The sequence below is a fragment of the Cohnella rhizoplanae genome (assembly GCF_948329515.1).
GTDB classification, from domain to species: domain Bacteria; phylum Bacillota; class Bacilli; order Paenibacillales; family Paenibacillaceae; genus Cohnella; species Cohnella rhizoplanae.
On the sequence record NZ_CAOJCN010000003.1, the window covers coordinates 1 to 57,671 of the forward strand.

Below are 57,671 nucleotides of genomic sequence, written 5' to 3' on the forward strand. Positions count from 1 at the left end.
AGATCCAGCAGGGGATGAAGGCGATCAGGCAAACGATCCGGGAGAAGTACGGCTGCGAAGTGAATGTCGGAATCGGCATCCATACCGGCACCGTCGTCGTCGGCAACATCGGCTCGTATCTGCGCGTGGACTATACCGCGATCGGCGACAACGTGAACATCGCGGCGCGGATCGAATCGCAGACCAAGCCGGGACAGATCATGGTATCCGACGCCGTATACGCCAAGACGGCCGCCTATTTCCGGTTCGACGAGGGCGAGGATCGCATGTTCAAAGGCAAGTCGCTGCCGATCCGCGTATACGAGCTGCTGGGCGTGGACGGAGCAGGCCGGGACGAAGATACAGCCGAGGACACAGGGCCGTCGCTTGCGGACAAGGACGCGATTTAGCGACTTTCGGCGGATTTTCCGCCGAATTCGCTTGTATACAATAAGATATATCTGAATTTGTCATTAGCGGAAACGACCAGATCGATAGCAGATGAAGGAGAATGAACATGAAAGCATGGACAAGCAAAACGGCCGGCGCCGCCCTGGCGCTCGCGATCGGTCTGACCGTACCCGGAGCCGCGTTCGCGGCCGACGCGGGATGGCTCAAATCGGGCAGCCTGTACGAGATCCGCACCTGGGCCGGGCAGGCCGAGTGGGGGAGCCAGGACGGTCCGCTGGCGGGCGCCTCGCTGTTCCAGCCGCACGCGATCGCGGTGCGCGCGGACGGCAGCCTGGCCATCGCGGACAGCGGGAATCACCTGATCCGCATGCTCGCAGCAAGCGGGGTCACTACCTACGCGGGTCACTTCTCGGGCTCCGACGAAGGCGGGCTTCCTACCGGTTCCTATCACGACGATCTGGCGGACAGAGCCCTGTTCGACAAGCCGCTCGGTATCGTCTTCGACGCCGCAGGCAATGCTTACGTCGCCGACGCGGGCAACAACGCGATCCGCAAGATCTCTCCGGACGGCAAGGTGACCACGCTGGCGGGCAGCGGCTTGGCCGGGAACGCGGACGGCAAGGGAAGCGCGGCGACGTTCGCCTCGCCGTCCGATGTCGCCGTCGATGCGGCGGGCAACGTATACGTCGCGGACACGCTGAACCATGCCATCCGCAAGATCTCCCCCGACGGCGCCGTCACGACGCTGAACGCGCCTTCGACGCGCGTAGGCCAATATCTGCCCGGCGCGGCCGAGAGCTACGGCGACTACGCGGACGGCGCGCTGGCAAGCGCCAAGTTCAACGAGCCTAGCGGGCTCGCGCTGGACGCCAAGGGCAACCTTTACGTCAGCGACCGCGGCAATCAGCGCATCCGCTATATCGACTTCGCTGCCGGCACGGTCGGCACGGTCGCCGGGACGGCGCCGGCGCTGGGCGCCGACAGCCCCTACGCCGAGGGCGACTACCTGGACGGCGCAGCCGCCTCGGCCCGATTCGACGCGCCAGAGGGGCTCGCGATCGCACCTGACGGGACGCTCGTCATCGCGGACAGCCTGAATCATGTCGTCCGTCTGCTCAAGGACGGACAGGTGACGACGCTGGCGGGCGAGGCGACCGAGCCCGGTTCCGCGGACGGAGTCCTCTATGCGGCGCAGTTCGATCATCCGACCGACGTCGCCGTGCTGCCCGACGGCAGACTCGCGATCGCCGACGAAGCGGGCAACAAGATCCGTCAGCTTGCGAGGTACGCGGGCGCTGCGGGGCTCAAGAAGGACGGCGCGATCAAGACGCTGCTGAACGGCGCGCCGCTAGGGTCGGACAAGCCCGCGTTCGTGGCAGGGGGCGCGACTTACCTGCCGCTGCGCGTCGTCGGCCAGGCGACGGGGTTCGCCGTGACGTACGACGCCAAGACCAAGACCGGCAAGCTGTCCAAGGGCGATGCCGTGTACACGGTGACGAACGGACAGAAAAAAGTCGCGAAGACGGTCGGCGGGCAGAAGTCGGAACTGGCGCTGAGCGCGGCTCCGGTGCTCAAGGACGGCAGCTTCTACGTACCGGTCCGCTTCTTCGCTACGGAGGGCGACCTCGATATCCAATGGGATGGCGCGGTTCAAGCCGTAATCATCCGCAGCAAGACGTTCTGATCGCTTCAGGTCATCGGGACCGTTCGCAGCGCCAGCCGCTGACGAACGGTCCCTCTTATTTGTGGCAGCTGCGAACGCGATCCGAGCGGAGGTCTAAAACAATGACGGTCAGCGACCGACATTATCGTTAGCTGTCGTTAGCGGGAGGGAAGGAAAATGTCCAAGGACGATCGACTCGAGGAGCAGATTAACCAGTTCTACGAACACGGGCCGGACGTGCACGACGCGCTCCCGATGAAGGATTACTTGCTGAAGCACGAGAACAATCAGATGGCTTGGTACCTGCTCGGCAAGCAGTACCTGTCCCGCGGTCAGGAAGCCAAGGCCAACTATTGCTTCGCGCAGGCGGGGGCGGTGTACGAGGCGTTCGAGTCTAAAAAAAGCCCGCAGCTGGCAGCGGGGGAGCCGTCGGAAAAAGCAGCGATGAAGGGGCCCGTACGCCGGCGGCGCGCAGGCTGGCTGGCCGGAGCGGTCGCCGTGTCGCTGCTGGCGCTGGGCGTATTCGCGTATGCCGAGCGGGCTGCGGCGCCCGAGAAAACCAGCGCGAGCGGCGGAACGGCGGGAACGGCCGCATCCGAAGGCGTTCAACAGACGCCTGGCGAGACCGCCCCGAGTCCGGCTACGGATGGAAAGGGAGGGCAACCGGGCGGAGCGTCGGGCGGATCGGGCAGCGGCGGACCTGGAGGTGGCGGGGCAACCGGAGCTGCCAAGCCCGCCGGCTTGATGGCGGCCGCGGCGGAACGGGACGGCGCAGGCAAGGCGATCCTGGGCGGCCTCCTCACCGCCCAGGATCGGGCAGCGCCGTCGCTGCTATTCAGAGCGCCGCGGTTAGGCGCATGGGTCGACTGGGTGAAGGCTGGCGCGCCGATCGCGCAGGTAGCCGCGCCTGCCGGACGCGCGTCGGCGAGCGTCGACTGGTACGACTCGGGCTGGTGTCCGTGCGGCACGGCCCAGGACGGCAAGCAGACGGCCGCGAAGATCGCCGCCTGGAAGCCGCTCCAGGAGAGCAAGCTCGTCCTGCGCTCGGCGATGATCGCATACAAGCAGCGCGCGGGCAAATGGCCGGCAACGCCCAAAGCGCTGGCCGCGGCCTATCCGAACAATGTCATGTCCGGTTGGAATGCGGAGCAGACCGCCTGGTTCGGCGAGCTCTCGGCGGCGCTGGGGGCCAAGACGTCACCTGCCGGGGCCCCTGCAGGCTGGCCCGATGCCTCGGGACCGGCAGCGGGCAACGGCAAGCCGGCGGGCCTGGTAGCGCCGCTCGCGGAGCAGCCGATCGAGATCGTCATCGATAAGACGAGGCATCGCCTGGCCGTGATCAGCGGCGGCTTGCTGCTGCGCAATTATGAGGTAGGTCTCGGCGCGAAGGATACGCCTACGCCCGAGGGGACCTTCGTCATCACGGAAAAGGTGCGGAATCCGAACGGAAGCGCAGACGGCGCGTTCGGCAGCAGAGGGATGACGCTGTCCGATACGTTGTACGCCATCCACGGCACGGACGAGCCGACGAGCGTCGGCAAAGACGAATCGCACGGCTGCGCGAGGATGAACAAGGAGGACGTGGAGGAGCTGTTCGACCTGGTGCAGATCGGCACGAAGGTGACGATAAGCAAAGGGGGGCTGCCCGTCGAACTGCGCGCGCCGGAAAAGCGCTTCAAGCTGACGCCTGCGCAGAACGAGACCAACCCCTCCAAAAAATACGAATGGCTGAGTTAACGTCAACCCACGGACGCCGCCTACGGATTCACGATCAGCAGGACGGCCACCGCGATGACGATGACGCCGAATACGGTACCCGCGATGATGAGGCCGCGCTTGTTGACCTGCTCTTTGGCTTCGGGCTTGCGGTTGATCGGTGCTTGTTTTTTTGGCGCGCTCATGGGAACCAACCTTTCCATTTTACATAATCGGCATATGCTACTATTGTAAACGCTTGATCTTTAAAACGCCAGATGAAACGGACGCGCGCGGAGGCGATATTCCCTTTTCTTTTGGCGCAGAAAAGGCTAAACTGATACGCGAGGGTTTTACGCGGCTGATCCGATGCCGCCGCGATTTGAAAGGATGCTGAAACGCTTGTACAAGTGGGTTAAACCCCTGTTTTTCAAAATGGATCCGGAGGACGCCCACCATCTCGTCGTGGACGGCATGGGCGCCGCTTCCCGCATCCCCGGCGTACCGGCGCTGCTGTCCGGCATATGGGGCGTGCCGGAGGCGCCCGAGCTGGCCGTCGACCTGCTCGGCTTCCGCTTCCGCCATCCGGTCGGCCTCGCCGCGGGCCTCGACAAAAACGCGAAGGCCGTCAAGGGCTTCGGCAGCGTCGGCCTGTCGTTCCTCGAGGTCGGCACCGTGACGCCCAAGGGGCAGCCTGGCAACGATAGGCCGCGCTTGTTCCGGCTCCCGCCGGACGAAGCGCTCATCAATCGGATGGGCTTCAACAACGAGGGCGCCGACGCGATGGCCGCCAGGCTGTCGCGGCTCGGCAAGCGGAAGGTCCCGCTCGCCGTCAACATCGGCAAGAACAAGGCCACGCCCAACGAGGACGCGGCCTCGGATTACCGGGCTTGCCTGGCCAAGCTGTATTCTTACGGCGACCTGTTCGTCGTCAATATCAGCTCGCCCAACACGCCCGACTTGCGCGCGCTGCAGCATGGCGACGAGCTGCGCGATCTGCTGGCCGCGGTCAAGGACGAGATGGAGATCCAGGCCGCCGCGCACGGCGAGCTGCCCAAGCCGATCCTCGTGAAGATCGCGCCGGACAACGACGAGACGCAGCTCTCTTATATGGCGGACGCGATCGTGGCGAGCGGCATATCCGGCATTATCGCGACCAACACGACGATCGGCCGGGACGGACTGTCGCACGCGAACATGTCCGAGACGGGCGGTCTCAGCGGACGTCCCCTGACGGCGCGTTCCACCGAGGTCATCCGCTCGCTATACCGCATGACCGGCGGACGTCTCCCGATCGTCGGTTCGGGCGGCATATTCACGGCCCAGGACGCCTACGACAAGATCAGGGCGGGCGCTTCCCTGGTAGAGGTGTATACCTCGTTGATCTACAAAGGCCCGGGAGTGGTCAAGGAGATCGCTGCCGGCTTAAGACGCCTGCTGAAGCAGGACGGATACACCCGGATCACCCAGGCGGTCGGCGCCGATCACAAGCGCTGATCGCGGACGACCTCCGGCTGCAGTACACGGTAGTGCGGCAATGCGCGGCAGGAAAGGATGCGTAGACGTATGGACGGAAGAGACTGGAGCAAGTTCCTCTTGCCCTATCAGCAGGCGGTTGAAGAGCTTAAGATCAAGCTGAAGTCGCTGCGCACCGAGCTCAAAGCCCGCGACGAGTACGCGCCGATCGAATTCGTGACCGGCCGGGTCAAGCGGATCTCGAGCATCCTGGAAAAAGCGAAGCGGCTCAGCGTGCCGATGGATCAGATTCAGACCGGGATCGAGGACATCGCGGGCATCCGCATTATGTGCCAGTTCGTGGAGGATATCCACCGGGTGGCGGACATGATCCGCATCCGCAAGGACCTGCGGCTTGTATACGAGAAGGATTATATTACGAATTATAAAGACAGCGGCTACCGGAGCTACCATATCATCGTCGAATATCCGGTGCAAACGTCGCTCGGCTCGATGCCGGTGCTGGCGGAGATCCAGATCCGGACGCTTGCCATGAACTTCTGGGCGACGATCGAGCATTCGCTGAATTACAAATACCGCGAGCAGCTGCCCGAGCATGTGCGGGAGCGGCTTCGCAAGGCCTCGGAGGCCGCGTTCGCGCTCGACCGCGAGATGTCGAGCATCCGTCAGGAGATCGTGGACGCCCAGCAGGACTTCGAGGAGAAGTCCGGGATCGTCCGCAAGGTGCTTAACGATATTCAAGGTCTATACTTCTTCCGCCGCTTCCGGGAGGCCGCGCAGTTCCAGCTTCGGTTCAACGAGCTGTGGGAACAGGAAGACATGTGGTCGCTGGCGGAGCTGTCGCAGGAGATTCAGGCCGCGCTTGCCAGGGCGGGCAAGCACAACAGCAGCCAGTAACCGAATCGGTACAAGGGAGTCCGGGCCGGCGGGAACGCCGCCTGGCGGCTCTCTTTTTTTATAAGGCAAGCAGCGCGCGGCAACGAAGGAACAAGGTTGCGCTCGCACGCGAAGGAGACGTATATGAAAACGAAAATGAGACTGGATAAAATGCTGGGGAATCTCGGCTACGGCACGCGCAGCGTCCTGAAGGGACTCGTCCGGCAGGGAGCCGTCACGGTGAACGGGAACCCCGTCAAGGATCCGGGCATGCAGATCGATCCGCATGCGGACGAGGTCGTGCTAGAGGGCGAGCGGATCGTATACCGCGATACCGTCTACGTCATGCTCCACAAGCCCGCGGGCTTCGTGTCGGCTACGGAAGACCGCCGCGAACGGACGGTGCTGGAGCTGCTGCCGGAGGATTTGGCCGTATTTTCGCCCTTCCCGGTAGGGAGGCTGGACAAGGACACGGAAGGATTGCTGCTGCTTACCAACGACGGCAAGCTGTCGCACGACCTGCTATCGCCGCGCAAGCATGTCCCTAAAACGTATCAGGCGCTCGTCGCCGGCCGCGTCGGCTCGGACGATATCGCGACGTTCGCGACGGGCGTCACGCTGGACGACGGTTATGTGACGCTGCCTGCCGAACTGCGCGTGCTGGACGATTCGGCGACTGAATCGAGGGGCGATTCGGCCCCGGGGGATCCGGAAGAAGCGGTCGCGCCGGCGGAGCGGGCAATCTTTACGGCCGAAGCGGCACGGGCACGGCTGGATACGGTCCCCGCGCTGCAGGCGAACCGGACGAGCCTGCAGGAAGCCGTCGCGGCAGGCGAGCCGCTAAACTGGGTCGAGGTGACCATCGGCGAGGGCAAGTATCATCAGGTGAAGCGGATGTTTGAATCCGTCGGGAAAAAGGTGCTCTATCTTCGCAGACAATCGATGGGCCCGCTGCCGCTGGACGAGTCCCTGAAGGCAGGCGAATGGCGCGAATTGACCGAGGAGGAGCTCGAACGCTTGCGCAATTACAAAAAAGCGGGGGAGCGATCATGATGAATTACAAGCTGATCGCGCTGGACGTGGACGGAACGCTGCTGAACGACGACCACGAGCTGACGCCCCGCGTGAAGCGGGCCGTGACCGCGGCGGCTGCCGCCGGCGCGGAGATCGTCCTGTGCACGGGCCGCGGCTCGGCGAGCGCGTTGTCGGTGCTCGCGCAGCTCGGCTTGTCCGGAACGGTCATCACGCATAACGGCGCGTCGGTCGTAGACGGAGAAACGCGTGAAATCTTGCAGGAGTCGACGATCGGTGCGGACGAAGCCGGCCGGTACCTGGAGCTGCTTCGGGAACGCGGCGTTCATTTCGATTTGAACACGGCTTTCGATATCTATGTAGAGCGGCTTGACGAGCAGACCGCTTCCATGTACGAGCGTATGCTGGCGGAGCCGATCCTGCGATCTCCCGGCGAACAGCTCCCGGGCCGTACAGTCAAAATCTCGATATTCGCCCCCAAGGCCGATCTGGACGAACTGGAGACGTATTGGCGCGATTGGAGCCACGAGCTGCAGTCGATCCGGAGCGGCGACTACTTCATCGATCTTCAGCACCGCGAAGCCTCCAAAGGTACGGCGCTTGCGCAGTGGGCGGAAAAAAGGGGCATACCCCGCGAAAGCGTGCTGGCCATTGGCAACTACTACAACGACATCGGGATGCTGCAATATGCCGGGCGCGGCGTCGCCATGGACAACTCCCCGCCGGAGGTCAAGGCAGCGGCAGACGAGACGACCCTGTCCAACAACGAGGACGGCGTGGCCGTCGTGCTGGAAGCCTGTCTGGCCGTCGCGGAACGGAACTGAATAATCGCAAGCAAAAAGCCGGCCCGGGGGCCGGCTTTTTGGCTTGATTATTGATTGCTCGATTAGAAACCTGCACGAAGGATGATGACGAGCAGAATGAAGAGCACCAGAACGAACGCAGCGGACGAACCGTAGCCACCTGCAACACCGGACATGCGAATTCCTCCTTTGTCATTCAGTCGGGTCGCCGAGGGAGCGGCGGGACTTCGTTTCCCGCTTGCCGCATCGTCGCTCGGACTACTCTATACTATGACAAAGTCCCGGAGCGGATTGGACAGATGCCCGGATCGCCTTTATTTTAGGCGCGTGGGCATGCATGCGCGAAGCGATCGCCTGTCCGTCAGCCCGTTGTACGCAGCCCCTTCGGATAATGGTTTTTCAGCTGGCCGCCGCTGGCCTTGAACCAGCCGAGCGGATAGCCGTCCGCGCACAACAGCCCCCAGCCCTTGGCCGCCTCGCCGGCGCCATCTCCGGCATCGTCGAAGAGGGCCTCCCCGCGCAAGTAAGCGTCGACGGCATCGCTGTCGGCCGGATAATCGCGCACAAGCGCGGCTTGTTCCTGGCGGACGGCGTGCGCGAGGGCATGCGACGGCTCGAACCGACCCTTTCGGACGTCGCCCAGATGCAGGCCCGGACGATGCGTCCGGAGGCCGCCGAGCGACTCGGCCGGGAGCGGGGAGCCGGCAGGCTGCGGATACCAGTACAGCGAATCGCCGAACAGCAGGGGAACGCCATCCCCAGGCAGCGCGTAACCGGGCAGCGACTGCTGCGCGAACGCTTCGTACAGCTTAAGCGCGGCGATCGCGCCGCCCGCTCTGGTACGCGGCGGCTTGACGCCTTTCGCAGGCCGTTTGTCCGGAACGCCGTCTTCGGCCGCGTCTTCGGCCGCTTTTTCCAGCACGGCGGCGAAGTGTCCTTCGCCTTCGCCTCGATGCGGCCACATGCGACGCGTCGACACGAGCCGGAAGGACGGATGCAAGTCCAGAAACCAGGCGATCGTCTCCTCGTTCTCCTCGCGGTTGAACGTGCAGGTCGAGTAGACGAGTCGTCCGCCGGGCTTAAGCATGGCGGCGGCGTCGGGCAAGATGTCCCGCTGCCGCGCGGCGCAGGCCGTCACCGCGTCCGCGGACCATTCGGCGCAGGCCGCCGGATCCTTGCGGAACATGCCTTCGCCTGAGCATGGGGCATCGAGCATGATCTTGTCGAAGGCTCCGGGAAGCCGCTTGGCCAGCTCCCCGGGCGCCGCCTGCACGACGACCGCGCCGGCGATGCCGAGCCGCTCGACGTTCTCGGACAGGATGCGGGCGCGGCCGGGATGGATCTCGTTGGCGACGAGCAGCCCCACTCCCCGCAGCTTGACGGCGATCTGGGTCGTCTTGCCTCCCGGCGCGGCCGCTAGGTCCAGCACGAACTCGCCCGGACGCGGATCGAGCAGCTCCGCGGCGATCATGGCGCTTGGCTCCTGAATATAATAGAGTCCGGCATGGTGGTAAGGGTGCTTGCCCGGACGGGAGCCGCCGTCATAGGAGAAGCCCGTACCGCTCCACGGCACGGGAGACAGCCCGAACTCGCCGGTCATCCCGCGCATCGCCGCGGAAGCGCCGGCCGGCTCGAGCTTAAGCGTATTGATACGAAGCCCATACGAACGCGGCTCGTCCATGCTGCGCAGGAAAGCCTGGGTCTCATCGCCCAGCTGGGCCGCGATTCGTTCGACATAGGTTGGAGGCAACGATGGCATGGCGTGCACGGCTCCTTAAGCGATTTCATGCGGCGTTACGCGATTTTTGCCCCCGCGCTTGGAGCGGTACATCGCTTCGTCCGCGTTTTTAACTAGCTGCTCGGCCTTGACGCCGGGCTGTGAGAGGGCGTAGCCGACGCTGACGGTCACGATCGTCTCCTTGGCTATGCGCGCGCGGATGCGCTCGGCGACGGCGGCCGCGCCCGGCGAGGGCGCGTGGACGAACGCCACCAGTTCCTCGCCGCCGTAGCGGCCGGCGAGCCCGATGCCTTCCGTCTCCTCCCGCAGAATCGCGGCCGCATGCTTCAGCACGGCATCGGCCGCCTGGTGCCCGCGGGTATCGTTCAACTTCTTGAAGTCGTCGATGTCGCAGAAGATGGCGCCGACGGCGCCTTGCCCGGCGTTCTCCAGCGCCTTCTCCAGCCGCGCGGTGAAAAAGCGCCGGTTGTACAGGTCGGTCAATCCGTCCGTGATCGAGGAGCGGTACGCGGACTGCATCAGCTCGACGACGCGCTCGAAGAGGATCATGAACAGCACGATGTAATAGAAGACGGGCAGGATGGCCGCTATCATGTCGAACGCCGCATTTACGACGCCGAAGTCCCGCGAGAGGAAGGCGGCCAGCTGGCCGAAGAAGGCGAAGCTGAGGCTGACCGCATACCGGGCGCGCTGTCTCACATGCGGTCCGAACATGAGCGCGAACAGCGCGGACAGCAGCAGGACGAAACCGTCCTCGAGCGCCATCAGAAGGTCAGCCGGGTCTCCGGGCCCGGTCGGATCCGCAGGGCTGCCCGTCCGCGACAGAAGATTGCAGACCGCGATCGTGACGCCGACGGCGAGCAATCCGAAGAACCACGCCCGCGTGCGCGTCCGCCTCCTGTAGTATAATTCGAAGAAAGCGAAGTTAAGCGAGATGAAGCCCGCGATGTACAGCACGTTGCTCAGCTCGGGGACGATCGGCCCCCGGAGCAGGTTCAGGGCGCCTGCGAGCGCCAGTCCGTGATAGACGGCGAGCAGGGTCAGCGCGAGCAGAAGCAGGCGGAACGCGCTGCTGCGGCTGCCGGCGATCAGCCGATAGGCCATGAACGTCATCAGGCCGATAATCACGACGGATGCGGCGGCGGAGGAAGCGAACAGCAGCTCGCGGTTGTTCCAGAAGTCTTGAACGTTCATTCGTATCCCGGCCTCGCTTGCAGAAACATATGTTCCACTATATCATAATTTAGATAGTGCGAGATAGTAAGGCTGCATAGCAGGGCTATAAGGAGGAATCGCCGATGAATATTTTGCAGGCGTTGTTTTTCCCCCCGGAACAACCGGGCGGCGTATCTTCCATGGTGCCTTATATCGGCGAGCGTTTCCGCAAGATCGGATGGGATATGGAGCTGTTCTCGATCCCGAAGCGAATCCGGAACAAGGGACAGGAGCCGTTTGAATTCGATACGTTCGACTGGCGTCCGTACGCGGGCAACCCGGTCGTGGACAAATATATGCAGACGCTGAAAGACTACGTATGGTGGACGAAGCTCAGGCTGAAAAACGGTTACGACCTGATTCACGCCCATCACCCGGTGGCGGCCCTGGCGCTGAGGAAGAGCTATCCGGACACGCCGATGATCATGACCGTCCACTCGAGCTTCGAGCGGGAGCTGATCCTGAACGGGCGTATCGCCGCGGACGGCCCCGAGCACCGGTTCCTCACGTCGCTCTACGGCGAGCTGGAGGCCAAGACGGACAAGATGCTGACGGTATCGCAGTCTTTTGCCGGATACATGGGCGCTTATATGAAACGGCCCGAGCTCATCGGCGTCATCCCGAACGGGTACGACGAGCGCCGCTTCAAGCCGATCTCGCACGACAACGAGGTGGCTCAGATCGTCACGGTCTGCCGGCTCGTGCCGGCGAAGGGCATCGATCTGCTGCTCAAGGCGTGCGCCGAGCTGCGCAAAAAGGACCGGAAATTCGTGCTCCACATCATCGGCGACGGTCCGATCCGGCCCGAGCTGGAGCGTCTGGCGCAGGAGCAGGGGATCTACGACGAGACGATCTTTTACGGCTATATGCTGCATCCGGAAGAGATGCTTCCTTTTTTCGATATCTTCGTGCTCCCGTCGCGCGCCGAAGCCTTCGGCTCGGTGTTCGCGGAGGCCGCGCTCTGTCTGCTTTCCTTGATCGGCACCGACGTCGGCGGCATCTCCGAGCAGATCGAGGACGGCGTCAACGGACTGCTGGTTCCCGGCGAAGATCCGCACGCGCTGGCCGAAGCGATCGACAAGCTCATCATCGATCCTCATTACCGCTACGAGCTGGCGCGCGCGGCATGGAACAAGGCGAAGAAGACGTATTCGCTGAACCGCGTCATCCAGGAGCTGAAAAAGATTTATATGGATCTCGGGCCGCAGGCCGAAACGGCGCCTTGAACCAACGCCGGCAACTATCTTGAATGCGGAGTTGAGAGGATGCAGGTGCCTTTTCGGTTTATGCATGCCGCCGACCTTCACTTGGACAGTCCGTTCCGCGGGCTGTCCAAGGTTCCTTATGCGGTCCGGGAGCGATTGAAAAATTCGACGCTGAACGCGCTCGACAAGCTGGTGGACGCCGTGCTGGCGGAGGAAATGGACTTCCTGGTGCTGGCCGGCGACCTGTACGACGCCGCGGACCGGTCGCTGCGTGCGCAGCTGCGGATGCAGAAGGCGATGGGCAAGCTCGCCGAGGCCCGCGTGCAGGTATTCGTCGTGCACGGCAACCACGATCCGTCGGGAGGCCGCTCCGCGCGGCTCGAATGGCCCGAGGCCGTCCATGTGTTCGGGACGGAGGAGGTCGGCTGCCGACCGGCTTATACGCGCGGGGGCGAGCTGGCGGCGCATGTGTACGGGATCTCGTACGCGGAGGCGGCCGTGAGGGACAACCTCGCGCTGCGCTACCGCAAACGCGAAGGAGCGCCCTTCCATCTGGCGATGCTGCACGGCAATATCGACGGGCTGGAGGGGCACGACAACTATGCGCCCTGCCGGCTGGCGGAGCTGGCTGCCGCCGGCTTCGATTATTGGGCGTTCGGCCATATTCACGACCGGCGCGTTCTGCATGAATACCCGCATGTCGTCTATCCGGGCAACGTACAGGGACGGAGCATCCGGGAAACGGGTCCGAAGGGCGCGTACCGCGTGGACGTATCCGAACAGGGACGCATCTCGCTCGCGTTCCGGGAGCTGTCCGAGGTGAGGTGGCTCGTCCGCGAGGTACGGCTGGGCGCCGAAGACGGAGAGCAGGCGCTCCAGGACAAGCTGCTGGAGGCCGCAGAAGAAGCGAGACGCGAGTCCGAGGGGAGGCCGTCGGTGCTGCGCCTGCGGCTGACGGGCGGCGGGGCGCTGCTCGAGCGCCTGCTGCGGGACCGCGAGGCCGAGTCTTGGACGGCGGAGCTGCGGGACTGGCTCGGATCGCCGGACGAGCGGGACGACTGGGTGTGGATCGAACGCATCGCCCTCGAGGCAGGAAGCGTCAGGGCCGCGGCCCCGGATGCGGCCGAGGACGGATTCCTGGGCGAGCTGCTGCGGCTATCGGCCGAGGCGGCTAGCGACCCCGCCGCTTCGCGGGCGCTGCTCGACGAGGCGGCGGAGCCGATGCGCCGCCATCCGAAGCTGCGGCAATGGCTGGACGGGCGCGACGCGGCGCAGCGCGCGGAGCTCATCGCGCGAGCGGGCGAGCTGGCGGCGGCGCTGCTGCGCGAGGGCGGCGAATAGCGCAGGAACGGAGTTGGGTTTGCCGCGCGTTCCGGCCCGAAAGGCGGACACGAAGGCAGGCGTGGGACGGGTACGAAGGCGGCAACGGCGGCAAAGGAGGCAAAGCGCGTGTACATAGAGGAAGTGCATATCGACGGCTTCGGACCGCTTGCCGGCGTGCGGCTGCGTTTCGACGCGCCCGCTACCGTCCTGTGGGGCCCCAACGAAGCGGGCAAGAGCACGCTGCTTCGTTTTATACGCAGCATGCTGTACGGCTTCGCGACGCGCGCGCAGCTGCCCGAGCGGGGCGAGCCCGTCGGAGGCGGCCGCCACGGCGGCAGGCTGGTCCTGCGCGACGAACAGGGCCGACAGAGGATCCTAGAGCGGTACGGGGACGTGCCCCAGCGCAAGGGAGGTCCTGTCGCGGTGCTGCGCGAGGAAGACGGCCGGGAGCGGCATCTCACGCAGCCCGAGATCGAGCGGCTGCTGCTCGGCGGCGTGTCGGAGCAGCTGTTCAGGCAGCTGTACGCCGTCAGCCTGGACGAGCTTCACGAGCTCAGGTCGCTGAGGGGCGACGAGATCGGCAACTTCCTGTATCACGCCGGCATGGCCGGCGGGGCGGCGCTGACTTCGGCGGGCAAAAAGCTCAGAGCCGAAATGGACCGGATCTACCGGCCTAAGGGCTCCGTTCAGGAGCTGGGCGAGCTGCTGGCGCGGATCCGGGAGCTGGAGAGCCGTCTGCGCCACGGCCGGCAGGAGCTCGGCGCCTATCAGGAAGCGCTGGCGCGGATGGAGGCGCTGAACGAGCGAGCGGCGCGGCTCGAGCAGTCGTTGCCGCGGCTGCGCGCGAAGGCTGCCGAGGTCCAGGGAGCGCTGGACGGTCGCGAGTGGTGGCTGCGCGCCGCCGCGCTCCGCGCCGAGGAAGAGGCGATCGCGCAGGAGCTGACCGGCGACGGCCAGGCCGCCTCGCTGCTGCCGGCGGAGGCAGCGGCCGAGTGGCAGCAGCTCCGCGAGCGGAGGGATGCGGCGCTCGCTGCGGCGAGACAGGCTTCGCTCGAATGCGAATCGCTCGCAGCGGAGCGCGCCGGGCTGGCATGGGACGAGCGGCTGATCGCTCAGGCGGAGGCGCTGGCCGCGATGGAGCTGCGCGGCGACGCGTTGGAGGCGAGGCGAGGCGAATGGGCCGGACTCGAGTCGGACATGCGCATGGCCGAGGAAGCGGCGGCCGCGGCGCTGCTGCGGCTCGGTCCCGGCTGGGGAGAGGCGGATGCCGAAGCCGCTGCCGCCTTGGCGGACCGGGAGGAAGCGCGCGGGATCGGCGATCGTTGGTCGGAAGCGGAGCGCAGGCGCGAACTGCTCGCGGCGGAGGCGCAGCGTCTGCGGCGTCAGTTGGCGGCGTTCGACCTGGAGGCGGACCGCCGCGGGGGCCGGGAAGCGCAAGCTCGCAGTGTCTGGCGCTTCAGGCCCGACACGCGGGAGGCGCTGCTGCGGGCCTGGCACCGGCTGGACGACGCGCTCCAGGCGGCGGAGTCCGCGCGGCGCGAATTCGAGTGGGCGACGGCTGCGGCCGAAGAAACGGCGGTCGAAGCGGTTGAAGCTGCCGAGATTGCCCGACGTCCCGAACGTGCCGAGGGCGAATACGATCGGAGCGGAGCTGCGGGACGCGGCAGAACCGGGAGCCGTGCCGACGGGCGCAGCCGCTCCAGGCGGCACGATCGGGCGGAGCACGCGACGCGCATGTACGGGGTCGCGCTGCTGTCGGGCATCGGCGCCTTGGCGGCGCTGGTCGCCGCGTTCGCCGCGGACGAAGGGCAGATCGCGTATGCCGCGCTGGCGGCGGTGCTCGCCGTCGCCGCCGGGGGTGCGGCGGCGATGGCGCGGCGGCCGGCGGCGGCGCCGGGTTCGGGCGTTCATCCGCAAGCCGCTACCGCCGCCGCGAACGCCGCCGCGCGGCGTCTGGCCGCGGCCCGGGAATCGGAGGAGCGGACGAGACGGCTGGCAGGCGAGGCGCTGAAGCAGCTGCTCGAGGAGCAGGAAGCCGAGGCGGCGGCCACTTCGGCGCTTGGAGCAGCCGAGGCGGGGCGAAGAGCGCTTGGCGACGGATGGACGTATGTAGGCGACCCGGAATTGCGGCTTCGTCTGCGGGAGGAGGTCTACCGCGAGCTAGACCGGCTGGCCGAAGCCGAGTCGGAGCAGGGACGGCGCGCAGACCGGCATGCGCGCAGAGAAGCGCTCGCCCGCGAGCTGGCCGGCACCGAAGCGGAGCTGGCGGAGACCGAATCGGCAGTCCGCGGCATACGCGCGGAATGGTCCGATTGGCTGGCGGCCCGCAAGCTGCCGTCGCATCTGCAGCCGAGCGCGCTGCCGGAGCTCGGCCAGCTCGCCGAGCAGGCGCTGCAGCATCTGCGGCAGCGTGCGAGGCTCGCGGCGCGTTATGATGCGCTGCGCGCCGAACGCGTGGCGTTCGAGGCGGAGGCTGCGGCGCTGCTCGCCGCGTGCCCGCCCGCGGCTCACGCGGGCCGGGACGCCGCCCTCGCGGTGAAGCTGCTGCTTCGCGAAGCGCGAGCGCAGCTGGACCGTGCCGCCGCGGCCCGACGGCTTGAGGAGCGGATCCGTCAGGCGACTGCCGCCGAGGCGGACGCGCGGTCCGCGCTCGCCGTCGCCGAGGCTGCCGTGGCCGCCGCCGTTCAGGCGGCAGGCGCCGGGAGCGAAGACGCGTACGCGCTTCGCCTCGTCGCGGACGAACGCCGCCGCGCGCTGCGGCGGGAGCGCAGGGAGGCGGAGCTGCGGCTGTCCGCCGGCCGAGGCGAAGCCGAGCTGCAGGCGTTGCTGCGCCTGCTGGAGGCGCAGGACGAGGCTGCGCTCGCTCTCTTGGCGGAGCGGACGAGCGAGGCGCTCTCGTCCTGCGAGGCGGAGCACGCGGAGGCGCTGGACATGCGCGGCCGGCTGGCGGAGCAGCTCGAGCGGCTGCGCCGCGAAGCCGAGACCGAAGAGAAGGCGCTCGAGCTCGAGGAGCTCCAGGCCGAACTGGACCGGCTGGCGGAGCGCTATGCGCTCCTCGCCGTAACTGCCGAGCTCATCCGCCTCACGCGCGTCGCGTTCGAGGAGGAGCGCCAGCCCGCCGTGCTCCGTCAGGCGTCCGCTTATTTTGCGGAATTGACGGAGGGCAGGTACGCGCGTATCTCGGTGCCCGGCGACGCGGCCGACCTGATCGCGGAGACCGTGGATCGCCGAGCGGTGGGCAGCGCCTTCCTGAGCCGGGGCACGCAGGAGCAGCTCTACCTGTCCCTGCGATTGGCGCTGGCGGGCGCAGCCTCGCGGGAGCAGGCGATGCCGCTGCTGCTCGACGATTTGTTCGTCCACTACGACGAGGCGCGGCTCAAGCGCTGCGCGAACGTACTCAACGAGCTGGCTCAGTCGAGGCAGCTCCTCCTCTTTACCTGCCACCGGCACGTGGCCGAGGCGCTGTCCGGGGGCATGCAGGATGCGAGGCTGCTGAGGCTGCCGGAGCTGCAGCCCCGCACGCAACATGCAGACGGTGCCGCGTCGGCGGATGCCGGCTCTAGCCTGGCATAAGAGGCTATGCCGCCGGGATACCCGGAACCGACCGCGCCAAGCCAGCCCAGCCCGAAGAGGCCCCGCTCCGCCGACATGCGCGATACCTGCGCGAACTGCCGGCGAAGCGGGGCCTCGACGTATCAAGCCACGTTACCCGGTTACCGTCGCCGGGCTTCCGTACGAACCGCCGGCCCTCACGTGAAGCCCTCCGGCGGAGCGGGCGGCGGCGTTGGACGGGCCCGGTCCCTGCTCATGAGCATGACCCAGCCCAAGCTCAGCATGCCGAAAATCGGGTACAGCGTCGTCAGCAGGGGGCCGAAGCCGAATTGGCCGGCCGCGAAGCAGAACAGCAGCACGATCACGACAAGCGCGTTCAGCGGAATTTTCACCCGTTCCTGCAGCTGAAGCGACAGACCGTAGATGTCCGCGACGAGCGTCGTGAAGATCTCCATGAAGATCAGGAACACGAATATCCAATGGATCCACGGCCCGATCTCGCGCGCGATGCCCCCCATGGGGATGTCGAACTGGGAGACGCCCGGCATGCGCGTGGACAGCGCCATATGGCCGGCGATCAGCATCCCGCCGATGCCGAGGCCGCCCATCCAGGCGCCCCTGCGCAGGATGACCGGATCGGCGATCCGCGCGCCGAGCGGCACCAGCACGGCCTGCGACATGGAGAGATTGAAGGCGCCGTACAAGAAGGGCGAGAGGATCGCCGCCCAAGGCGACATCTCCATCGGCAGGGTCATCCAGCGTTCCGCCCCGGGCCCGCGCAGCGTCTCCACGACGAGCGCGGTCGTGAAGATCAGCATGACCGGCACGACGAGCGTATTGATCGTCATGATCGCGGTCATCCCTTTGCGGAGCAAAAAATAGCAGGCGGCCATCGTAATCAGCAGCCCGCTCTGATAACTCAGGTTCAGATGCTCCGAGAAAATCGAACCGGCCCCGGCCAGCATGACCGCGTTCACGCCCAGCAGGACGAGGAGCATCAGATGGCTGATCCACGTCCCGGCCCTGGGACCGAACAAATGCTTGTTCAAGTCCTCGTACGATCTGGCGCGCATCTCGGCCGCCATCAGCATCATCTTGGCGCCCAGCCAGACGAAGAGCGCGGTCGATACGAGGATCATCGGAGCGGCCCAATTGCCGAACCGGGTAAAAAACTGCAGCACTTCGCGTCCCGTCGCGAATCCCGCGCCGACGACCGTGCCGATGAAGGTGAATGCCACCTGCAGGCTTAAGCCCCATCTCCTCATTGCTAGCGGACCTCCCCGACTCGTCCATGACTGTCCTTCTCCCAGTCTATGAGCGAGCGGGACGCGCCATGACAAGCCTGGCGAGGTCTGCTAGACGAGCGCTTGTCCGATCAGCTTCAGGGCGACGACCTTGCCGGTGGCGGGGTCGAGATCGAGCCGCAGGATGCCGCCCTGCACGTCGGCCGTAAGCGACGGGGCGGAAGGGTCCTCCTTAAGCGCCAATCTGCGGGCGGCGTCGGCGGACGAGCTGCCGACGTCGACGTCAGGAATGCCGGAGCGGATGTTCGCCGACGAGATCTCGACGTATACGACCCGGTCGGAGGCGTCGTAACCGACGGTCAATCCGCCGTATTCGCGCATGGAGATCGTACGTCCGGCATCGGGCAGCGCGTAGCTGTCGCCCGGCGAAGCGCCGATTGCGGCTTCCGCGTCGGTCAGATCCATGCCAAGCGAGATGCCGCCGAGCTCCGGCCGATCCCGCGAAGGCGCTTCGCCAGTCTCCTTGGGGGCGTCTGCGTTATGCGCATGCGCCGACACTTCGGGCGCAGGGCTCCCGGATGCGGGGGAGGAAGTCGCGGCAGCGGGAGATTCATCCGCGGATTCGGGGCTGTGCGCGCTGCTGCATGCGGCAGGCAGCAAGAGGATGCCGAGGGCCAGGAAGCCTAAACGCAGCTGCCGTACAATCCGTGGGCTGTCATTCATTCGTACACCGCCTTACATTCTTTTCTATATTTAGTTGGACCCGCTAATAGGCGATAAAGTTGCTTCGCGCTTCGGATTTGAGCAGATCGGCATGGGTTGAACGTCCCGCAAGGCCGGCCGCGGAGGAATATGGTCCCGGGAACGATAAACCTCGCGCCGATGTTGCGTGAACGAGCGGGGATATGGTATTTTATTCGGAAAAGAGTGGACGGGGAGATTGTCATGGAAATATTGAAGCAACGGATTTTAGAGGAAGCGACCGTCGTGAGCGCGGGCGTGCTGAAGCTCGACTCGCTGCTGAATCACGGCGTCGATCCGGGCCTCACGATGGAACTGGGCAAGGAATTCGCCCGCCGCTTCGAAGGACGGGACATCACGAAGGTAATCACGATCGAGGCGTCGGGCATACCGGTCGCCTTCGCCACGGCGCTCGTAATGAACCTGCCGCTCGTGTTCGCCCGGCGCAAAAAGACGCTTCTTAACGAACCGGATGCCTACTGCGAGCGGGTGCCTTCCTTTACCAAGGGGATCGTCACCGATCTGCTCGTATCGCGCCACCTGCTGAAGGCGGAGGACAGAGTACTGTTCATCGACGATATCATCGCCAACGGGGACGCGGCCAGAGGGCTGCTCAAGATTCTCGAGCAAGCGGGCAGCACCGTAGCCGGAATCGGGATCGTGCTGGAGAAGTCGTTCCAGGCGGGGGGCAGGACGCTGAGAGAGCTCGGCTACGAAGTCGAATCGCTCGTTAAGATCTCTTCTTTGGAAGGTAACGCCATAACTTTCGAGGACTAGCCCGTTCGGATTGTAATATAATCCCAAAGCCCAACCTTTCAGAGAATACTTCCCGCCGGGATGCCATTTGTTCTATAATAAGGCTAAGTGCAGAGGGAGGCGAGCAGCAAATGGGAGACATGAATGTATCGCGGCAGTTTTTCGTCGACAAGCTGGAGCAAGCCAAGATCCATTTCGAGCGCGCGCTCGACTGCAAGCATACGGAGTTCGACGACCTTTATCCTTATATGATCGAGCATCCGCAGTTTTTCTGGTATAAGCGTTATGTGGCATGGTCGGAGCTCCTCACGATCGTGAAGCTGTGCGACGAACTGGAGATCTCCTGGGCGGAGCAGTTCACGGAGCGTCAGGCCGAGTACGTGCGCGGCCGCGTGATGTCGAGCAAGGTGCTGGATTACTGGTACGAGACGAACGAATCGCGGGAGCATGTCGGTTGAGCAGCTGCGGCGTTGAATAGCGGGAGGACCCGACGAGACAGCCGTCTTGTGCGGGTCCTTGTTTATATGGGTCAGCGTTATATTTCAGGTATGCCACAAGGAGGCAGTCATGGCCATCAGCGACGAACAGCTGGATCAATACCGGTTGGAGGGAATTAAGGTACGCGTCGTACGGGATGCGCTCCAGATCAACGACGTGCGCGGCATCGTCGTCGCCTGGGACGATGACTTCGTGCTGATCAGGCGTCCCAACAGGCGCGTCGTGAAGCTGCGGCGCAGCTATGCGATCGGTCCCGCCTCGGAGCCGAGGCAGTCGCCGGTCATGGAGGGCGCGCCGTACGAGCTAGAGGATGTCGGCGAACCGGATGAACCAAATAACTGAAAATTAGAACTTTGCGGACGCGCTTGACTTGGCTTTCCTGCGCGTGATATTATGAGTCTCGTGATTGCGGAACATGAGGCGCTGCGCTCCTTGCGGACAAGCGTTGGAGTTTCCCGGCAAGAGCATTTGCGGTCGTGGCGGAATTGGCAGACGCGCTGGATTCAGGTTCCAGTGGGCTAACCCCCCGTGGAGGTTCGAGTCCTCTCGACCGCACCACCCTTTAGAATGATGAACTCCCTAACGGTCGTTATGACTGTTCGGGAGTTTTTTGCATGATCAGGCATTAGCGAATGGATCACGACGGACGGGTGTCGTCCTAGAGACATCTGCTCCATCAACTTCAAATCGAGACTTTACAATCGAGCCTGCGACCTGTATAATCTAATCTATCGTCTTGAAAAGGCAACTGCTCAAGATTCGATATGCGGTCGTGGCGGAATTGGCAGACGCGCTGGATTCAGGTTCCAGTGGGCTAACCCCCCGTGGAGGTTCGAGTCCTCTCGACCGCACCACCCTACTTATGAACGAGCTCTTGAACTTGTCCTTGCGACAGTTCAAGAGTTTTTTTGTTTGATTTGAATTTGTAAATGTAGTCATTCACCATGGTTTATTCCTTAACCGCCCCAACTACGATACCGTTTATAAAAAAGCGCTGCAGGAAAGGGTAAACAGCCAAGATGGGAAGCGCGCCGATAAAGATTTTAGCGGATTTGATCGTCCGCTCGGAGAAGTTGGCGGCGTCTTCGCCTGTAATCGTGCCCAGGTTGCTCTGTAGCGGCAACGCAATCAAAGCCTGAAGCATCGTGCTCATCGGCCACTTATGCTGCTCTGAAATGTAAATGAGACCGTCAAACCAAGCGTTCCATTGCCCTACCGCAATGAACAATGAAATGGTCGCGATGGCGGGAAGCGAGACGGGAACATAGATGCGGAACAGCGTCGTCAGATGCCCACCCCCGTCCATCAGGCTCGCTTCCTCCAGTTCCCGCGGGATCGTTCGGAAAAAATTGAGCATCAGAATGATGTTCCAGCTGACGACAAGCCCCGGCAGAACGAGCGCCCATATCGAATTCATCAGACCAAGCCTTTGGATAAGAATGTAAGCTGGGATAAGTCCGCCGCTGAACAGCATGGTAAACACGAAATACCAGGCGAAAAACTTACCGCCCTTTAATCCGCCGGAATCGATTTTAGAAAGTGGGTAAGCAGTCAGGACCGTGACGAGCATACCAAGGCTTACGCTCAACACGACCCGAATGGCCGAGATGCCGAATGCGCTGATATAGGCGCTGTTCCCCAGCGTTTGTTTGTACGACTCGAGCGTAAAGCCAACCGGCCACAGCGAAACCATATTCGCTCCTGCCGCCGATGCGGAGCTTAAAGATACGGATAACACATGGATGATCGGAAGCAGGCAAACGAGCGAAGTGACCAGCAGAAAAGTCAGGTTGAATACATAAAACACGCGGTAGGATTTCGTTTTGTGATACATGTACAATCGTTCCCCTCTAGAAAATTCGATAGTTCGCGAGCTTGTAGGCCAGGCGGTATGCGGTGACGATCATCACCAATCCGACAAACGATTTGAACAATCCGACCGCCGTGCCTAAACCGAACTGCCCGCTTAGCACACCGATTCGGTAAACGAAAGTATCGATAATATCGCCCTTGTCATAAACGAGCGGATTATACAAATTGAAAATTTGGTCGAAGCCGGCGTTTAAAATATTACCGAGCGACAAGGTTCCGACGACGGTAATGATCGGAATCATCGAAGGCAGCGTAATATGCAAAGTTTGCTTCCAGCGCGAAGCGCCGTCGACTTCGGCGGCTTCGTACCAGGCGGGGTTGATCCCGGCCAGCGTGGCGAGAAAAACGATCGTCGAGAAGCCGAACTCCTTCCAAGTGTCGCTGGCGACAACGACTGCGCGGAACCAGTTCCCGTCCCCCAAAAACTGGATCGGCCGATCGATGCCGAACACCGGCAAAAGCATGCCATTAATCAAACCCTGCGAGGAAAGCATGTCGAGAAGGATGCCGCCCAGGATGACCCAGGATAAAAAATGCGGCAAATAAACGAGGGTCTGGATCGCACGCTTGAAAAACATTTGACGAACTTCGTTGAGAAGCAGGGCAAATACGATGGGAACGACCAAATTGGAGAGCATCTTCAAACCTGCGATGGCAAAGGTGTTCCCTATGACCTGCAGGCTGTCTTCCCGCTCAAACATTAACCGAAAGTTATCCCAGCCGACCCAGGGCGAGCCCGTAAAGCCGAGCCACGGCTTGAATTTCTGGAAGGCGATGATGAGCCCGCCCATCGGCAAATAGTTAAAAATAAAGGTCAACAGGATCCCGGGGATCAGCATCAGATAGAGAACGGTATTTTTTTTAGCCATCGGTTCAATTCCTCTCTTGCTTTTTATTTTTCTGTATTCTTTTGCCGCTTCCATACAGTAACATGTAGGACACAGCCGATATATAATCCTGTTTTAAGATTCGATATGTTTTCTTAGTGAAAATAAACGGGGGGGATTGGGGATATTGGCGAGGTTCAATCTGCATAACAAAATCAATCTGATTCTGATCTGCATGCTGCTGCCGCTCATCGGATTGAATATTTATTCGTACAGCATCGGAAATTCGGTGTCGCGAAACGAAATCGAGAAATCGGCGCAAACGAACCTTGCGCTGTTGATTCACCAGCTCGATGCGACGACGGAGCAGTTGTCTACGTTCGCGCTTACGCTGAACCGCGACTCGTCCGTCCGCACGTTTATCAACTCCACCTATTTTCAAAATCCGTACGACAAATATTTTATCGTCTCTAATCTGGAGGAAAAATTGAAGCTGTTCAGCTCTTCGATGAACTGGAACAACGCATTCACGGTTTATGCCCCGCGGCTCAAAGAAAAGGTATCTAATAGCGGGTCCGGCCCGTTCGAAGCGGGAACGATCGACAGCCGGCTGGAATCCGATTGGACCTTGCATCCTGCCGACAGCAATTACGGGAACGACAGTTATTTCCTCCGACATTTCAGCGAGCCCTCCATTTCGCCGGGCAATCCGGTTGCTTCTTACCACGTCATTACAGAGGTTTCGTTCGCTTCGAGCAACCTCGTCAAAATGCTGGATCAGTTCAAGAACGGCGACAATATCAACGATCCGCTGCTGTACAGGACGGGATTCCAGCCGATCACCAACGCCTCCCCCGATCAGACTTTGACGAACATTCTGTTATCCGAGATCCATAATCGCAATTTGGAAGCGTCCGGCAGCATGTCGCTGCAAATGAAAGGAAACAAATACTTGGTCAATTACGAACGCTCGGATACGCTCGGCTGGTATTTGATCGACTATGTGCCGCTCGACGAGATCTTGGCGCCGATCAAGAAATCGAGCCAAATCTTTTTCGCGTCCGTCGGCATTCTGGTGCTCATCGGCTTCTCGCTTTCATTCATGATCTACAAAAATGTACAAGCGCCGATTTTGAAGCTTGTAAACGCCGTGAGGTCGATGATGAGAGGAGACTATTCGACGCAAATCCGTTATCGGCCGAATAACGAGTTTCATTTTCTTATTCAGCAGTTCAACGCCATGGCCAAGCAGATCAAGGCGCTGATCGAACAGGAATACGCGTCGAAAATCCGTCTGCAGGAAGCGACGCTGAAGCAGCTGCAGTCGCAGATCGATCCTCACTTTCTGTACAACAGCCTGAACTTCATTCGCAATAGCGTGAAGATGGGCGATGAAGATGCGGCCGTGTCGATGAGCTTGAACCTGGGGGCCTATTATCGCAATGCGACAAGGCTGGAAAAGCCGAATACGCCGCTCTCGGAAGAGATCGCATTGATTCGCAATTATTTAGAGATTCACAAGCTGCGAAAACACGGGATGAGCTATGAAACGGACATGCCCGAACGGATGGAGCGTCTTGAGATTCCCCGGCTGCTTATCCAGCCGGTCGTTGAGAATGCGATCGTGCACGGGATCGACCACTTCACGAAGCCCGGATTGATTCGAATCCGCGGCGAAGAAGGCGAGGATCAATTCCGGATCTGCATCGAAGACAATGGACCGGGAATGCCGAAGCAGCAGATAGAGGCGTTGAACCGGAAAATATCCCGTGCCAACAACGATGAGCAATTGTGCGGATTGTGGAATGTGGCGCAGCGTCTCAAGCTGCAGCACGGCGGCCATGCGGGCGTTCTATGCGAGCATTCGGAGCTCGGCGGTCTTAAGGTCACTCTTCATTGGCCGAAATAAAAGAACGAGGAGAGAGAAGAATGTATAACCTGCTTGTTGTCGATGATGAACGCTTGGTGGCGGACACGCTGGCGGAGACGATCGCATGGTCGTCAGCCGGCATCGGACATATTCACAAGGCTTACTCCGCTATGCAAGCCCTGCAAATTTTGAATATGTACAGCATTGATGTGGTTCTGACGGATATCCGGATGCCGGAGATGAGCGGGCTGGAGCTGATCGAAAAAATACGCAGCTTCAACAAACGGACGAAATGCATCGTGCATACCGGCTATGCGGATTTCGATTATGTCAGACAAGCGATGTCTTCGCAGGTCGTCGAATATTTGCTCAAACCGGCCAGCGACGAGGAAGTGTTCACGGCGGTCCGCCGGATGACGGAGCAGCTGACGGCCGAGTGGTCTCAGATCACATCCTTGCAGCGAGCATCGGCGACGCTTAGGGAGCATACGCCTTTGCTGCGGGCCAAGCTGATGGACGATCTGATGAAAGGGAAAGGATTCAAGGACGAGAATCTGCTGTACAGGCTCGACATGCTTCAATTGCCTTTTCGCAAAGGGGATGAAGTATGGATGATCGTCGTGCGCCGGGAAGAGGATTTTGCGAGCTTGGACATCGAGAGCTACGCCTTGTTCGAATATGCAATCAACAATATCGCCGAGGAAACGATCGGGGAACATTTCGACCTTTGGATCGGTGAAGATGCGTACGATTATCTCGTATTCATGGTCAAGCCGAGCAAACGTAAAGAAGCGCAACGGCAAGCGCTCGGGCAGCAATCGGATGCGGGAACGCAGACGCTTCTCGAGCATATGAGCGTGCAATTTCAGGAGAACGTCAGCAAGTTTTTGCAAGGAAAAATCTCGCTGGTGCTAAGCCAAAAGGGGCAATTCCCCGACGACGTGATGAACTTGTATCAAAATGGCGTGGCGTCGATCCGCAGAGTGGTCGGGAACGATCAGGAAATTTTCCTGTCGTTGTCCGGCACGCCGCAAGACGCGCCCGTTCGATCGCTGAAGGTGCTGTACGAGCAGCCAACCTTGATGCAGCTTCTCGATACGGGGAAGCAGGAGCCGGCGATAAATAAGATCAAAGCCGTCATGGAAGAACTCGAAGGACGCTGGAAGGATTCGCACGAACATCTGATGGAGGTTTTTTTCAGCGTATCCGCCGCTTTTCTGTATGCGGCGCATAAAAACGGAACGCGATTGGACGAGCTGCTACAGGAGGATTATGAGCCTTTTGTTTCAAGAAAGCCTTTTTTGAGCATCAAGCAGCTAAGGGATTGGGCGCTGCAAGTAACGAATACATTTTTTGAAGATTTGAATCGCCATACCAAGGACAACAAGGCCGTCATTATTTCGCAAATTCAGGATTACATCAAGTCATATCTGGCCGAGGACGTGACCCTTCAGACCATCTCGAAGCATATTCATTTGCATCCCGTGTACTTGTCGCAGATCTTCAAATCCGAGACGGGCGAAAATGTAAGCAACTACGTGACCCGGCTGAAAATGGAGAAAGCGGCGTATTTGCTCAAGCATACGACGGATCGCATTTATGAGATCAGTAGCCAGGTCGGGTATATGAATCCCCCGCATTTTATCAAGGTGTTCAAGCGGACATTCGGCGTCACGCCCCAGGAATTCCGTGACGCTTGACCATATTTGCGTACAAAGTCGCCTTTTCGAACGTTGGAGAGGCGACTTTGCGCGATTAAAAGTTGACTAAAATAACATATCGAATCCTAAATTTGCGTTCTGTTTTACGGTTAACGATGTTTGTATGATGATGATGAAAACGAAATCACAATTTGAAGGGGAAGATGTACATGATTCGCAAGAAGCGGAAAGGCTTGCTGCTCTCGGCGGCAATGGTGCTTATGCTGGGCGCGCTTTCGGCGTGTTCGGGAAATAACAACAGCAACAGCAGTTCAGCTGCGTCAAACGAAACTCCCTCCGCAAGCAGCCAGGCGAGCGAGTCGGCTCCGGCCGAGGACAGCGGCCTGGCCAAGGGAAAATTCGATCCGCCGGTGACGATCTCGACGATCGGGTGCATCGACCCGACGGTGCAATACAAGGACGGAGAAACGATCGAAAACAACGTTCATACGAAATGGGCGAAGGATGAGCTGGGCATCGAACTCAAGTACAATTACACGACTGCGGCCGACCAATGCGCGAACAAAATCCGGCTCAGTCTTTCGGCCAACCAGAAGCTCCCCGACGTCATGCTGATTTACGACAAGCAGCTTCTCTCCGAGCTTATCGATTCCGGCAAGCTGATGGATGTGACGGAAGCCTTTAACCAATATGCGTCGGAACAGTTGAAGTCGATCTATAGTCAAGATCCGTCCTACTGGTATCAAGTCGCCAAGGACGGCGGCAACTACGGCATCCCGATCTTGAGCAGTGCCATGGCCTCGGATCCTGTGCTGTGGATGCGCACGGATTGGATGGAGAAGGTCGGCATGCAGGCGCCGACCAATTTCGACGAGCTCGATCAGCTGCTGGAAGCATTGCACAAGCAGGATCCCAAAAATCCGCCGCTTGCGCTCAGCTTGAAAAACGGCTTTGTCACCTGGATGGCGGATGCAAGTTGGATTTTTGGGGGCTACGGCGTCATCCCTACGTATTGGAACAAGTGGCATGGAGACAAGCTGGAATACGGCTCCGTTCAACCGGAAACTAAAGAAGCGCTCGCCAAGCTGCAGGATTGGTTCAAAAAAGGCTACATCTCTTCGGATGCGGGCCTGCTGGATGAAACGAAGGCTTCGGAACTGTTTACTTCGGAAAAATCAGGCATCATCGGCGGACCTTCGTGGATGGGCGGCTGGCCGATCAAAAACGTGCTGCTGGCCAACAAGCCGGATGCCAAAGTCAGACCCTTCCCGATTCCCGCAGGCCCTTCGGGCAAAGCCGGACGTCAAGGAACGAGCCCCACGACAGGCGCGCTGGTCGTGAGCAAGGATTTCCAACACATGGACGCCCTGATGCTCTACCTCAACAAGCTGACCGAATATGCGGATCCAGCGGCGGACAGCAAGTATGCTAACGGATGGGCTGAGGGCTACGACTATGTCTTGAAGGACGGCATGGGCAGCAAAAATATTAAAGACTTCCCGGACGGAAAAATCTACAGCGTCTACAAGTACTTTTTGACCCAGTCCGATATGATCGATCCGCAGCGCGTGCTGGAAATCCGCAAGGGCTTCGTCGACGGCAATAAACCGGAAAAGCCGCTTGAATATCAATACTACAACATTGCCACCGATGAGGAAAAAGCGAATCCGGAGCTGTCGAACAACTGGTACTCGGCCAAGGTGCTGGCGGATCAGAAGGACGCCTCCATCAGCAATTTGTTCATGGGCGCCCAGACGGAAACGATGAAAGAAAAGCAGGAAGCGCTCATCAAGCTTGAAAATGAAACGTTCATCAAGATCGTTTACAATCAGGCGTCCGTCGACGAATTCGATCATTTCGTGAAGAAGTGGAAGGAAATGGGCGGCGACCAAATTACCGCAGAAGTAAATGAATGGTACGCCTCCGCAACCTCCAGCAAGTAAAGATCCTTAATTTGGCAAGATTCAGGTAGGGAGTTACCATCACGTTCCTACCTGAATCGATGCAAATAAATTTGGTAGCGATTGCATTTCGGCATGATGGGTGGATTTATCGGCTAGAAGGAGCAACCAATCGAGGATAAAGGAGAACATGCTATGACCATAACTATCAATGCGCTTCTGAAACGCTTATTGATCGGCATCGTCGCGGCTGCTTCGATCGCTTTCGTCGCACCGGGGGACGGACTGGCAGCTGACCCGTCGGAAACCATTTATACGAATCCTTACACGCCGCCCCCCATTACGCCGCCAGCAGGGGTTCATCCTCGTCTGTTCGTTCGCAGCGGCGACCTCGCGGAAATCAGCTCCAACCTGCACCGCGGCGAGCTTGCGTCGCCGGCAGACGTATGGAATCGCATCGTCAACACAGCGGCGAATACGGCGGCTAATAACGGAAGCCTAGCCGTTCCGCCAGCGGGAGGTACCAACTATAACGATACCATCCTCACCATAATCAAAGACAATGCGATGCTGTATCTGGTCGACGGGAATTTGGCTGCCGGTCAAAAAGCGGTCACTTATATGAACAACTACATGAATACATTCGTTCCGGCCAATCAAGATAGCAGAAATATCGGCAATGTGATTTTGACAGCGGCCATTGTTTATGATTGGTGCTACAATCATAGCGCGCTGACGAGCGCGATCAAATTGGATTGGAGAAAGCGGGTCGTATCATTCGCGGCCAGCATGGAGATCGGGTATCCTCCCACCGGAGAGAGCAGCCTGACCAGTCATGGCAGCGAAGCAGAGTTGCTGCGCGATATGCTTTCGTTTGCAGTAGCCGCCTATGATGAAAATACGAATATTTATGATATCGCCGCAGGAAGATTTTTTCAGGAGTACATTCCGGCACGCAATTATATGTACGCGGCAGAGTATCAACCGCAGGGCGACTCCTATGGAATGTACAGATTTTCATGGGATATGTATGCGGCTTGGCTGTTCAAGAGGATGGGAGCCGGAGATGTTTTTAACGCTCAACAGGCTAAAATGCCTTATCAGTATCTCTATATGCGTCGTCCTGATGGGCAATTGACCCGTGACGGAGATAATTTTGTAGCCACATCGCCAAACTATCCTTACGGCACTTATTGGTCTGACGATATACCCGCTTTGTTTTTGACGGCTCATTATTATCGAGATCCCATTCTTAAAGGCGAGTTTCTGGAAGAATATACGCCGGGCCACGGAAACTATCAGATTGAAGATATTTTCAGAGTTTTGTTCGCCGATCCGGATTTGACCGCTGCCACCAAAGGCGTTTTGCCGCTGACTAAACGGTTTGGAGGAGGGGTTGGTGAAATGATCGCACGAACGGGGTGGGATGCGGACGCTCCGGACGGCGTAAACATGGCTTCCGATACAGTCGTGGCCGAGATGAGAATCGGCGGCATGTATTTTGCCAACCATCAGCATTTGGATGCGGGAAGTTTCGAGATCTATTACAAGGGCGGCCTTGCAATCGATTCGGGTATTTACCAGTCGACGGGCACGTCGGCCAATACGACCTACTTTACGGCTCATGATAAAAACTATCACAAGCGCACTATCGCTCACAACTCGATGCTCGTATATGACCCTGGCGAGCCGACCGTGTCCGGATTTGTAAATGACGGCGGACAGAGACTGCCGAATAACTTGCTAGAACCCAAATCGTTAAACGAATTGCTGAACCCCGCCAAAAGATATGAGGTGGCAAGCGTACTCCAATCAGCCATCGGACCGAATGCGATTGAACCGGATTACAGTTATATCAAGGGGGACATCACCAAAGCTTATTCTTCCAAAGTATCGGACTATAAGCGTTCGATGGTGTTTCTGAACAATAAGAATACGACATACCCGGCATTGATGTTTGTTTATGACAAATTAACGGCATCGAACGCGAGCTTCAAAAAAACATGGCTGCTGCACAGTCAGACGGATCCGAGCATCAGCGGGAATTCGGCAACGATTACGCGAACCGACCATGGCTACAACGGCAAGCTTGTCAATACGACGCTTCTGCCGGCGAGCGCATCCATTACGAAGATTGGCGGATCGGGTTTCGAGCATTACGTGAACGGTACCAACTATTTGGCATTGCCTACCGTCAATTCCACGACCGAAGGAGGGCAATACCGTGTTGAAGTATCTCCGAGTTCCGCAACGAACAATACGGATTACTTCCTGAATGTCGTCCAAGTGATGGGGGCTTCAACGGAACCGGTTACCGCTACCTACATTACGGACAACGCGGTTCTGTCAGCCGCCAAAATGGTAGGCGGGAAGGTTCGGGACAAGGTCGTCCTTTTCGGAAAAGACGGAGATGAAGTGAACAGCTCGTTTACTTTTACTGCTCCGGGTACGGAATCGACGATCAACTACTTGTTGACGGATCTGGCGCCGGGCACATGGACGGTAACGCCATATGGAGGGACTTCGACGGATTATGAGGTGGCTGCAAGCGAAGGCGCCCTCTATTTTAGCGGAGCAGCGGGCACTTACACCATTACCCCCAGTGCATTGACCGTTTCCAGCGATGCAACGTTAAGCGCTTTGAAGGTCGATGGCGTTACGGTGCCGAGCTTCGCAAGCGGAACGCTCACCTACAACCTTACGAGGTCTTCGGGATTGACGTTGCCAGCGGTGTCGGCTACTGCAAACGAGGCCCATGCGACCGTATCGGTCACGCAGGCAGGAGCGGTTCCCGGTTCCGCAACGGTCGTGGTTACCGCACAAGACGGTACGACGATCAACACTTATACCGTGAATTTTTTGCCGGCACCGGTTGTCACCTATACGATTGTTGCCAGCGAAGATTCTTACGTGGATTCGGCCCATCCGACGATAAACTATGACAGCGCTGCCAATACTTTTCTCCAAGTCGCGAGGGATACCAAGGAAACGTGGCTCAAGTTCGATATAACCGGCATTTACGGGACGGTAACGGCAGCCACCTTAAATGTTACGGCTCAATCGCTCTCCGTTCCGATCCAGATGTATGCCTATTCGACCGCGAACGATTCATGGACGGAGTCCGGCATTACTTGGAACAATAAGCCGACATCGGGCAGGACGCTTCAGTCGCCTACCGCCATCCTATCCACGACCATGGCACCTAAGAGCTATAATGTGACCAACTTGGTTCAAAATACGACGGATGGGAAAATAACCTTGATCATGATATGCAATTTAGCCTCGGGTGCGCAAATGTTTTCCAAGGATGCGGCGACCGGTAAGCCTTATTTGCAAATTACGACGAGCTAATTCCATTCGCTTGCAGCGGTTCTATTTTTATCGTGTATCCCTATCTTTCCTTAACTTACTCGTACATCGACAAAAAGGTACAGTCTCTTGGTCCCCTAGAGACTGTACCTTTTGTGTGAGCAGCCAGCTGCCGCAAGGTTCAAGCCTTCGGCTTGAAGCTGATCGTAGCCACCGACGCCGGCGCCAATCGAACTTGATAGCCGCCATCCTGTCCGGCGATCTGAAGCGGCTTCGGCACGACGCGGTCGGGCTCGTCGAACGTATTGTGCGCGCCTATCGCGTCGCCGGCCAATACGTACGCTTCTTCGTGGTACGCGGCATCGGCGCCTCGCAGCTCGAGCTTGACGCTCGCGTCCTCCGACGGATGCATATTGAAGAGGCTGACATGAACGACGCCGTCCTTCTTGGAAGCCGTCGCGCCGACATGCGGCAGCGGCTGTCCGCCTTCGGAGCTGAAGCTGCCGAACTCCCCATGAAGGGCCAGCGCCTCCGCGTCCTGATGGACGGCGTACATTTTAAGCACATGGTACGTCGGCGTACGCAACATCCGGTTTCCCTCGGTCAGCACGACCGCCTGCAGCACGTTGACGAGCTGGGCGATGTTCGCCATCTGGACGCGATGAGCGTGCTTGTGGAAAATATGCAGATGCGCGGCGGCGACGAGCGCGTCCCGCATCGTGTTCTGCTGGTACAAAAATCCGGGATTGGTACCCGGCTCGACGTCGAACCATGTGCCCCATTCGTCGACGATCAGGCTGACGCGCCGCTCCGGATCGTATTGGTCCATGACCGTGCCGTGCCTGGTGAGCAGCTCGTCCATATGAAGCGCTTTGCGCATCGTGATTTCCCAGTCGGACGCTTCAAATTCCGTCGCCGAGCCTTTCTCCTGCCACGTGCCGGGAACCGTATAGTAGTGCAGGCTTAGTCCGTCCATCTGGCCGGCGGCCTTCTTCATCAGCACATCCGTCCACCGATAATCGTCCGAGTTCGCCCCGCCGGCGATTTTGTACAGCTTGTTGTCTCCGTACTGTCTGCAGTATGTCTGGAACTGCCTGTACAGATCGGCATAGAACTCGGGAAGCATGTTGCCGCCGCAGCCCCAGTTTTCGTTGCCGACGCCGAAGTATTTGAGTTTCCAAGGCTTGTCGCGGCCGTTCTGTCTCCGGAGATTGGCGAGCGGCGATTCGCCGTCGAAGGTCATGTACTCGAGCCATTCCGACATTTCCTGGGCCGACCCGCTGCCTACGTTGCCGCAGATATAAGGTTCCGCGCCGATCAGCTCGCACAGCCGGAAAAATTCGTGCGTGCCGAAGTGGTTGTTCTCCACGACGCCGCCCCAATGCGTATTGATCATGCGCTTGCGGGTCTCCCGCGGACCGATGCCGTCTCTCCAATGGTATTCGTCGGCGAAGCAGCCGCCCGGCCAGCGCAGTACCGGAACCTTGAGCTCGCGCAGCGCCTCCAGCACGTCGTTGCGGATACCGTCCGTATTCGGGATCGGCGAATCCTCTCCGACCCACAATCCTTCGTAGATGCATCGGCCGAGATGCTCGGAAAAGTGACCGTAAATATTTTTGTTGATCGTTCCCGTCGTCCAGTCCGTATGCACGATAGCCTTCAGCATGCGAATACCCCTTCCAAAGTAGCTTAATTATAAGCGGTGAACGCGTTTTCAGCTTTATTATAGAGACTTGAGAAGTCTCGAACCATCCATTATAATATCCAAAAAACTAACCGATCGTGCTTTGAGGAGGGAAGGGCTTGCTGGATTTGCTGAGCTGCGGCTATCACCATGTCCATCCGGACGGGATCACCATCGATCGGCCGAAGGGCGCGGGCAACTATGCCTTCGTTTTTTTCAAGAGCCGCGCCGAAGTCATCGTCCGCGGTCGTTCGATGAACGTGGAACCGGGCACCCACATCGTGTTCGGCCCGAATACGCCTCATTTGTACCGGGAGCTCGAGCGTCCGTTCGCGAACGATTGGTTCCACTGCGTAGGCGAAGAGATGGGGGCGCTGATGGCCGAGCTCGAATATCCGTTGGACGAGCCGGTCAAGGCCGTGGACGCCCTGCAGATCTCCCGGGGCGTCATCGAGCTGCGGCGCGTTCAGAGCAACGGCGGACGTCTGGCGGGCAGGATCCTGGACCTGGAGCTTCGCGGCTTCATGATGAAGCTGGCCAATGCGACGAAGGCGGCGCCGCTTCCGGAAAAGGTCAGCGGGTACTACGGCGCGTTCGTCGACCTGAGGAGCTCGCTGTTCAATGCGCCGCATGAGCGGACGTCCGTCGAGGAACTGGCTTCCCGGGTCAACTTGAGCAAATCGTATTTTCAGCACTCGTACAAGCAGTTTTTCGGCGTGCCGGTCATGACGGACATGATCGCGGCCCGGCTGGAATACGCGAAGTATTTGTTGAAGAACAGCAGGCTGTCCGTGGCCGAAGTGGCGAGTCTATGCGGCTACGATAACGATACCCACTTTATGCGCCAGTTTAAAAAGTACGTCCGCGTCACGCCCAAGCGATATCGCGATGCCGGCGCTCCCGACCGGGGTCCAGTGCAGATCACGACTTTAGAAGGGCAACCGTTCACGACGCAAGACGATGGGAGAGACTCCCTGCCGCGGCTACAATGAAAGAGACATAGCCAACGTTTAGGGAGGAATCGGGATGATCGGCAGTACGCGGATCGAGGCGACCGCCCCCGTCGGGAGGGCTGAAGCGGGCGCGCGGTTTACGGTTCGGCAAAAGGCATGGCTGCTGTGGGAGCGGATCGTCTGGATCGGCATGGAATGGCGCAGCGAGGGCAAGCTCGATTACGGCATATGCAAGCTGCTGATCAAACGCCATGCGGGCGAGCCGATCGTATGCGCGGACGGCACGCGGATCGAGGCCGGCGACCGGATCGGAGAGCTTCACCTGGATAACCGGCGGATGCTGGAGCTGTCCGGGGAGGTCGGCGCGGACCGGGCCGCGCTGAAGACGGCGCGGCTGGCCCGCGCTTCGCTGCGCCGGATCGCCGAGGCGATGGAGAGCGATCCGAGACTCGGCAGGGTGAAGGGACTGCTCGGGACGACGCTGCTGCACCGCGGGCTCGTGCATGGACTGGGCTTCGAGCTCCGGCCGATGCCGTCCCGCAGGATGGAAAGGTGGACGGCTGCCTATCTGCAGACGCTGCTCCGCTTCCTCCATCCGGCAGGAAGCCTCCGCATGCGAGGCGGCAAGGCCAAGCTCGTGCCGATGCGGCTGATTCATTCGCGGCAGTCTCTGCAGCGCTCGATGGGCGGCATCAAGCCTGCCGTTTCATAGATTTTAGCCTGGCGGCGCGAGCGGGGCCGCCGGGCCTTTTTGGCACAAATAATTTGGATTCGACGGAAGGGAGTGCAGGAAAAATGTCGAAGTATGTAGAGTTCATACTGAAGCAACTAGACCCGGTAAGCGTGGTGTAAAATGACGAACAAGAATAACCGGTTTTTCTCCAATCCTTCCTTCGCGGCCATCGAGAAGCAGCGGCAGGTTCAGTACGTGCGGTGGTTTATTTGGACCTACTGGTTCGTGATCGGCGCGCATTTCCTTGCCCAGCTTTTTTCGTTTCTTTTCCTCCCCTACGATGCGAGCGCGAACTATTTCTATTTGCACGTTCTGCTCTACCCCTCGCTGCTCATGTGCGGCGTCACGGCGGGCGCCCATCTCATTCTCTTCAAAGCCGAACGCTTTTCGTTTTATTCGATTTTCGCGGCGGGCACGGTTATCGCGATGGTCATCATCCATTTGAATATGGACATACGGATTATCGCCGCGGTCATGCTGCTGCCGATCTTTGCCTCCACGCTGTTTTTCAGATTGAATTTAACCTGGTTTACGGCCCTGCTTCAAATCATCGGCTTTATCGCCCTGTACGTATGGGATTTCTGGTTTCGTTCGTTTATAAGCGATTTCGATCTGATCGCGATTCTTTTGTTTTTCGTGCTTAGCACGGTCGCGGCGAGCTTCATCATCGTGGGCGGACGCGATCTGGTCTACGATCTCGAAGCGGCTATGAGCGCCCGGCAGCAGCTGTTGGTGGAAAATACGGTCATGTCGCAGCGGTCCAAGACGGACGCCCTGACGAACCTGTACAACCATATGTCCTTTCACGAGTTTTACGACAAAGCGATGGAGTTCGCGGACCGGGGTGCGCCGTTTCATCTGGCTTTGATCGATATCGACAATTTTAAGTCGATCAACGATACGTTCGGCCATCGCGTGGGCGATTCCGTCCTCGCCGCCGTCGCCCGCGTCATCAAGGACCGGATATCGCCTGCGGATATCGCGTCCCGCTACGGCGGCGAGGAGTTCGCGCTGCTGCTGTTCGAGCAGTCCTTCGACGAGGCCTACGCGCTGGTGGAGCGGATCCGCGCGGAGCTTGCCAAGACGACGCATCCGGAGCTTGAAGGCAGAGCCGTCACGGTCAGCGCCGGCTTGAAGAACTATTCGAACGCGATGTCCAAGGAGCGGCTGTTCGAAGAAGCGGATGCGCTGCTGTACGAAGCCAAAAGGACCGGCAAGAATAAGGTCGCGTCCGATGCGATCGCGGTTTGACTGCATCCGCGCCACTCCTTCAGACGTCTATTTTCAACAGGCCCTCATCCTGGATGACGACATGGACCTTGAAGTTGATTTTCATGAACGGGTAATACTTCGATCTCCAGTGTTGCAGGTCGGCGCGGGACATTTCATCGCGGAATAGCTGCCCTAAACCTAAGATATCGGCTTCTTTGGCTTGAGCGGACCGGAGCATGCCGTTGAAGCGCATCGATAGCTGCTTGTCGATTTCCTTCTTGATCTGGGCCTCGGTCGGGGTGCCGACGGTTTCGACGACGGTCACCTTCAAGTGCAACCGGCTGTTTAAGACCGCTTGGCCTGCATGCATCTCGCTCGTCGTGTTCAACCGGTCGGATACGATTTTTACCGTCGCATGGTCCATGACCTCGATTTTGCCTTGCGTGCCCGAACCCTTGAACAAATTGTACAGCAGAGACTCCTCCGAGTTGATGTCGCCTACCATCTTGCCGTTTTTGATAACGGCCCCGCCGGGACTCTCGATGGTTGTCGTGCGACCCGGCTTGATGATCGGAATGACGACGTCCCGCGTGTAAGAATCCATGCTCCGGAACACTTCCCAGATTCGCGTTTGCACGACCTCGGGCGACCATCCCGCGTTTTTTTCAAAAAAGTCGTATACCTCCGTGCCGCCGCTTCCCGATGATGCCTCCAGCTTCTCGAAGAGCGGCTCTAGCGCGCCTTCGCTGATGGCGGTGAACGTTTTATTGGGGATGTCCTTGGAGCGCATGAAGCTCTCTACGCTCTGATCCAATCCTTTTTCCGCAATAGAACGTTCGAAGACGATCACCTTCAGATGCAACAGGTCGACTTTGTATTCCATGTTTTTGTTGATTTCGTCCAGGATCTCATTGATGGTATTTCCGGAACCCGAGACGATTTTTGCTTTTGCTTCGCTTGGACTCACTTCAGGGATGAGCAGGAGCACTTTATAGGCGCGGTCGACTTGCTTGACGCCCATCACGATCGGCAGAGAGCGATGGTTAATGTCTTTGATATCCCAGCAACCGCTTAGGACAGGGGTCCATGCCACGATTGAAGCGAACAGGGCCATTCGGAGGACGCATTTTCTCATGGGCGAACGGCTCCTTTCCGGCGTTGGCGCATGCCGATCGCGAGCGTGAGAAGCGGGATGACGAGGGCAGCGTAAAAACGCAATAGGGTGTTCCACCAGAGCATTTTCTCCAAGGTGTTCCAGCTGGGCACGAGCAGACATACGACAAACACCAGTCCCGCCAAAACCAAGACCGCGCTCTTTGTTCTAAAAGCCGGAAAGCCGCGTTTAAGCAGCAGCATGGTGTTCCACATGACAAGGGACAAAAACAATATGACGAAGCATAAAAGACTGATCATGAAAAACATCGTGACTCTGTCGAACATCAGCCAGCTGATGTCCACCGTATCCACCGCCATGATGAAGGGAAAAGGAAACCGCGACGAGGTATTCTCGCCAAAAGTCATGAGCGGCACGTAAACCGATATCAGAAAAAAAGGGAGCAACGCAAAGCTTACCTTGACGATCTTGCCGCGCCGGTAAGGGACATCAGGCGGGATAAAGCCCAAAAACAAGAATCCGCCTACAAAGGCGAACAAGCTTTTTAAGAACGAGGGGTGATAGACGAACGACAGGGAGGCGGTCTTGCGATCCATCAGCGGAAGCATGTAATGCCAGTCCGCGTTTTGAAACGACAATACAATGACCAGCAGCAGAAAAGGAAAAAACAAAATGGCGATCAGCATGCCCGTTCTAAAAATCGCCTCGATGCCAGTCAAGGAAATCGCGGTGCTGACCGCGAGAAAAAGCAGCATGATCGTCGAGATGGGCGTGTCGCTCAGAAAGATCACGGTAGCGATCTCGGCGTAGGCGCGGGTCGTGATGATGATGACGACGATAAAATAAACGGCAAGAGGGAGCAGCGCGACGAAGGCGAAGGCTTTTCCTACGCCTTGAAAAAGGTCGACGACGTTTTGAGGCGCGCCATAGCTTAAGCCTTTCGTATAAACGGCGACCAAGGCGATATGTAACATAAACCCCAATAACACGGCGCTCCAGTGACCGACCGAGAGGGCGGAAATGATGTCGACCGGATACAGGAAAAAAATGAGGCCTAGGTGCGTGATCAGATACATGACGATCACCTGACGGCTTTTATCCATGGCGGCCTCCTGTTTTCCAGCGAGTTAAGTAAGGGATGCCGAAGGTGCTGACATGCCCGAGGTACGCGCAGATGATGACCATGCCCACGAACAGGCCCAACACGCCGAACATGGCCGACAGAACCAACAGCAGATATTTATAGAGGCGAAGAGCCGTCGCATTTTGAAATCCGATGATCGTGAAGTTGGCGATCGTCGTCGCGGCCAAAATAATGATGAGAATGTTGCTGACCAGCTTGGCGTCGACGACGGCCTGTCCCAGGATAATGCCGCCTACCATTGTCATGGTCGGTCCGATCGTCTTGGGCAGCCGGATGGCGGATTCCAGCGTCAGTTCAATGATCACCAGCAGCAGCAGCGTTTCGACCAGCGCCGGGTATGGTACCCCTTCGCGGCTCCCGGCGATCGACAGCGCGATCTCGATCCGCAGTACCTCGGGATTCACCGCCACGAGCGCCACGTATAGCCCCGGCAGCAGCACGTTCGCAAGTAGGCCGAGAATGCGCAGGATCTGAAAGGATACTCTGAATACGGTCGGGAAATTGCGATCATTCTGCGTAACGAACAAATCGGACAGCAAACTCGGGAGCACCACGGCAAACGGAAACCGGTCGAGAAGCAGCACGACTTTGCCGCTCTCGAGCGCGGAGGCGGCTTCCTGGGGAAGTTCGGTCGTATTGAAACGGGAGATCAACGACCATTTCGAAAATCCAAGCAATTCGGATAAGGCTTGCAGATCGGGGATGTCCTTGTCCGGAAGGGACTCGAGTTTATTCGAGATCGATTCCAGAAGGCGGTCGTGGTTCTGCCCCTCCATATGCAAGAGTACGGACCGTCTGCGCTGATTTTTACCGAGCATGTAGGACCGTATGCGCAGCTTTTCCGAGAGTGAATGCTTTTTGACGAGTCCGATATTCGTGTCGAGATCCTCGTTGAAGGCGCTGATCGCCCCCCGCAGCACGTTCTCGGTCGTCGGAGATTCGATAGCCCGGGACAGCGTCCGGCTGACGGGAACGATCCGGATGCAACGATCCGCCTCATCAGAGAAAATCAGCAAGTCGCCCTCGGCGATCGCGTCCAGCAACGCTTGCTCATCCGGGTTCTGCATAGCAACGCCGAGTCCGCTATCCAGGGCGAACAGGGGATGGTCGGAAGCGACGTCGTTCTGCGCGAGCTGCCTAAGCACGATCATCGTCTGCGGCATATCGATCAAGGAAGTATAACCGGCCAGCGTGACCGTGCGATCGGACAAGCGCATCGGGGTCAAGAACAGATCCGAATCCAATTCCTGTCTCGACTTCAAGCATTCCAGCAAATTCATGGGTCACGCCCCTCGCGCGATATTTTTCCATTATCCCCGGTATGCGACGAGGTAAACGCGCGAGGCAAAAAAGAGGATCGGACAAATGGGCGGCGCCGATAGGTCAGCCGCCCGGCGCGTGACCGGCAGGGTCCGATGCCGATCTGCGGCGCCTGAACAGGGCGATACCGACGTAAAGCCATGCCGCCGAAGCGGCTGCCGCAGCAGCCAGCGACAGGACGGCGATGCGCTTGTAGAGCGGCGAACGGTCGAAGTGCGCATGCCCGAGCCTGCGCTCCGCTTGCTTCATGAGGGCCAGCTGAAGCTCGGGATCGTTATTCATGCCGCCGGCGTTCAACCGGAACCCGTTCGTCTGCCCGTATTTGTTTAAGCCGCTTTTTACGGTCAGCGTCACGTCGATGCCGAGGTTGCGGCAGACCCGGAGCAGCGGCTTGGAGAAAGCGCCATAGGGAAAGGCGAGCACGCGGTTGTCTTCGCCGAGCTCCTGCCGCAGCACGTCATTGGCTTGCCGCAGATCTGCATCTACCCGCGCTTCGTATTCCGCTTCGGTCTCCCTGCGTCCGAGGCTCTTCAGATAAAGCCGGCTGGACAGCGCGGATGCCTGGCGTTTGCCCAACGCGTCCGTAGGACCGTAATCATGAAGATCGTACGTATGGCTGAAAAAGTCGACGCCGCTGCGGTGCATTTCTTTCACCTGTTTCCAATTAAGCTTGTTCACCCCCGGTTTCTCCGGATGGCCGACCGTGCCGACGATCAGGAAGCTGGAGGCGGGAGCGCCGTATTTAACCAGCAGCGGATAGGCGTACTGATAGAAGGAGGCATAGCCGTCGTCGAAGGTCAGCAGCACCGCGTTTTCCGGTACGGGACGGCCGTGAAGAATGAAGTCGCGATATTGGCTCATCGTGATCCAGTGAAAGTGGTTGTCCTTCATCAGCTGAAGCTGGCGTTCGAATTTGCGCGCGGACAGCGAGCGTACGTCCGTAGGCGCAGAGGTGACATCGTGATACATAAGCACGAGCACGCGATCATGGTAATAATGCCCGTCCGGCTCGGCCGTGCCGGCCTTCAAGCCCGGATAGGACGAATAGTCGGCATCGGAAGGCTCGCCGTCCCGGGATTCGCCGCCGTAGAACATGCGTTGCAGGATGGGGAATCGGCTGTGGTACGCTTGAATAAAAAATATATTGAATATCGCGATCGACAGAATCAGGACGGCCGACAGCGCGATAAATCTCGTTTTTAGGCTCATGCAGCTTCTCCTCGCGCAACCGGCCGTTCGCGATCGCTAGCCGGCTAATGGGGTACCCGTATAAGACGACAAAGCCGCTGGATAAGTTACCGAAAAAAAGCTTTACATTTATCCGATCAACCTATATAATCTAATTTATCGTCTTGCGAGAGAAATTGAACAAGATAGATATGCGGTCGTGGCGGAATTGGCAGACGCGCTGGATTCAGGTTCCAGTGGGCTAACCCCCCGTGGAGGTTCGAGTCCTCTCGACCGCACCACCATTCATACGAACAGGCTTCCATCTGCATTGCGCAGACCGGGAGCCTTTTTATGTTCTCTAGTTATAGGCGATTGGCGGCCATGCTGGGCGGCATTCACCTTTCGGCCGCATTCTCCGATAAATAGGCTATATGAGACGATAGAGGTGACGCAGTCGTGGCGGTATTTAGGGTCGACCATGTGCAGGCCGGCATGAAAGTCGGGGTCGATATCTTCTCGGACGGCGGCATCAAGCTGCTGGCGAGGGGCATGGCGATCACGGACCAGCATATTCAGATGCTGAGGAGCCACAAGATCCGGGAGATCGACATCGACGGGGAGACGCTCCCCGATGCTCAGTTGAACAAGGCCCGCCAGCTTGATCCGAACGAACAGGCCCGAGAAGAGAAGGCGAAGTTCGGCCAGCTGATCAAGCATATTCCGCTGTTCTCGAGCCTTGCGCCCGAGCATATCGCGCTGCTCGCGGAGCGGCTGGTGAAGCGGGAGCAGGACGCCCAGACGATTCTGTTCCACGAGAACGATCCGGGCGATTCCTTTTTCGTCGTGCTGTCGGGCACGGTCAAGATCTACAAGACGAGTCCGGAAGGCGACGAGAAGATACTGGCCGTGTTCAACGCAGGAGACAGCTTCGGCGAGCTGTCGCTGATCGACGGCAAGCCGCGGTCCGCGACCGCGCAGACGCTGGAGAATACGGAGCTGGTCGTCATGTCTAGGGAGCATTTTCTGGATATGCTGAAGAGTCACTTCGACCTGAACCTCGTGATCATGGCGGAGATCGTACAGCGCATGCGCGACACCAACGATCAGGTATCGGATCTGATGTTTTTCGACGTGCGGACGAGGGTCATCAAGAGCCTGGTCAAGCTCGCGAACCGGTTCGGCGAGCGGAGCGATCACACGATCGTGGTCAAGATGCCGCTGGACCGGCACGAGCTGTCCCAGATGGCGGGCGTGAAGATCAAGGAGCTAAGCGAGGTGCTCTACGATCTGGAGGATCGGCAGCTCGTCAAGATGTACGCGAGCTACTTCGAGCTCAACCTCATTAAGCTGCGCTCGCTGCTCCGTTAACGGCGCGATGCGTCCTGATGGGGTGCGCGCGTTTGCTCGCGCCCTGCATGAGAAGACCGCAGCCGGAAGACCGGCTTGTGCGGTCTTTCTTTTTGTACGAAAATAAAAGAAAGCGGGCGTTCAACCGCCTCTGGATGCACAGGAAGGAGCCGCCTTGCTATGGAGATGCGGACCGAACAAGAAATGATGGCGCTGATCCTCGGGATCGCGCGGGCGGACGAGAGAATCCGGGCGGTCTGCATGAACGGCTCCCGGACGAACCCGAATGCGCCTCGCGACCGGTTCCAGGATTACGACATCGTATACCTGGTCACGGAGATGAATTCCTTTATAGGCCGTCCCGGCTGGATTGACGCGTTCGGCGAGCGGATCATTCTGCAGAAGCCCGACGATAACGCGCTGTTCCCGCCGGGACCCGGCGACCGCTATGCCTATCTGATGCAATTCAAGGACGGCAACCGGATCGACCTCAGGCTAAGTCCTGTCTCCCGGGCGGCGGAATACGCCGCCGAGGACAAGCTGACCGTCGTCCTGCTCGACAAGGACGGGCTGCTGCCCGCGCTGCCTGCGCCGACCGACGAGGATTACCGGGTCCGTCTCCCCGATGCGCCCCGGTTCGCCGGCTGCTGCAACGAGTTCTGGTGGGTGTCGACGTACGTCGCCAAAGGACTGTGGAGACGGGAGACGCTCTATGCGCTCGACCATCTGAATCTGTACGTGCGGCCGATGCTGATCCGGATGCTGGAGTGGCGGGTCGGCATCGATACGGACGGCGGCGTCGGCATCGGCAAAAACGCGAAGTATCTCGAGCGGTATCTCCCGGCAGACCGCTGGCAGGCGCTGCTGGACACCTATCCGCGAGGGACGGAAGCGGAGATCTGGCAGGCGCTGCGGACGATGGGGCGGCTGTTCCGGGAGACCGCGCTCGAGGTGGCGGAGCGGCTGGGGTTCGCATACGACGGGAAGGAAGACCGGCTCGTGACGGCATACCTGGCGTCCGTGGAGCGGTTGCCCCGGCCGGAGACGGAGCGTTGAGACGGAGCGCTGAAGGGATTTAAGAAATATTTAATATCCGCCCGCCGGTTTGTTTAAAATGTTTGTCCTATTCTGAATTCCTGGAATAGGAGGAGGACCGAAACCATGAAATCGAGACTATTGCTGCTGCTGTTCATTATCGGAATCGTCTGCGCGTCCATCGAGCACAAGGCCGATCTCGTTCGCGCCGCGGACACGATCCTGGGCCATCCGCCGCGATCGCATACGGAAATCGCCGGTGCCGACGGCAGCGCCCTTGCAGCGCCGGAGACCTCAACGGCAGGCGCGGAGGATTCCGCGGCTGCCGGCACGGGAGCTCCTGAAGCATTGCCTTCAGGGGACGAGCGGGCGCCGAGCGAAGACGACGCGGCCGCGAGCGAACGCTTGGTCCTCGCAGCCGCCCGCCTGCACAGCAGCCATGCCATCCTCGTCCGACTGGACGACGGACGGGTTCTGATGGACAAGAACATCGAGGAGCGCGTGTATCCCGCTTCGCTCACGAAGATCATGACGGCGATCGTCGCGATCGAGCGCATCCCCGATCTGACGGAGACCGTCAAGTTGGCGCCGGACATGTTCGATACGCTGCGGGCGCAGAACGCCTCGATGGCGGGCTTCCTGCCCGGCGAGCGGGTGTCCGCGATCGACCTGCTGTACGGCGCGATGCTCCCCTCGGGCGCGGACGCCAGCGTCGGTCTCGCGACCCGCGTCGCGGGCTCGGAGGCGAAGTTCGCGGCGCTCATGAACAAGAAGGCGAAGTCGCTGGGCATGTCGGGCACGCACTTCGTGAACGCGACGGGACTGCACGATCCCGATCATTATACGACGGTGCGGGATCTCTCCGTACTGCTCGCCTATGCGCTGAAGAACGAGACGTTCCGCCAGGTGTTTACCGCCTCCCGCCACGCGACGGATCCGACGGACCTGCATCCGGACGGCATCACGCTGCGCAGCTCGATGTTCAAGGAGCTGGGCGAATCCGGCCTGGCCGGCGAAGAGATCGTGGGCGGCAAGACGGGCTATACCGAGAAAGCGGGGCTGTGCCTCGCCAGCCTGGGCCGACTGGACGGCAAGGAGTATATTCTCGTCACGACCGGCGCCAAGGGCGACCGCAAGTCGGAGGCATACGATATCGCGGATGCGGTCAGCGTCTACGGCGAATTAGGCAACGCGCTGTGAGATCCGCTACAATGAGGGTTATGAAGGAGGGGGAGCACGTACATGAACCCCGTCACCATATTGATCGCGGACGACGAGAAGGAGATCGCAGACCTAATCTCGCTGCATCTGCAGAAGGAAGGCTACCGGATCCTGCTTGCGCACGACGGCAAGGAAGCGGTCCGGGCGATCGAGACGCAGGCGGTCGATCTCGCCGTCCTGGACATCATGATGCCCGAGCTCGACGGCTTCGAGGTGGTCAGGCAGATCCGCGAGCGGCACCGGCTGCCGGTCCTGTTCGTGAGCGCCAAGACGTCGGACTTCGACAAGATCTCGGGGCTCGTCATCGGAGCGGACGATTATATGACCAAGCCGTTTAATCCGATGGAGCTGGTCGCGCGCGTGCAGGCGCTGCTGCGGCGCTCCACGCGACTTAATCAGTCGCGGGCGGACGAGCCCGTGACGATCGAATCGGGCGGGCTCGCGATCATTCCGGACCAGCGCCGCGTGAGCATTTACGGCGAACCGATCGAGCTCACGCCCAAGGAATTCGACATCCTGTGCCTGCTCGCGAGCCACCCCCGCAAGGTGTTCGGCGTGGAGCAGATTTTCCAGCAGGTATGGGGAGAGGCCTACTACGAGGTCGGCAACAACACGGTCATGGTCCATATCCGGACGCTGCGCAAGAAGCTCGGCGAGGACAACAACAAAGACAAGTGGATCAAGACGATCTGGGGAGTGGGATATACGTTTAATGGCTAACGGCATCAGCTTCCGGTCCAAGATGATACTGTTGCTCGGACTCAGCATGCTGACGTCCGGCGTTATTACGTATCTCGTTTATAAAGGCTTGCAGTCTTATTATCGCCGCAATGCATATTACGGGGATTCTTTGAACGTATTCCGCAACCTGATGCGCAACATCGGCGATATCAACGTGTTCCTGATCATATTCATCCCGCTGTCCGTGCTGTTTTTCTTCTTGTACACGAAGCCCTACGCCACGTACTTCAACCGGATATCGAGCGGCATCCACCGGCTGGCCGTCGGCGACTTCGACACGCCGGTCCGCATCTCCTCGCAGGACGAGTTCCAGACGATCGCGGAGGACATCAATATGGCGAGCGACAAGCTGCGCGAAGCGATCGCGCGCGGAGACTTCGCGGAGACGAGCAAGGACCAGCTGGTGCTCAATCTCGCGCACGACCTGCGTACGCCGCTCACCTCCGTGATCGGCTACCTCAATTATATTCTTCAAGCCGAGGACCTGACGGACGACCAAGTCCGGCATTTTACGTCGATCGCGTATACCAAATCCCAGCGGCTCGAGAAGCTAATCGACGAATTGTTCGAGATCACGCGCATGAATTACGGCATGCTGCCGGTCAAGCGCGAGCCGATCAACCTCGGCCAGCTGCTCGTTCAGCTGGGGGAGGAGCTGTACCCGATCTTGGAGAAAAACGGGCTGACGCTTCGTTCGGAAGTGATCCCCGACCTGAATATACTGGGCGACGGCGAGCTGCTCGCGCGGGTATTCGAGAATCTGCTGAGCAATGCCGCCCGCTACGGCGCGGATGGCCGGTATATCGACGTTCGGGGCGAATGGGACGGCGAGGAGGCGGTGATCCGGGTCGACAACTACGGGGATTCCATACCCGAGGAGGAGCTGCCGCATCTGTTCGAGATGTTCTTCACGGGCGACCGCGCGCGGGTGCAGCGGGAGGGCGGCACGGGCATCGGACTATATATCGTTAAAAATATCGTGGAGCGTCATAACGGCACGGTCGAAGCGGAGAGCGGACCTGTGCTGACGCGGTTCACGGTGCGGCTGCCAAAGGCGTGAGTGGAATGTCCGCGGCCTGAGATAAGCGCTTGGGGCACTAACGCGCTGGCGGGACTCGGCCCGAGGCCGGAGATAAGCGCATCTGGGCACTAACGTGCCCGCGCGACCCGGCCCGGGGCCGGGGATAAGCGCATTGGGGCACTAACGCGCGTGCGCGACCCGGCCCGGGGCCGGAGATAAGCGCATTGGGGCACTAACGCGCGTGCGCGACCCGGCCCGGGGCCGGAGATAAGCGCATTTGGGCACTAACGTGCCCGCGCGACCCGGCCCGAGGCCGGAGTTAAGCGCATATGGGCACTAACGCCCCCGCGCGACCCGGCCCGAGGCCGGAGATAAGCGCATTTGGGCACTAACGTGCCCGCGCGACCCGGCCCGGAGATAAGTGCATCAGGTGCGTTAGTGCCCAAAGAAGTGGTTGCCACGGAAGAAGACTCCGGTTCGCGAATGATAGAAATAGATTTTGAAGCTAAAATTCCGCTTGCGTTGTTTAAACGTAATAATTACAATATAGTAGCGGACGTGATGAGCTTACATAGTAGCGTTTCTTTTTAATCTCGATACCGTAATAATTACGAATAAAAGAAAGCGGGGAATCATGATCATGAACAAGAGTATGAAAAAAACGCTAGCCCTCACCGCAAGCTTGGCGCTGCTTCTGTCTGCTTGCGGGAATGACGGAGAGTCCGGAGATGGGGGCGGATCGGGCGCCAAACTGCAAGTCGTGACGACTTTTTACCCCATGTACGAATTCAGCAGACAGGTGGCGGGCGATCTCGCGGACGTCGTTGCGCTGGTCCCGGCGGGGGCGGAGCCGCACGATTGGGAGCCGAGCGCGCAGGATATGGCTAAGGTGAAGGATGCGGATCTGTTCGTCTACAACGGGATCGTCGAAGGCTGGGTCGACGCGGCGCTCTCAAGCGCGCCTAGCGACAAGCGCGTCGTCGTGCGGGCGAGCGAAGGGCTGACTACGCTGGAGGGTACGCCTGAGGCGGAGGAAGGCGAAGGGGCGCATGAGCATGCGGAGGAAGAGCACGCGGACGGAGAGCATGCAGAGGAAGAGCACGCGGAAGGAGAACATGCGGAGGATCCGCACGTCTGGCTGGACCCGGGTTTGGCGCAGCGGGAGGTGGCGGCGATCGAGGCGGCATTCGAGAAGGCGGACCCGTCCAACAAAGAGACCTACAAGCGTAACGCCGATGCCTATATCGCCGAATTGAAGGCGTTGGACGAGGCTTACCGGACAGGGCTGCAGGATATGAAAACGAAGCAATTCGTGACGCAGCATGCGGCTTTCGGTTATTTGGCGCATGCTTATGGCCTCGAGCAGGTGCCGATCGCCGGACTGTCGCCCGAGCAGGAGCCTTCGCCCGGAAAGATGGCCGAGATCGTCGAGTTCGCGAAGGCGCATAACGTTAAGACGATCTTCTTCGAGACGCTGGTCGATCCCCAGGTCGCGCGGACCGTAGCTGAGGAGATCGGCGCGGTGACGGACGTGCTGAATCCGCTGGAAGGCCTGACGGACGAGGAGAAGCAGGCCGGGCTGGATTATATCGGCATTATGAAAAACAATTTGGAGGCTCTGAAGAAGGCTTTGAACGCGTAATCGGACTGTCGCGGAAATAGCGCATGCGAAACGGGATGAGGCAGAGTAATATCTGCTTCATCCCGTTTTGCGTTCGTGAACCAAAGCGGGGACGCATGCCCAAGCGGCTCTCATTTGGAGCTGCTTTTGGAGACTGGCCCATTAGGCGAAACGGTAATTAACAGGACGACCCGCTCTAAAAAAACATTGACAAATTGCCCTATGGTAATTATTTTGTATATAACAATAAAAGTTTCTCAAGGGAAACAAAGTTGTTGTCGTACAAGTAGAGAGAGGACCATTCATAACATTCGAGGAGGACCGCAATGCTGAGCAAAAGGCTGGAAAGAGCAGGACTGATCGCGATGTTCCTGATACTGACGCTGCTGATCAACACGGCATGCGCAAGCGGCGGAAACGGCGACAAAGTCAGTAACGGCGAAAGCGCGGGCAAGATACGGATCGTCACGACGATCGCGCAGATCGCGGAGCCGCTCTCCGTCATCGGCGGCGACAAGGTCGAGGTCAAGAGCCTGATGGGGCCTGGCGTGGATCCCCATCTCTACGCGGCGACGCAAGGCGACATCAAGAAGCTGGAGAGCGGCGATATGGTGTTCTACAGCGGCCTCCATCTCGAGGCCAACATGGTCAAGGTATTCGAGCAGATCGGCAAAAACAGGCCGGTGCTGGCGATCGGGGAAGCGATCCCGAAGGAGCGGCTGCTCCAGGATCCCAAAGGCGCGACCGATCCTCATATCTGGTTCGACATCGACTTGTGGAAGCTGGCCCTCGGGGCCGCGACGGACGAACTCAAGAAATATTCGGAGGCGGACGCCGCCTATTTTGAAGCGAACAAAGTCCGGTACTTCGAGCGCTTGGACGCGCTTAAGGCCGATGCGACCCAGAAGCTCGCCGAGATTCCGGAGGAGAAGCGGGTGCTCGTCACCGCGCATGACGCCTTCGGTTACTTCGGACGCATGCTGGGGCTTCAGGTGGTGGGCCTTCAGGGGCTCAGCACGGAAGACGAGATCGGGCTGTCCGACATCGAGAAAACGATCGAACTGCTCGTCGAGCATGGCGTGCCGGCGGTATTCGTGGAGAGCAGCATCAATCCCGCGTCCATCGAGGCCGTCATCGAAGGCGCGAAGAAGCGCGGAATGCCGGTCGAGTTGGGCGGTCAGCTGTACTCGGACGCGATGGGCGCCGCGGATTCGGAGGAAGGCACGTATCTGGGCATGTACCGTCATAACGTGAACACGATTCACGAGGCGCTGGCCTCGAAGGAGGGATGACATGGCTGCGGTGCTGCAAGTAACGGACGTGAACGCTTCCTATCGCAAGAACGCGGCCCTGGAGCGCGTCGCGTTCGAGGTGCGCCCGGGGACGCTGACGGCGATCGTCGGACCCAACGGCGCGGGCAAGTCGACGCTGCTCAAGGTGCTGCTGGATCAGCATCCGCGTCTGTCCGGCGACGTATCGTTTTTCGGCGAGTCGTTCCGCAAGGTCAAGGCGCGCATCGGCTACGTGCCGCAGCGGGGCTCGGTGGACTGGGACTTCCCGACCGACGCGCTGGACGTCGTCACGATGGGGCTGTACGGCAAGATCGGTTGGCTGCGCCGTCCCGGCCGGACCCATCGGGAACTGGCCATGCGCGCGCTCGCGGAGATGGGAATGGCCGACTATGCCGGACGCCAGATCAGCCAGCTGTCGGGCGGACAGCAGCAGCGGGTGTTCCTCGCGCGGGCGCTCGCCCAGGACGCCGAGCTGTATATGCTCGACGAACCGCTGGCCGGCGTGGATGCGGTGACCGAACGGGTCATCATGGATACGCTGCAGCGCCTCAAAGGCGAGGGCAAGACCGTGATGGTCGTCCATCACGACCTGCAGACGGTGGAGGACTACTTCGATCGCGTGCTGCTGCTCAACCGGACCGTGATCGCGCACGGGACGACGGCCGACGCCTTTACCCGGGAAAATATATACCGCGCATACGGCGGCGTGCTGCGGTGGCTGGAGGAGAAATCAGGATGATCGCGACGCTCTCGCATAACGCGCAGTGGGTGCTGCTGAGCACGCTTATCCTGGGGATGGCCGCCGGGATCGTCGGCAGCTTCGCCTATTGGAAGCGGCAGAGCCTGATGAGCGACGCCTTGTCGCACGCTGCGCTGCCCGGCGTCATCGTCGGCTTTGTCCTCGCCGGCACCAAGAGCCTGCCGATCATGATCGCGGGGGCCGCGGTCAGCGCGCTGCTCGGGGCCCTGCTCATCGAATGGATCCGCTCTTCGACGCGGATCAAGGAGGATGCCGCGATGGGCATCGTCCTGTCGGTCTTTTTCGGACTCGGCATCATGCTCCTCACGTTCGTGAATCGCTCCGCGGGCGGCAGCCAGAGCGGCCTCGACAGCTTTATATTCGGGCAGGCGGCCTCGATGGTCTCCAGCGACGTGCGGCTGATGACGGCAACGGCGGCCGTCGTCCTGCTCGTCGCCGCGCTCGGGTACAAGGAGTGGAAGCTGTTCCTGTTCGACCCTGCGTACGCGGCGGGACTCGGATTGTCCGGCCGGCTAATGAACGGGATCTACCTCGCCTTGCTGGTGCTCGTTATCGTCGTGGGCATCCAGGCGGTGGGCGTCATACTAATGGCGGCGCTGCTCATCATTCCCGCCGTCAGCGCGAGGTACTGGACGCATTCGTTCAAATGGACGGTCGCGCTCTCGGCCGTATTCGGAGGCGGCGCGGGAGCCGCCGGCACGCTGCTCAGCGCGATGGGGAACGGCTGGCCGACAGGCCCGTTTATCGTGCTCGTGGCTTCCGCCACGTTCGTCGTATCTTTATTTTGCGGCGCGAGCAAGGGGCTCCTCGTCCTCTATCTCGGCCAATGGTCGCATCGGCGCAGACTGTCGCGGCAGCCTGCGGCGGGTCAAATCGCGGCGCGCGAGGGGGCTGGACAATGAGTTATTCGGGCTGGATACTGCTCACGGCGACGCTAGTAGGCATATCCTGCGGCTTGATCGGCGTGCTGCTCATCCTTCGCAGAATGGCGATGATGGCCGACGCGATCAGCCATACGGTGCTGCTCGGCATCGTGGTCGCTTATATGGCGACGAGACAGCTCAGCGGCGTGCACATGCTGATCGGCGCGGTATGCGCCGGATTGCTGACCTCGGTGCTGGTCCAATGGTTCCAATCGCGGGGCGTGCGGCAGGAAGCGTCGATCGGCGTCGTGTTCACGACCTTGTTCGCGATCGGCGTCGTCCTCATCGCCACGCAAGTCGGCAACGCGCATCTGGACGTCAAGCATACGCTGATGGGCGAGATTACGTTTATTCCATGGGAGACAACCGCCGTCCCTCTAATCGGCGAGATACCGGAGGCGGTTCTCATGCTCGCCGTCGTACTTGCGATCGCGCTCATAGCGATTCTGGCCTTTTACAAGGAGTGGAAAATCACGTCGTTCGACCCCGCGCTGGCGGTCAGTCTCGGCATACCCGCCGTCCTCATGCATTACGTGTTCATGTCGCTCGTATCGGTTACGACGGTCGCTTCGTTCGACGCGGTCGGCGCGATCATGGTCGTCGCGATGCTGATCACGCCGGCCTCGGCCGCGTATCTGTGGACGGACCGGCTGTCGGTCATGCTGGCGCTGGGGGCGGCGTTCGGCGCGCTGTCGGCCTGGATCGGATACGGCATCGCGACCTGGCTGGACACGTCGATATCCGGCTCCATGGCCTTCGCGACGGGCATCCTGTTCGCGGCGAGCTTCCTGGGCTCTCCGCGATACGGCGCGCTCGCGAAGCTGAGGAGGCCGAAGGCAGCCGGCAGGAACGCGGGGAGCGAAGCGGGCTTGTCTACGGATTAATCCGGTTTTGGATAAAATGCGATAAGCGAGCTTGGTAAAGGAAACGTAATACATTATTGCATGCAGAGAGACATAACGCCGCGAGCCATCCGTGCCGGAATTGACGGATGGTTTGTTTCTTGTTATCTTTAAATAGTAATTATTACGATTAATGAAAAACGAAATGGAGGCTGGCATGAGATTGGACACAAGAATTCCCGTCACGGTGCTGAGCGGTTATCTCGGCGCCGGCAAGACGACGATCCTGAACCATGTGCTGAACAACCGCAAAGGACTGAAGGTCGCGGTCATCGTCAACGATCTGAGCGAGGTGAACATCGACGCGGAGCTCATCCGCGACGGAGGCGGGGTGTCCCGCACGAACGAGACGCTGGTCGAGATGTCGAACGGCTGCATCTGCTGCACGCTGCGCGAGGATCTGCTGACGGAGGTGGAGCGGCTCGCGCGAGCGAATAGGTTCGACTACATCCTGATCGAGTCGACGGGGATCGGGGAACCGCTGCCGGTCGCGCAGACGTTCAGTTACATAGACGAAGACCTAGGCATCGATCTGACGAAGCTGTGCCGGCTGGACACGATGGTGACGGTCGTGGATGCGTTCCGATTCTGGCACGACTACTCGTCCGGAGAGACGCTGCTCGAGCGGAGCCAGGCGGCAGGGGAGTACGATATGCGTGAGGTGTCCGACCTCCTGATCGACCAGATTGAATTCTGCGACGTACTGGTGCTGAATAAGTGCGATCGACTGGACGCGGACAGCCTGGACGCGCTGGAACGCACGCTGCGCGCGCTGCAGCCGACGGCCAGGTTTATCCGCGCGTCGGGCGGGCAGGTCGAGCCAAGCGCGATCCTGAACACGGGCCTGTTCGACTTCGACCGGGCGAGCCGGTCGGCGGGCTGGATCTTGGAGCTGGAGCGGCCGCACCATACGCCCGAGACCGAAGAATACGGCATCGCTTCATTCGTCTACGAGCGGGTCCGTCCCTTCCATCCCGCCAGACTGATGGCATGGATGTCCGACTGGCCGTCCGAGATCGTGCGCGCGAAGGGGACGCTGTGGCTGGCGACGCGCAGCGACATGGCGCAATCGATCAGCCAGGCCGGACCTTCGATCCAGATTGGACCGGCAGGCTATTGGATCGCCGCGCTGCCGCAGCCGGAGCGGGAGCGGATCCTTCTGGAGGAGCCGGAGCCGGCTCGCGGCTGGCATCCCGTATACGGCGACCGGCTGAACCAGCTGGTGCTGATCGGCATCGGCATGGACCGTAGGGCGCTCGAGGACGGACTGGACGCGTGCCTGCTGACCGAGGCCGAGCTAGCCTACGATTGGCGGCTGCTGACCGATCCGTTCCCAGCGGCGTCGGCTGAGCTGATGTAGCGGGCTGAGCGGAGGAGAACAGCCACGGGCAGACCGGCGGCGCCGGTTCGTGGTATCATGGAGGCAACACCGGCCGCCGGCAGGAAGGATTCAGAAGCCATGACGCTCCAGCAGTTGCGCTATGTCATCGAGGTCGCGAACCGCGGCTCGATGAATGAAGCCGCCAAGCGCCTTTTTATCTCTCAGCCCAGCCTCTCCAACGCGATCAAGGATCTGGAGGAAGAGCTCCGCATCACGATCTTCGAGCGCACGAACAAGGGCATCTCGCTGTCCAAGGCGGGCGCCGAGTTCCTCGGTTACGCGCGTCAGGTCATCGAGCAGGCCGAGCTCCTGGAGAACCGATACCTTGGCGCGAAGCCTGCGCCTCAGCATTTCTCCGTATCGACGCAGCATTACGCGTTCGCGGTCAACGCGTTCGTCCAGCTCGTGCGCGAGCACGGCCAGGATGAGTACGAGCTGGCGCTGCGGGAGACGAAGACCCACGAGATCATCCAGGACGTGAAGAGCCAGCGCAGCGAGATCGGCATTTTGTACATCAACGAATTCAATGCCAAGGTCATCACCCGGCTGCTTCGGGATGCCAACCTGAAGTTCACAAGCCTGTTCACCGCTAAGGCGCATATCTTCGTCAGCGTGAACAACCCGCTCGCCCAGCACCCGGTCGTGACGATCGACCAGCTGGACGAGTACCCGTATCTGCACTTCGAGCAGGGAGAGTACAACTCGTTCCACTTTTCCGAGGAGATCCTGAGCACCTTGTCCCACAAGAAGAGCATCAAGGTGAACGACAGGGCGACGCTGTTCAACCTGCTCATCGGCCTGAACGGCTACACGATCTCGACGGGCGTGCTCAGCGCGGATCTGAACGGCAACGAGATCATCCCGGTCCCGCTCGCCAGCGAGGAGACGCTGCATGTCGGCTGGATCAGCCATCAGAACGCCGCGCTCTCGAAGCTTGCCGTCGCATACGTCGAGGCGCTGCAGCAGGCGATCGCGGTAGAATGAACCGCGTCGGCGCTTGGTATAGCCAATAGCTATAACCGGCAATAGCATATTGAAGTTACGCTATAGCAAGGCGCCTGTGCTATCTTTCAATTAGCAGTCAAAGCGGTCGTGCCGCATGCGGGACGAGTAAGCTTTGCTCCATATTGGAAGGCAGAGGAGAAGGCGCATGAAGAGCGGCAATCTGGGGTATCCCCGCATCGGACAGGACCGGGAATGGAAGAAGGCGCTGGAGGCTTACTGGGCCGGCAAACTGGAAGAAGAGGCGCTGCATGCGGCGCTTAAGACGATCCGTCTCGGCAACCTGAAAAAACAGCTGGAGCACGGCGTCGACGTGATTCCGGTAGGCGACTTCACTTATTACGATCACGTCCTCGATACGTCGGCGATGTTCGGCATCGTACCCGAGCGGTTCGGCTATGCCGGCGGCGAGGTCGGTTTGGATACCTACTACGCGGTGGCGCGGGGCAATCGCGAGTCGGCAGCCAGCGAGATGACCAAGTGGTTTAACACGAACTATCATTACATCGTGCCGGAGCTCGGCGAGGGCAGCCGCCCGCAGCTGACGCGCAACCGTCCGCTCGAGGCCTACCGCGAAGCGAAGGCGGAGCTGGGTATCGAAGGCAGACCGGTCGTCGTCGGACCGTATACGTACCTGAAGCTGGCCAAGGGCTATGCGCCAGAGGCGCTGGATGCCTGGGTCGACCGTCTCCTGCCGCTCTATGCGCAGGTGCTGCGCGAGTTGGCGGCGGAGGGCGTCGCCTGGGTACAGGTCGACGAGCCGATCCTGGCCACGACGCTGGACGAAGCGGACTTGGCTCGCGTGAAGCGAATCTATGGGTTTCTGAAAAGCGAGGCGCCGGGCATCGATATCATGCTGCAGACGTATTTCGAGTCGGTCGACGCGTACGACCTCGTCGTCTCGCTCCCGGTCGCGGGCATCGGCCTCGACTTCGTGCACGACGGCGGACGCAATCTCGCGGCCGTGCAGGGTCGCGGATTCCCGGCGGACAAGACGCTCGGCGCCGGGCTGATCGACGGACGCGCCATCTGGAAGGCCGACCTCCGCGGCAAGTGGGAGACGCTGAGCGCGCTCGCGTCCGTTGTGACCGCGGACCGGATCGTCGTGCAGCCGTCGTCGAGCCTGCTGCACGTGCCGGTCAGCGCGGCGCGCGAGACCGCGCTGCCGGCGGAGCTGCGCGGCGCGCTCGCCTTCGCGGACGAGAAGCTCGCGGAGCTCGCGCTGCTCGCCAAGGCGGGACGCCTGGGCATCGAGGCGATCGCGGCCGAGCTGGAAGCTGCCGAACGCAGCCGCGACGCGCTGCAGCGATCGCCGGCCCGCACGAATGCGACGGTCCGCGCGCGAATGGCGACGCTGGCGTCTCAGCCTGCCGCCCGGTCAAGCGCGTTCGGGACCCGGCGCGTCGTCCAGGAGGCCAAGTGGCAGCTGCCGCCGCTGCCGACGACGACGATCGGGAGCTTCCCGCAGACGCCGGAGGTTCGCGGCGCGCGGCAGAAGTGGCGCAAAGGCGAGTGGAGCCCCGCGCAATACGAAGCCTATATTCAAGAGCAGATCCGCGCCTGGATCGATATTCAGAACGACATCGGACTGGACGTGCTCGTGCACGGCGAATTCGAGCGCACCGACATGGTGGAGTTCTTCGGCGAGAAGCTGGCCGGGTTCGCCTTCACGGCGAAGGGTTGGGTGCAGTCGTACGGCTCGCGCTGCGTGAAACCGCCGATCATCTACGGCGACGTCGAATTGCCGGAGACGATGACCGTCACCGAGACCGTCTATGCGCAATCGCTGACGCAGAAGCCAGTCAAGGGCATGCTGACAGGTCCGATCACGATTCTGAATTGGTCGTTCGTCCGGGACGACAAGACCCGCGAGGAGGTCGCGTACCAGATCGCGCTGGCGCTGCGGGACGAGGTCGAAGCCCTGGAGGCTGCCGGCATCGGCATGATCCAGGTCGACGAGCCGGCGCTTCGCGAAGGGCTGCCGCTGAAGCGGGAGCAGTGGGCGCATTATCTGGATTGGGCGGTGCGCGCGTTCAGGCTGTCCACGTCGACCGTGCGGGACGAGACGCAGATCCACACGCATATGTGCTACAGCGAGTTCCACGATATTATCGAATCGATCAGCGCGCTTGACGCGGACGTCATCTCCATCGAGACGTCGCGCAGCCACGGCGAGCTCATCGGCATTTTCGAGGAGCATACCTACGACAAGGGAATCGGGCTTGGCGTGTACGACATTCACAGCCCGCGCGTGCCGTCGGCGGACGAGATGAGCCACATGATCGACCGCGCGCTGCGCGTCCTCGATCCCGGCCTGTTCTGGATCAACCCCGACTGCGGACTCAAGACGCGGGGCTATGAAGAGACGGTCGCATCGCTGCGCCATATGGTGCAGGCGACGGAGGCGGCGCGCGAGCGTTATGCCGTGAGGCCATAATAGAGATGAAGCAGTGATTTAACAATTTAAATAGAAGAAGAACGATTCGGAGAGCGCGAGCAGCGCTCTCTTTTTTACTTGATAAGAATGAGAGAAAAGCGCGGATAAAGGAGCGAGCCGCGGCTGCAAGCGAGAATAGCAACGCTGCAGGAGTGACGAGGAAGCCGGGATGCGCTGCAAGGGTGAAAAGCGCGGCTACAGGAGCAAGGCGCCGCGGTAAGCGCGAAAAGTAACGTTATGGGAGCGTCGAGGGAGCTGGAATGTGTTGCAAGCAATAAAAGCGCGGTCGGACAGTAAAAATGCAATCCTTACTTCCGCTGCGGTATTCTAGGTTGCGGCTGAATCGGCGTCGGGCGTGCACACGCTCTGGAACCGCTCGAAAAATGCGCGGTTCATCTCGCGCAGTGCGTCGGGGCCGAAGCGCGTAGCGCGCCCATCCGCGGGGCGCCGTCAGCGGGATATTTTCGAAAGCCTGCGGATTGACGGATAGCAGCCGCGATGGCTAAGATGAAGGAATCTGTTGATCATGATGGCGGAGGTAGAAGATGAAATACTGGTGGGCGGTAGGCGCTGCGGGCGCCGTCGGGGCCGTGCTCCGCTATGAGGCAGGGCTGTGGGCGCATACCTGGTGGCATTCGGCGTTCCCGCTCGGCACGCTGCTGATTAACTTGTCGGGGAGTCTCATTCTGGGCTGGTTCACGGCCTGGGGGATCCTGCGGCCGGCGATGCCCGAGTGGCTCCGCCTCGGCTTCGGGACGGGGCTGATCGGCGCCTATACGACGTTCTCGACGTTCAGCGTGGAGACGCTGACGCTGCTGCAGGACGGCAGGTCCGGCTGCGCCGCGCTCTATGTCGCTTCGAGCCTGCTCGGGGGGCTGCTGTTCGCATGGACGGGCTTCCGGCTTGGCCGAGCGGGTACGGATGGCGCAGCAAAAGGGGTGACCGGGCGACGATGATCGGTCATGTCGTTTGGGTGGCGGTCGGCGGATTTTGCGGCGCATGGGCGCGCTT

At 60.2% G+C, this 57,671-nt stretch carries 49 protein-coding genes and 3 tRNA genes (1 of these 52 running past the window's edge); 39 read left to right on the forward strand and 13 right to left on the reverse strand.

From position 1 onward, the window contains the following. The 3 genes from PQG80_RS06845 to PQG80_RS06855 all read left to right on the forward strand — a co-directional run. Positions 1–389: adenylate/guanylate cyclase domain-containing protein (locus PQG80_RS06845; RefSeq protein WP_271750505.1), on the forward strand; the 389-nt coding region annotated here is incomplete at its 5' end. 107 nt (positions 390–496) lie between these two features. Then, on the forward strand, positions 497–2,074 hold the full coding sequence (locus tag PQG80_RS06850) for an NHL domain-containing protein (protein WP_271750506.1): 1,578 nt from the start codon (positions 497–499) through the stop codon (positions 2,072–2,074). 156 nt (positions 2,075–2,230) lie between these two features. Next, a complete protein-coding gene (locus tag PQG80_RS06855; protein WP_271750508.1) occupies positions 2,231–3,790 on the forward strand; it encodes a L,D-transpeptidase in 1,560 nt (519 codons plus the stop codon). A 20-nt stretch (positions 3,791–3,810) separates the two neighbouring features. On the opposite strand, the gene PQG80_RS06860 is transcribed toward PQG80_RS06855, so the two are convergent. Beyond that, the gene (locus PQG80_RS06860) at positions 3,811–3,954 is read right to left on the reverse strand and encodes a hypothetical protein (protein ID WP_271750509.1); all 144 of its coding nucleotides are present in this window, start codon (positions 3,952–3,954) and stop codon (positions 3,811–3,813) included. Positions 3,955–4,138: 184 nt separating this feature from the next. Between PQG80_RS06860 and PQG80_RS06865 the strand changes: the two genes are divergently transcribed. The 4 genes from PQG80_RS06865 (at position 4,139) to PQG80_RS06880 (ending at position 7,956) form a co-directional block, all read left to right on the forward strand. Beyond that, the gene (locus PQG80_RS06865) at positions 4,139–5,245 is read left to right on the forward strand and encodes a quinone-dependent dihydroorotate dehydrogenase (protein ID WP_271750510.1); all 1,107 of its coding nucleotides are present in this window, start codon (positions 4,139–4,141) and stop codon (positions 5,243–5,245) included. Between the two features lie 69 nt (positions 5,246–5,314). Then, positions 5,315–6,121, forward strand: a complete 807-nt coding sequence (gene yjbM / locus PQG80_RS06870; protein ID WP_271750511.1) for a GTP diphosphokinase — start codon at positions 5,315–5,317, stop codon at positions 6,119–6,121. A gap of 123 nt (positions 6,122–6,244) precedes the next feature. Then, positions 6,245–7,153: a pseudouridine synthase gene (locus PQG80_RS06875; protein WP_271750512.1), complete on the forward strand. Its 909-nt coding sequence runs from the start codon at positions 6,245–6,247 to the stop codon at positions 7,151–7,153. Next, a complete protein-coding gene (locus PQG80_RS06880) occupies positions 7,150–7,956 on the forward strand; it encodes a Cof-type HAD-IIB family hydrolase (RefSeq protein WP_334219809.1) in 807 nt (268 codons plus the stop codon). The genes PQG80_RS06875 and PQG80_RS06880 overlap by 4 nt, the downstream gene beginning before the upstream one ends. A gap of 62 nt (positions 7,957–8,018) precedes the next feature. On the opposite strand, the gene PQG80_RS06885 is transcribed toward PQG80_RS06880, so the two are convergent. The 3 genes from PQG80_RS06885 to PQG80_RS06895 form a co-directional block, all read right to left on the reverse strand. Next, positions 8,019–8,111: a YjcZ family sporulation protein gene (locus PQG80_RS06885; protein WP_271750513.1), complete on the reverse strand. Its 93-nt coding sequence runs from the start codon at positions 8,109–8,111 to the stop codon at positions 8,019–8,021. A 185-nt stretch (positions 8,112–8,296) separates the two neighbouring features. Further along, entirely contained in the window at positions 8,297–9,694 is a 1,398-nt protein-coding gene (locus tag PQG80_RS06890) for an RsmB/NOP family class I SAM-dependent RNA methyltransferase (RefSeq protein ID WP_271750515.1), read from the reverse strand. 15 nt (positions 9,695–9,709) lie between these two features. Continuing rightward, positions 9,710–10,867 carry a diguanylate cyclase gene (locus PQG80_RS06895; RefSeq protein ID WP_271750516.1) on the reverse strand — a complete coding sequence of 386 codons (1,158 nt, stop codon included), beginning with the start codon at positions 10,865–10,867 and terminating at the stop codon, positions 9,710–9,712. Between the two features lie 104 nt (positions 10,868–10,971). On the opposite strand from PQG80_RS06895, the gene PQG80_RS06900 reads away from it, so the two are divergent. The 3 genes from PQG80_RS06900 (at position 10,972) to PQG80_RS06910 (ending at position 16,989) form a co-directional block, all read left to right on the forward strand. Beyond that, the gene (locus PQG80_RS06900) at positions 10,972–12,114 is read left to right on the forward strand and encodes a glycosyltransferase family 4 protein (protein ID WP_271750518.1); all 1,143 of its coding nucleotides are present in this window, start codon (positions 10,972–10,974) and stop codon (positions 12,112–12,114) included. A gap of 39 nt (positions 12,115–12,153) precedes the next feature. Beyond that, positions 12,154–13,434: a metallophosphoesterase family protein gene (locus PQG80_RS06905; protein WP_271750519.1), complete on the forward strand. Its 1,281-nt coding sequence runs from the start codon at positions 12,154–12,156 to the stop codon at positions 13,432–13,434. Between the two features lie 108 nt (positions 13,435–13,542). Continuing rightward, positions 13,543–16,989, forward strand: a complete 3,447-nt coding sequence (locus PQG80_RS06910; protein ID WP_271750520.1) for an AAA family ATPase — start codon at positions 13,543–13,545, stop codon at positions 16,987–16,989. Positions 16,990–17,165: 176 nt separating this feature from the next. Here the strand turns inward: PQG80_RS06910 and PQG80_RS06915 are convergent, their stop codons facing one another. After that, on the reverse strand, positions 17,166–18,233 hold the full coding sequence (locus PQG80_RS06915; RefSeq protein ID WP_271750521.1) for a YkvI family membrane protein: 1,068 nt from the start codon (positions 18,231–18,233) through the stop codon (positions 17,166–17,168). A gap of 90 nt (positions 18,234–18,323) precedes the next feature. Beyond that, entirely contained in the window at positions 18,324–18,935 is a 612-nt protein-coding gene (locus tag PQG80_RS06920; protein ID WP_271750522.1) for a hypothetical protein, read from the reverse strand. Positions 18,936–19,157: 222 nt separating this feature from the next. Here PQG80_RS06920 and PQG80_RS06925 point away from each other — a divergent pair, with 222 nt between their 5' ends. The 5 genes from PQG80_RS06925 to PQG80_RS06945 all read left to right on the forward strand — a co-directional run bounded on the left by PQG80_RS06925 (position 19,158) and on the right by PQG80_RS06945 (position 21,061). Next, positions 19,158–19,730, forward strand: a complete 573-nt coding sequence (locus PQG80_RS06925) for a xanthine phosphoribosyltransferase (protein ID WP_271750523.1) — start codon at positions 19,158–19,160, stop codon at positions 19,728–19,730. Positions 19,731–19,840: 110 nt separating this feature from the next. Further along, the gene (locus PQG80_RS06930; RefSeq protein WP_271750524.1) at positions 19,841–20,167 is read left to right on the forward strand and encodes a hypothetical protein; all 327 of its coding nucleotides are present in this window, start codon (positions 19,841–19,843) and stop codon (positions 20,165–20,167) included. A gap of 109 nt (positions 20,168–20,276) precedes the next feature. Then, positions 20,277–20,549 (forward strand): hypothetical protein, encoded by a 273-nt coding sequence (locus tag PQG80_RS06935; protein ID WP_271750525.1) that lies wholly within the window; start codon positions 20,277–20,279, stop codon positions 20,547–20,549. 128 nt (positions 20,550–20,677) lie between these two features. Further along, positions 20,678–20,765 (forward strand) — tRNA-Leu (locus PQG80_RS06940). Positions 20,766–20,973: 208 nt separating this feature from the next. Continuing rightward, a tRNA-Leu gene (locus tag PQG80_RS06945) sits at positions 20,974–21,061 on the forward strand. A 95-nt stretch (positions 21,062–21,156) separates the two neighbouring features. On the opposite strand, the gene PQG80_RS06950 is transcribed toward PQG80_RS06945, so the two are convergent. Then, entirely contained in the window at positions 21,157–22,041 is an 885-nt protein-coding gene (locus tag PQG80_RS06950) for a carbohydrate ABC transporter permease (RefSeq protein ID WP_271750527.1), read from the reverse strand. A 16-nt stretch (positions 22,042–22,057) separates the two neighbouring features. Continuing rightward, on the reverse strand, positions 22,058–22,948 hold the full coding sequence (locus PQG80_RS06955; protein ID WP_271750528.1) for an ABC transporter permease: 891 nt from the start codon (positions 22,946–22,948) through the stop codon (positions 22,058–22,060). 145 nt (positions 22,949–23,093) lie between these two features. On the opposite strand from PQG80_RS06955, the gene PQG80_RS06960 reads away from it, so the two are divergent. The 4 genes from PQG80_RS06960 (at position 23,094) to hepB (ending at position 31,689) form a co-directional block, all read left to right on the forward strand. Further along, the gene (locus PQG80_RS06960; protein WP_271750529.1) at positions 23,094–24,815 is read left to right on the forward strand and encodes a sensor histidine kinase; all 1,722 of its coding nucleotides are present in this window, start codon (positions 23,094–23,096) and stop codon (positions 24,813–24,815) included. A 20-nt stretch (positions 24,816–24,835) separates the two neighbouring features. Beyond that, complete coding sequence (locus PQG80_RS06965) at positions 24,836–26,476, forward strand: response regulator (protein ID WP_271750530.1); 1,641 nt, start codon at positions 24,836–24,838, stop codon at positions 26,474–26,476. Between the two features lie 170 nt (positions 26,477–26,646). Further along, entirely contained in the window at positions 26,647–28,380 is a 1,734-nt protein-coding gene (locus tag PQG80_RS06970; protein ID WP_271750531.1) for a type 2 periplasmic-binding domain-containing protein, read from the forward strand. Positions 28,381–28,533: 153 nt separating this feature from the next. Further along, on the forward strand, positions 28,534–31,689 hold the full coding sequence (gene hepB / locus PQG80_RS06975; protein WP_271750533.1) for a heparin/heparin-sulfate lyase HepB: 3,156 nt from the start codon (positions 28,534–28,536) through the stop codon (positions 31,687–31,689). A 139-nt stretch (positions 31,690–31,828) separates the two neighbouring features. Here the strand turns inward: hepB and PQG80_RS06980 are convergent, their stop codons facing one another. Continuing rightward, entirely contained in the window at positions 31,829–33,313 is a 1,485-nt protein-coding gene (locus PQG80_RS06980) for an alpha-N-arabinofuranosidase (RefSeq protein WP_271750534.1), read from the reverse strand. 137 nt (positions 33,314–33,450) lie between these two features. On the opposite strand from PQG80_RS06980, the gene PQG80_RS06985 reads away from it, so the two are divergent. From PQG80_RS06985 to PQG80_RS06995, 3 genes are all read left to right on the forward strand, one after another. Beyond that, positions 33,451–34,323 (forward strand): AraC family transcriptional regulator, encoded by an 873-nt coding sequence (locus PQG80_RS06985; protein ID WP_271750535.1) that lies wholly within the window; start codon positions 33,451–33,453, stop codon positions 34,321–34,323. Between the two features lie 34 nt (positions 34,324–34,357). After that, positions 34,358–34,996: a YkoP family protein gene (locus PQG80_RS06990; RefSeq protein ID WP_271750536.1), complete on the forward strand. Its 639-nt coding sequence runs from the start codon at positions 34,358–34,360 to the stop codon at positions 34,994–34,996. Between the two features lie 141 nt (positions 34,997–35,137). Next, on the forward strand, positions 35,138–36,268 hold the full coding sequence (locus PQG80_RS06995) for a GGDEF domain-containing protein (RefSeq protein ID WP_271750537.1): 1,131 nt from the start codon (positions 35,138–35,140) through the stop codon (positions 36,266–36,268). A 19-nt stretch (positions 36,269–36,287) separates the two neighbouring features. On the opposite strand, the gene PQG80_RS07000 is transcribed toward PQG80_RS06995, so the two are convergent. From PQG80_RS07000 to PQG80_RS07015, 4 genes are all read right to left on the reverse strand, one after another. Further along, entirely contained in the window at positions 36,288–37,364 is a 1,077-nt protein-coding gene (locus tag PQG80_RS07000) for a Ger(x)C family spore germination protein (RefSeq protein WP_271750538.1), read from the reverse strand. Further along, on the reverse strand, positions 37,361–38,446 hold the full coding sequence (locus tag PQG80_RS07005; RefSeq protein ID WP_271750539.1) for a GerAB/ArcD/ProY family transporter: 1,086 nt from the start codon (positions 38,444–38,446) through the stop codon (positions 37,361–37,363). Before PQG80_RS07005 ends, PQG80_RS07000 begins: the two co-directional genes overlap by 4 nt. Continuing rightward, positions 38,439–39,767 (reverse strand): spore germination protein, encoded by a 1,329-nt coding sequence (locus PQG80_RS07010; protein ID WP_271750540.1) that lies wholly within the window; start codon positions 39,765–39,767, stop codon positions 38,439–38,441. Before PQG80_RS07010 ends, PQG80_RS07005 begins: the two co-directional genes overlap by 8 nt. Positions 39,768–39,870: 103 nt before the next feature. After that, positions 39,871–41,016, reverse strand: a complete 1,146-nt coding sequence (locus tag PQG80_RS07015; RefSeq protein WP_271750541.1) for a polysaccharide deacetylase family protein — start codon at positions 41,014–41,016, stop codon at positions 39,871–39,873. Positions 41,017–41,188: 172 nt separating this feature from the next. Between PQG80_RS07015 and PQG80_RS07020 the strand changes: the two genes are divergently transcribed. From PQG80_RS07020 to PQG80_RS07100, 17 genes are all read left to right on the forward strand, one after another. Further along, positions 41,189–41,276, forward strand: a tRNA-Leu gene (locus PQG80_RS07020). Between the two features lie 157 nt (positions 41,277–41,433). Next, positions 41,434–42,345, forward strand: a complete 912-nt coding sequence (locus PQG80_RS07025; RefSeq protein ID WP_271750542.1) for a Crp/Fnr family transcriptional regulator — start codon at positions 41,434–41,436, stop codon at positions 42,343–42,345. Between the two features lie 165 nt (positions 42,346–42,510). Further along, positions 42,511–43,380, forward strand: a complete 870-nt coding sequence (locus PQG80_RS07030) for an aminoglycoside 6-adenylyltransferase (protein WP_271750901.1) — start codon at positions 42,511–42,513, stop codon at positions 43,378–43,380. Positions 43,381–43,485: 105 nt separating this feature from the next. Beyond that, on the forward strand, positions 43,486–44,559 hold the full coding sequence (locus PQG80_RS07035; RefSeq protein ID WP_271750544.1) for a D-alanyl-D-alanine carboxypeptidase family protein: 1,074 nt from the start codon (positions 43,486–43,488) through the stop codon (positions 44,557–44,559). Positions 44,560–44,601: 42 nt separating this feature from the next. After that, positions 44,602–45,300 (forward strand): response regulator transcription factor, encoded by a 699-nt coding sequence (locus PQG80_RS07040; RefSeq protein WP_271750545.1) that lies wholly within the window; start codon positions 44,602–44,604, stop codon positions 45,298–45,300. Continuing rightward, entirely contained in the window at positions 45,293–46,381 is a 1,089-nt protein-coding gene (locus PQG80_RS07045; RefSeq protein ID WP_271750546.1) for a HAMP domain-containing sensor histidine kinase, read from the forward strand. Before PQG80_RS07040 ends, PQG80_RS07045 begins: the two co-directional genes overlap by 8 nt. A 342-nt stretch (positions 46,382–46,723) precedes the next feature. Next, on the forward strand, positions 46,724–46,933 hold the full coding sequence (locus PQG80_RS07050) for a hypothetical protein (RefSeq protein ID WP_271750547.1): 210 nt from the start codon (positions 46,724–46,726) through the stop codon (positions 46,931–46,933). Between the two features lie 49 nt (positions 46,934–46,982). After that, positions 46,983–47,984 carry a metal ABC transporter substrate-binding protein gene (locus tag PQG80_RS07055; RefSeq protein ID WP_271750548.1) on the forward strand — a complete coding sequence of 334 codons (1,002 nt, stop codon included), beginning with the start codon at positions 46,983–46,985 and terminating at the stop codon, positions 47,982–47,984. A 305-nt stretch (positions 47,985–48,289) separates the two neighbouring features. Next, complete coding sequence (locus PQG80_RS07060) at positions 48,290–49,255, forward strand: metal ABC transporter solute-binding protein, Zn/Mn family (protein ID WP_271750549.1); 966 nt, start codon at positions 48,290–48,292, stop codon at positions 49,253–49,255. Between the two features lies 1 nt (position 49,256). Then, complete coding sequence (locus tag PQG80_RS07065; RefSeq protein WP_271750551.1) at positions 49,257–49,994, forward strand: metal ABC transporter ATP-binding protein; 738 nt, start codon at positions 49,257–49,259, stop codon at positions 49,992–49,994. Further along, positions 49,991–50,917, forward strand: coding sequence for a metal ABC transporter permease (locus PQG80_RS07070; protein ID WP_271750552.1), 927 nt, complete (start codon positions 49,991–49,993; stop codon positions 50,915–50,917). The genes PQG80_RS07065 and PQG80_RS07070 overlap by 4 nt, the downstream gene beginning before the upstream one ends. Beyond that, positions 50,914–51,822: a metal ABC transporter permease gene (locus PQG80_RS07075; protein WP_271750553.1), complete on the forward strand. Its 909-nt coding sequence runs from the start codon at positions 50,914–50,916 to the stop codon at positions 51,820–51,822. The genes PQG80_RS07070 and PQG80_RS07075 overlap by 4 nt, the downstream gene beginning before the upstream one ends. Before the next feature lie 175 nt (positions 51,823–51,997). Further along, the gene (locus PQG80_RS07080; protein WP_271750554.1) at positions 51,998–53,200 is read left to right on the forward strand and encodes a GTP-binding protein; all 1,203 of its coding nucleotides are present in this window, start codon (positions 51,998–52,000) and stop codon (positions 53,198–53,200) included. Positions 53,201–53,299: 99 nt separating this feature from the next. Then, complete coding sequence (locus PQG80_RS07085; RefSeq protein WP_271750555.1) at positions 53,300–54,205, forward strand: LysR family transcriptional regulator; 906 nt, start codon at positions 53,300–53,302, stop codon at positions 54,203–54,205. Between the two features lie 166 nt (positions 54,206–54,371). Beyond that, the gene (metE, locus tag PQG80_RS07090) at positions 54,372–56,660 is read left to right on the forward strand and encodes a 5-methyltetrahydropteroyltriglutamate--homocysteine S-methyltransferase (RefSeq protein WP_271750556.1); all 2,289 of its coding nucleotides are present in this window, start codon (positions 54,372–54,374) and stop codon (positions 56,658–56,660) included. A gap of 545 nt (positions 56,661–57,205) precedes the next feature. Continuing rightward, a complete protein-coding gene (gene crcB, locus PQG80_RS07095) occupies positions 57,206–57,616 on the forward strand; it encodes a fluoride efflux transporter CrcB (RefSeq protein WP_271750557.1) in 411 nt (136 codons plus the stop codon). Further along, a protein-coding gene (locus tag PQG80_RS07100) for a fluoride efflux transporter FluC (RefSeq protein ID WP_271750558.1) crosses the window boundary here: on the forward strand, positions 57,547–57,671 show its 5' portion. The gene runs 304 nt beyond the window's last position; the window shows 125 of its 429 coding nt (coding positions 1–125); it begins with the start codon at positions 57,547–57,549; the stop codon falls past the right edge of the window. The genes crcB and PQG80_RS07100 overlap by 70 nt, the downstream gene beginning before the upstream one ends.

Coding starts and splice junctions, on each gene's coding strand:
- PQG80_RS06965 (WP_271750530.1), top strand. CDS start 24,836: ATGTATAACCTGCTTGTTGTCGATGATGAACGCTTGGTGGCGGACACG.
- PQG80_RS06925 (WP_271750523.1), top strand. CDS start 19,158: ATGGAAATATTGAAGCAACGGATTTTAGAGGAAGCGACCGTCGTGAGC.
- PQG80_RS07040 (WP_271750545.1), top strand. CDS start 44,602: ATGAACCCCGTCACCATATTGATCGCGGACGACGAGAAGGAGATCGCA.
- PQG80_RS07035 (WP_271750544.1), top strand. CDS start 43,486: ATGAAATCGAGACTATTGCTGCTGCTGTTCATTATCGGAATCGTCTGC.
- PQG80_RS07070 (WP_271750552.1), top strand. CDS start 49,991: ATGATCGCGACGCTCTCGCATAACGCGCAGTGGGTGCTGCTGAGCACG.
- PQG80_RS06950 (WP_271750527.1), bottom strand. CDS start 22,041: ATGTATCACAAAACGAAATCCTACCGCGTGTTTTATGTATTCAACCTG.
- PQG80_RS06905 (WP_271750519.1), top strand. CDS start 12,154: ATGCAGGTGCCTTTTCGGTTTATGCATGCCGCCGACCTTCACTTGGAC.
- PQG80_RS06865 (WP_271750510.1), top strand. CDS start 4,139: ATGCTGAAACGCTTGTACAAGTGGGTTAAACCCCTGTTTTTCAAAATG.
- PQG80_RS06860 (WP_271750509.1), bottom strand. CDS start 3,954: ATGAGCGCGCCAAAAAAACAAGCACCGATCAACCGCAAGCCCGAAGCC.
- PQG80_RS06895 (WP_271750516.1), bottom strand. CDS start 10,867: ATGAACGTTCAAGACTTCTGGAACAACCGCGAGCTGCTGTTCGCTTCC.
- PQG80_RS07065 (WP_271750551.1), top strand. CDS start 49,257: ATGGCTGCGGTGCTGCAAGTAACGGACGTGAACGCTTCCTATCGCAAG.
- PQG80_RS06980 (WP_271750534.1), bottom strand. CDS start 33,313: ATGCTGAAGGCTATCGTGCATACGGACTGGACGACGGGAACGATCAAC.
- PQG80_RS07055 (WP_271750548.1), top strand. CDS start 46,983: ATGAACAAGAGTATGAAAAAAACGCTAGCCCTCACCGCAAGCTTGGCG.
- yjbM (WP_271750511.1), top strand. CDS start 5,315: ATGGACGGAAGAGACTGGAGCAAGTTCCTCTTGCCCTATCAGCAGGCG.
- PQG80_RS06880 (WP_334219809.1), top strand. CDS start 7,150: ATGATGAATTACAAGCTGATCGCGCTGGACGTGGACGGAACGCTGCTG.
- crcB (WP_271750557.1), top strand. CDS start 57,206: ATGAAATACTGGTGGGCGGTAGGCGCTGCGGGCGCCGTCGGGGCCGTG.
- PQG80_RS07030 (WP_271750901.1), top strand. CDS start 42,511: ATGCGGACCGAACAAGAAATGATGGCGCTGATCCTCGGGATCGCGCGG.
- PQG80_RS06855 (WP_271750508.1), top strand. CDS start 2,231: ATGTCCAAGGACGATCGACTCGAGGAGCAGATTAACCAGTTCTACGAA.
- PQG80_RS07085 (WP_271750555.1), top strand. CDS start 53,300: ATGACGCTCCAGCAGTTGCGCTATGTCATCGAGGTCGCGAACCGCGGC.
- PQG80_RS07000 (WP_271750538.1), bottom strand. CDS start 37,364: ATGAGAAAATGCGTCCTCCGAATGGCCCTGTTCGCTTCAATCGTGGCA.
- PQG80_RS06915 (WP_271750521.1), bottom strand. CDS start 18,233: ATGAGGAGATGGGGCTTAAGCCTGCAGGTGGCATTCACCTTCATCGGC.
- PQG80_RS06850 (WP_271750506.1), top strand. CDS start 497: ATGAAAGCATGGACAAGCAAAACGGCCGGCGCCGCCCTGGCGCTCGCG.
- PQG80_RS06875 (WP_271750512.1), top strand. CDS start 6,245: ATGAAAACGAAAATGAGACTGGATAAAATGCTGGGGAATCTCGGCTAC.
- metE (WP_271750556.1), top strand. CDS start 54,372: ATGAAGAGCGGCAATCTGGGGTATCCCCGCATCGGACAGGACCGGGAA.
- PQG80_RS06935 (WP_271750525.1), top strand. CDS start 20,277: ATGGCCATCAGCGACGAACAGCTGGATCAATACCGGTTGGAGGGAATT.
- PQG80_RS06885 (WP_271750513.1), bottom strand. CDS start 8,111: ATGTCCGGTGTTGCAGGTGGCTACGGTTCGTCCGCTGCGTTCGTTCTG.
- PQG80_RS06900 (WP_271750518.1), top strand. CDS start 10,972: ATGAATATTTTGCAGGCGTTGTTTTTCCCCCCGGAACAACCGGGCGGC.
- PQG80_RS06995 (WP_271750537.1), top strand. CDS start 35,138: ATGACGAACAAGAATAACCGGTTTTTCTCCAATCCTTCCTTCGCGGCC.
- PQG80_RS07015 (WP_271750541.1), bottom strand. CDS start 41,016: ATGAGCCTAAAAACGAGATTTATCGCGCTGTCGGCCGTCCTGATTCTG.
- PQG80_RS06930 (WP_271750524.1), top strand. CDS start 19,841: ATGGGAGACATGAATGTATCGCGGCAGTTTTTCGTCGACAAGCTGGAG.
- PQG80_RS07010 (WP_271750540.1), bottom strand. CDS start 39,767: ATGAATTTGCTGGAATGCTTGAAGTCGAGACAGGAATTGGATTCGGAT.
- PQG80_RS06990 (WP_271750536.1), top strand. CDS start 34,358: ATGATCGGCAGTACGCGGATCGAGGCGACCGCCCCCGTCGGGAGGGCT.
- PQG80_RS06890 (WP_271750515.1), bottom strand. CDS start 9,694: ATGCCATCGTTGCCTCCAACCTATGTCGAACGAATCGCGGCCCAGCTG.
- PQG80_RS06920 (WP_271750522.1), bottom strand. CDS start 18,935: ATGAATGACAGCCCACGGATTGTACGGCAGCTGCGTTTAGGCTTCCTG.
- PQG80_RS06955 (WP_271750528.1), bottom strand. CDS start 22,948: ATGGCTAAAAAAAATACCGTTCTCTATCTGATGCTGATCCCCGGGATC.
- hepB (WP_271750533.1), top strand. CDS start 28,534: ATGACCATAACTATCAATGCGCTTCTGAAACGCTTATTGATCGGCATC.
- PQG80_RS07075 (WP_271750553.1), top strand. CDS start 50,914: ATGAGTTATTCGGGCTGGATACTGCTCACGGCGACGCTAGTAGGCATA.
- PQG80_RS07080 (WP_271750554.1), top strand. CDS start 51,998: ATGAGATTGGACACAAGAATTCCCGTCACGGTGCTGAGCGGTTATCTC.
- PQG80_RS06970 (WP_271750531.1), top strand. CDS start 26,647: ATGATTCGCAAGAAGCGGAAAGGCTTGCTGCTCTCGGCGGCAATGGTG.
- PQG80_RS07060 (WP_271750549.1), top strand. CDS start 48,290: ATGCTGAGCAAAAGGCTGGAAAGAGCAGGACTGATCGCGATGTTCCTG.
- PQG80_RS07045 (WP_271750546.1), top strand. CDS start 45,293: ATGGCTAACGGCATCAGCTTCCGGTCCAAGATGATACTGTTGCTCGGA.
- PQG80_RS07005 (WP_271750539.1), bottom strand. CDS start 38,446: ATGGATAAAAGCCGTCAGGTGATCGTCATGTATCTGATCACGCACCTA.